This window comes from Staphylococcus sp. HMSC063A07 (genome assembly GCF_001836955.1).
GTDB classification, from domain to species: Bacteria; Bacillota; Bacilli; order Staphylococcales; family Staphylococcaceae; genus Staphylococcus; species Staphylococcus lugdunensis.
Genome location: NZ_KV830905.1, coordinates 55,955 through 106,242 on the forward strand (window position 1 = coordinate 55,955; position 50,288 = coordinate 106,242).

The following is a 50,288-nucleotide window of genomic DNA, read 5'->3' on the forward strand; positions in this document are numbered from 1 at the left end:
CAAAGTAACAGTAGAAATGTCTCCGTATGATTTGTCACGCGGTAGAATTACGTATCGTTATAAATAATCGTCACTCCATAATATAGGGAGGTATAAAAATGAAAGTAAGACCATCAGTAAAACCAATTTGCGAAAAATGTAAAGTCATTAAACGTAAAGGTAAAGTTATGGTAATTTGTGATAATCCTAAGCACAAACAAAGACAAGGTTAATTAAAAGAGAGGTGTAAATTTATATGGCACGTATTGCAGGAGTAGATATTCCACGTGAAAAACGCGTTGTAATTTCTTTAACTTATATATACGGTATCGGTACATCAACAGCTCAAAAAATTGTTGAACAAGCAAATGTTTCAGCTGATACACGTGTAAAAGATTTAACAGATGATGAATTAGGTCGTATCCGTGAGGTTGTTGATAGCTTTAAAGTTGAAGGTGACCTACGTCGTGAACAAAATTTAAACATTAAACGTTTAATGGAAATTTCATCATACCGTGGTATCCGTCACCGTCGTGGATTACCAGTTCGCGGTCAAAAAACTAAAAATAACGCTCGTACGCGTAAAGGCCCAGTGAAAACTGTAGCTAACAAGAAAAAATAATAGGTAAAGGAGGCAAAAATAAATGGCACGTAAACAAGTATCTCGTAAACGTAGAGTTAAAAAGAATATTGAAAACGGTGTTGCGCATATCCGTTCAACATTCAACAATACTATTGTAACTATCACAGATGAATTTGGTAATGCATTATCATGGTCATCAGCTGGTGCATTAGGTTTTAAAGGTTCTAAAAAATCTACACCTTTTGCAGCACAAATGGCTTCAGAAACTGCATCAAAATCTGCAATGGAACACGGTTTGAAAACTGTAGAAGTAACAGTTAAAGGTCCTGGTCCAGGTCGTGAATCAGCTATCCGTGCATTACAATCTGCTGGTTTAGAAGTAACAGCAATCAGAGACGTTACTCCAGTACCACATAATGGTTGTCGTCCACCAAAACGTCGTCGCGTCTAATTCTTGATTGTTATTGTTACAGGTCACTGATCACTTAGCAAAACAGTTTGAAATTAAAGTCGACGTATTTAAGGAGGATATTTGTAAATGATAGAAATCGAAAAACCTAGAATTGAGACAATTGAAATTAGTGATGATGCTAAATTCGGTAAGTTCGTTGTTGAACCACTAGAACGTGGCTACGGTACTACACTAGGAAACTCCTTACGTCGTATCCTACTATCTTCATTACCAGGTGCAGCCGTTAAATACATCGAGATTGAAGGCGTATTACACGAGTTTTCAGCAATAGATAATGTAGTGGAAGATGTATCTACAATTATCATGAACATCAAAAAACTAGCATTAAAAATCTATTCTGAAGAGGATAAAACGTTAGAAATTGATGTACGAGATGAAGGCGAAGTAACTGCAAGTGATATCACACATGATAGTGATGTTGAGATTTTAAACCCAGAGCTTAAAATCGCAACCGTGTCTAAAGGTGGACATCTTAAAATTCGTCTTGTTGCTAATAAGGGTAGAGGTTACGCATTAGCAGAACAAAACAACACTAGTGATTTACCAATTGGAGTAATTCCTGTTGATTCACTTTATTCACCTGTAGAACGTGTAAACTATACAGTTGAAAATACACGTGTAGGTCAAAGTAGTGATTTTGATAAATTAACATTGGATGTTTGGACAAATGGTTCAATCACGCCACAAGAATCAGTATCATTAGCTGCTAAAATAATGACTGAGCACTTAAATATCTTTGTAGGTCTTACTGATGAAGCTCAAAATGCTGAAATTATGATCGAAAAAGAAGAAGACCAAAAAGAAAAAGTATTAGAAATGTCTATTGAAGAATTAGACTTATCTGTACGTTCATATAACTGTTTAAAACGCGCAGGAATCAATTCTGTACAAGAGTTAGCTGATAAATCAGAAGCTGATATGATGAAAGTGCGTAATTTAGGTCGTAAATCTCTTGAAGAAGTTAAATACAAATTAGAAGATTTAGGTTTAGGTTTAAGAAAAGAAGATTGATAAAGGAGGTTAACTCATGGGTTACAGAAAATTAGGTCGTACTTCTGACCAACGTAAAGCAATGTTACGTGATTTAGCAACGTCACTTATTGTAAGTGAACGTATCGAAACAACAGAAGCACGTGCAAAAGAAGTTCGTAGTATTGTTGAGAAATTAATCACTTTAGGAAAAAAAGGCGATTTAGCTTCTCGTCGTAATGCAGCTAAAACATTACGTAATGTTGACATCTTAAATAAAGATGAGACAACACAAACTGCACTTCAAAAACTATTTGGTGAAATCGCAGACCGTTATACAGAACGTCAAGGTGGTTACACTCGTATCCTTAAAGTAGGCCCTCGTCGTGGAGACGGTGCTGAATCAGTAATTATTGAATTAGTATAATTGTGAAATGTCACAATATATCACTGAATAAATACACTTAGAACTTATATATAAAGCAAATGAGTGCAACGATAATGTTTGCCACATACAAATATTGTCTAGCTCAGAGTACCCCATCAACTTAATAATCATTTAAAGCGTGAACTCAATAAACATGATGGGGTGCGCGCTTTTTTCATTTAGCTGTAGTTTAATTGACTATGGCTTTTTAATTTGTATCCTATTTGAAGTGGATGTTGTGTAGTAACGTACATAGAAAATAGACAGTATATTTGATAAAATGTGGACAATATACAGATGATATGATTTCATGTAAAATATGATAGAATACATAAATTTTGATAAGGATGACTGACAATGGCTATGGAAGAAAATATAATTAAATTTAAAGATGTGTCATTTCAATATCAAAGCGATACTGCATTTACTTTAGACCATGTTTCTTTTAATATACCAAAAGGTAAATGGACGACAATTGTCGGTCATAATGGTTCAGGGAAATCAACGCTTGCAAAATTGATGGTAGGTATCGAGCAAGCAAATGAAGGACAAATTTTTTATAATAATCACCTTATCAATGCACAAAATTTACAAGATATTCGTAAACATATTGGTATCGTATTGCAAAACCCAGAAAACCAATTTGTTGGGTCAATTGTCAAATACGATGTTGCTTTTGGCTTAGAAAATCATTCAGTACCTCATGATAATATGCATCGCATAGTTAAACAGGTGCTTTCTGACGTTAATATGTTAGATTATGCAGATAGTGAGCCACAATCATTATCTGGTGGTCAAAAACAACGCGTTGCTATCGCTGGTGTACTAGCATTAGGGCCTTCAGTGATTATTTTAGATGAAGCTGATTCTATGTTAGATCCTAAAGCACGAGAAGATTTATTTGAGTTAGTGAAACGTGTCCAACAAGAAAAAAATATTACAATTATTTCTATTACACATGATTTGACTGAAGCAATGGGTAGTGACTATGTGATTGTGATGAATAAAGGAACGGTTTACCAGGCTGGAATACCTGAGACCATTTTTTCGTCACAACAAGGTTTATTAGATATTGGTTTAGACTTACCATTTGTAATGAAAATTGCACAACAATTAGAAGTTAGTAATCGTTATATTACTTATGAAGGGTTAGTGGACAAACTATGAGTATTACCTTTAATGATGTCACATATATTTATCAAAAGGGGACACCTTATGAAAAAGAAGCAGTGAGTCACATTCATTTGGCTTTAGAACAAGGTGTCTATTATGCACTCATAGGACAAACGGGAAGCGGTAAGTCAACACTTATTCAACATATTAATGGCCTTATCAAACCTACAACAGGAAGCCTTTCTGTTGGTGACATTACGATTCATCATAAAACCAAAGATAAACATATAAGAACTATTCGTAAAACAGTCGGTATGGTTTTCCAAATTCCAGAAACACAATTATTTGAAGATACAGTGGAACGTGAAATTATCTTTGGTCCGAAAAATTTTGGTATGGATATAGAACAAGTTAAAAGTGATGCCTTTGATTTATTAATGCAATTAGGTTTTCCAAGAAACATTATGTCTTTATCCCCCTTCCAAATGTCAGGAGGACAAATGCGTAAGATTGCCATCGTATCTATTTTAGCAATGAATCCCGATGTAATTATTTTAGATGAACCTACTGCAGGATTGGATCCTCAAAGTAGATTTCAAATTATGACACTACTTAAAAAGTTTCAACTTGAAGATAATAAGACTATCATTTTGGTGACGCATGATATGAATGATGTTGCGTGCTATGCAGATCAAACTGTAATTATGAAAGAAGGACAAATCGTTGATGTGTGTACACCGCGTGATTTGTTTGCTAAAGATAAGTATATAACAAATTGGCATATTGCCTTACCCGATATTGTTAAACTACAAAAAGATATTGAGGATAAACATCAAATAAAGTTCCCTCATTTGGCACTTACAAATGAGGAATTCGTTCAAATGTATAAGGAGTGGCGGCAAAAATGAAAAATAAATTGATTATTGGTCGCTATCTACCTACACAATCATTGATACACGAATTAGATCCACGAGCTAAATTAATCTTTGTCTTTTTATTTATTATTACGATATTCTTTGCTCACTCGTTTACTACGTTTGCATGGTTGTTACTTATTATTTTAGCTATTATGATATGTGCAAAAATAAAACTTTGGTTTTTATTAAAAGGACTGACACCCATATTTATCTTTCTGATTTTTACTTTTGTGATGCATATACTGTTTACAAAAGGTGGCTTTGTACTGATTCAAATAGGTGCGTTTACTATTGAAAGTGCGGGTGTTTTGGAAGGGATTTTTATTTCTCTAAGATTAATTCTTATTGTAATGATAGCAACAATTATGACCTTATCTACAAGTCCGATTGATTTAACAGATGCCTTTGAAAAATTGATGTATCCGCTGAAATGGATTAAGGTACCCGTACATCAACTCAGTATGATAATGTCTATTGCTTTACGTTTTATTCCAACACTAATGGATGAATTAGATAAAATTATATTAGCACAAAAATCAAGAGGATCTGAAATAAGCTCGGGAGGGATATTTGCACGTATAAAAGCCTTTGTCCCTTTGATGATTCCATTAATTGTTTCTGCATTTCAACGTGCAGAAGACTTGGCTATAGCTATGGAAGTGCGAGGATATGATGCAAATGTTCAACGTACTAGCTATCGTACGTTACAATGGCAGATAAAAGATACAATTGTGATTTTAGCAATGATTCCAATCGCAGGTTTAATGTTTGTATTAAAATTGATAGGAGTGTAATGCGTTGCGTATTTTAGTCAATATATGCTATCAAGGAAGCAATTTTTTAGGATTTCAAATTCAAAATCAAGGTCGTACGGTTCAGCAACAATTTGAAAAGATACTAAAACGAATGCATCGACATGATGTTCGTATACATCCATCAAGTCGTACCGATCGAGGTGTCCATGCGCTTGAACAATTTTTCCATTTTGATACCGAATTAAAGATTGCTGATAGTCAATGGCAATATGCAATGAACAGTGCTTTGCCTGATGATATTTATGTCAAAGAAGTTAAACAGGTAGATTCGGATTTTCATTGTAGATATGATTGTGTTGGCAAACGCTACCGATATAAAGTGTATCAAGCTGAACATAAGAATCCATTTGAAAGTGGATTGAAGACTTATGTACCACAACAATTAAATATTGAACGTATGAATGAAGCTGCTCAAAAATTTATTGGGACACATGATTTTACAGGATTTTGTTCGCAAAAAACAGAAGTAGAAAGTAAAGTTAGAACGTTATATCAAAGTGAAATTGAAATGACGACATATGGTTTTGATTATATTGTTACAGGATCAGGGTTTCTATATAATATGGTCCGCGTATTAATGGCTTTTCTCATTGAAGTAGGAAAGGGGAACCGTTCCCCGGAAGAAGTCACAGCATTATTGGAACAAAAAAATCGAGATAATGTTCCATTTACCGCACCAGCAGAAGGCCTTTATCTTGAAAAAATCTACTTAGCACCTGAAGATCTAATTAATGACTTTGGACAAAACATCAAAATTTATCGTAAAAAATCTTTACAAAACGACTAAATTAGATTGACAAAACACCTATAAAATTATAAGATTATTAACGGTATTGTTTTATATCCACCCCATGATAAGCCCCGGAAACTTATTGTGTTACAAGATATATAAGCAAAGCAGAAGAACAGTTAACAAAATAAATGAAACTAACGCTTTTAAATCGTAACAGTATTTAAGTATCGAAAGCAGATTGTGATTTATCTCATAGGTTCGAATGTGAAGACAGGATTACAATCTAGACACAGCATTTATTTTTAGGAGGACAATTATTATGCGTCAAACATTTATGGCAAATGAATCAAACATTGAGCGCAAATGGTATGTAATTGATGCTGAAGGCCAAACATTAGGTCGTTTATCATCAGAAGTTGCATCTATCTTACGCGGTAAAAATAAACCAACTTACACACCACACGTTGATACTGGTGATTTCGTGATCATCATTAACGCTTCAAAAATCGAATTAACTGGTAACAAAGAACAAGATAAAATTTATTACCGTCACTCAAATCATCCAGGCGGACTAAAAGCTGTTACTGCTGGAGAATTGAAACGTAATAATCCAGAACGCTTACTTGAAAATTCTATCAAAGGTATGTTACCAAGTTCACGTTTAGGCGAAAAACAAGGTAAAAAATTATTTGTATATGGTGGCGCTGAACATCCACACGCTGCACAACAACCAGAAAACTACGAGTTACGTGGTTAATTAGAAGGAGGAAATTACATTGGCACAAGTTGAATATAGAGGTACAGGCCGTCGTAAAAACTCAGTAGCACGTGTACGTTTAGTACCAGGCGAAGGTAACATTAAAGTTAACGATCGTGATGTGCGTGACTACTTACCATTCGAATCATTGATTTTAGACTTAAACCAACCATTTGATGTAACAGAAACTAAAGGTAACTACGATGTTTTAGTTAATGTACATGGTGGTGGCTTCACTGGACAAGCTCAAGCAATTCGTCACGGTATTGCACGTGCGTTATTAGAAGCAGATCCTGAATACAGAGGTTCTTTAAAACGTGCTGGATTATTAACACGTGACCCACGTATGAAAGAACGTAAAAAACCAGGTCTTAAAAAAGCACGTCGTTCTCCACAATTCTCAAAACGTTAATTGTTGGAAGAAATATACAAAACACCTCGATATTATGTCGAGGTGTTTTTTGTGGAAAAATTCAGTATATTGTGTCTTGATATTTAACCAATCTTTCTAGGATTAACTTGAGAGGTATATATAAAACATATTACACTATACTATTACGAAAAAGATTTCTGGAGGAACTACTGTTTGACGTTTTAAAACTCCATCTAACAGTCTTTTAAAGAGAGATATATGATGTGTTCGTATACCTATTACAAAAGTAGGAAAATCAAATTATATTATTACAGTCAATGTGGCCGATGTTGATTTTGGCAATATAGTCATAAGAAATAATCATATGAACCACAGTATTAATAGTTTTAACTTTTGCTAGTAAAGTGAATCAAAATTGGTTATGGAATAATAACAAGTGAAATGGTTCGCTCTTTGTTATTCGTATTTTGTTTTTCATTGTAATATTTATTAATTAAACAGTTAAGATCGGACTGGAAATTTTCAAATTCACTGTTTTCTAAATTTAGTTTTGAAATAGAAAAGGTAGCTTTATCATCCTTATTAATTGTTTTATGATAATTTTGATAAGATTGTAATACATACATAAAATAATAAGTAACAAAGTCTATTTTTTTACTGTAATTCGCTTGAGTCCACTCTGTTTCATCAATTTTATAGCCTTTAGAGTTTATTGCATAATAGTTTTCTTCACTAGAACGTAATTTTTTGGTCTTTACAATTTTTAATAATTGTTCTTCAAACATAGCATTTACATGTCTATACAGTGTTGCTTGAGGCACATCTTCTAATAATTCATTGAGTTGCATAATAGAAAGTCCTTCTGGTTTATCGATTAATGTTAATGCGATTTTAAAACGTGTTTGATTTTTAAATAAACTGAATTCCATACATAACACCTCACTTTATACATAATAATTGATTTTTAAATAAATGTACAGTAACATTATCATTATCAATAATGATAATGGAGGGTGAAAATGAATACTGATATTAACGTCTTAAAAGAAATAGACTGGGGGACTATTATGCCAATATTAATACCAATATTGGTTTTACATGTAGTACTTTTAATAATTGCCCTAATCGATTTATATAGACGAAGAAAAATTGTTAATTATCCTATTGCTTGGGCAATCGCAATTTTGTTGTTTAATACTATTGGACCTATTCTTTATTTGATTATTGGAAGGAGGCTAATAAAAATTGATCGAGATTAAGCATGTGAATAAAATGTTTAGAGGAAGAAAAATACTGAAAAATATTTCTTTTAATATTTCAGAGGGAGAGTGTATTGGATTATTAGGTCCTAATGGTGCTGGGAAAACAACATTGATTAAATGTATTACTGGAATTATTAATTATGAAAAAGGGGAAATTAAATTTAATGGAAAAAATATTTTGAATTTTAAAAATGATATTGGTTATTTATCACAGCACACAGATTTTAAGCAGTGGATGACTTGTGAAGAGTCGTTAAGATTTTTTGGTGGTTTATCAGGTTTAAATAAAACGTATATTGCTCAGAATATTAATGAAATACTAAAAGATGTAGGTCTTCAGAATAAAAATAAATATAAGGTAGAAGAATTATCAGGAGGGATGAAACAGAGATTAGGCATAGCACAGGCTATTTTACATCGTCCAAAGTTTTTGGTCTTAGATGAACCAGTATCAGCTCTTGATCCAGTTGGCAGGAATGAAATCAAAAACCTAATAAAAAAATTGAAAAAATACACAACAGTTCTTATATCCACACATATTCTTGATGATGCAAGTGAATTTTGTGATCGATATATTATTATAAAAGATGGAGAAATCATCGGAAATATAACCAATGAAGATGAGACTGTGAATTACAAAAGTATATATTTAAAAATTTCTTTAAAAGATTCTTATGATCCGGATATTCAATTAACCGACTTATATGATTTACAAAAAGTAAAAGCAGGAGAATATATTGTAACCAGTCGAAAGCCAATTGAAATATCTGAGTTAATTGAAGAACTGGACAAAATTAATATTAAAGTGAATTCAATTGCATATGAAAAGAAAGATTTAGAGAAAATATTTTTAGAGTTGGTGTCTGATATATGAGAAATATATTAATTTTAGGAAAAGTGGAATTATTAGAAGCAGTAAGGAACATTAAATTTATATGGTTAGCAATATTCTTTTCTATTCTTGGATTGACGCAACCTTTAATTGATAATTACATGGAAGTGATTATTAAAAATTTTGGAGGGGTTGATGGGATTATTATGGACCCTAATGCACCTAAACCTCAGGCTAATGAAGTTTTGTTGGCAACGTTTACTGGCCAATTTAATCAGATGGGTTTGATTGTATTGGTCATCAGCTTTATGGGTATGATAGCTGATGAAAAGAAGAGTGGAGTTCTGGGGTTTATATTTACAAGGCCAGTATCTAGTATACAATATATTATTTCAAAGCTTTTTGGAAACTGGATTATTAGTATGATATGTATCTTGATTGGTGCTGGTGTTTCATATTGTTATACTATTTATCTTTTTGATTATTATCCATTTATTAATTTTTTATTTTTTCTCTTATTTTATAGTTTGTGGATTCTTTTTATTGTCAGCGTAACGATATTATTAAGTACTTTTATAAAAAGCTCTATTTTTATAGGTGTGATAACTATCGTAATATCAATGGTATTTATATTATTGGGCAATATTAATAAAACATTTGCTTTATTTTTACCAAGTGGTGCACTTACATTAGCTGAAAGCCAATTTCAAAATATAAATTCTAATTTCTTATTGATAATCGCACCTGTTATTTATATTGTTGCCTTAGTATATGCATCTAAAGTCATTATCAAGAAATTCTAAGGAGGTATAGAAATGTTATCCATTCAAAATTTAAGTAAAACGTATAAAGGTTCTGATAAAGGTGTTAAGAATTTATCATTAGAATTATATGAAGGTGATATATGTGCTTTTATTGGAGCAAATGGTGCTGGGAAAACGACAACGATTAAATCAATTGTTGGAATACATACATTTGATCATGGAGAAGTGAAATTGTTCAATATAAATCTAAAAGATAATCCAGAGTATTATAAATCTTTCATTGGTTATTCACCAGATACGCCTGATTTGTACAATAATATGACGGGGAAAGCATATATTGAACTAATAGCGGCGCTTTATAAAATGGAGAACATAGAACTTGAAGAGAAATTAAGTTACCTAATAAAAGAATTAAAATTTGAAAGTGCCATTTATGATTTGGTTTCTAGTTATTCTCATGGAATGAAGCAGAGGTTAGTGCTTATTTCATTATTAATGCATGATCCTAAATTAATTATTTTGGATGAACCATTTGTTGGCTTGGATCCAAATGCTATTGATTTTTTAGTGAATGAAATTAGAAGACGAGCCAGTGAAGGAGCAATTATTTTATACTCTACACACGTACTTGAAGTTGCTGAAAAATTATGTAATAAACTTGTTATTTTAGATCATGGTAAAGCTGTAGTAAATGATACAATGGAAAGTATTCTTAAAAAAGCACCATTAAATGAAATATTTAAGGATGTGACTTCTGATGAATAATCTTAAATTGTTATTTTTATTTCGATTAAAAAATCAAACGCAATTATCTAATTTGAAAAGCAATAATAAAGAAGTAAGAAAGCATTCTATTTACACTATCACAGGATATATTACTGCATTTATAATGTTTTTAGGATATATAGTTTTCATTGCAATAGATTTAAGTTTAAATAATAATATCCATGAATTTTTTGTATTATTAACATCCATTTTATTTTGGCTATTTGGTATATGGAATATACTTAGCGGATTCGATAATGTCATAGAAGGGAAGGATGGTGAATTTATTTATAGTCTGCCAATAAAAAACTGGCAAGCAAAACTGTTTTATTTATTAAGTAAATATTTGATTCATATTACTTTGACTTTTACCATTTTTATTCTAAGTGTTGTCTTCGTAATACCTTTGTTATCTCATTTATTGTCAGTAATTCTTATGATTATTTTATTAAGTTTTATTGTTCCTCTTCTAGCTACAAATATACCTTTTATAATTTCCATATTAGTAAGAAATATACTAATATTTATCAAGTTACGTAATAATATAACAGAGTCAATTTTTACATTATTCGCATTTATAGCTCCGTTAATTTATTTTATCTTTAACTCTGAAATGGTTGGTTATAAAGAATGGTTTATAAATACATCTATTTTACGGTACCCGCTTAACAAGATGACTAGCTCTCCTTTTTTATTTAATATGTTTTTGTTAATTGTTATTACCTTTATTACAACGTTCATAGTTATTTATATGCTGATTAATTTTCATGATTCCCTTAGAAATCAAACAAATAAGCGAAAGAAAAAAAGAAATGGGAATACGGTATTTAAAATAAATTCACCAGTATTCAGTTTAATAATAAAGGAATTTAAATTATATTTTTCCTCTTTAACTTATGTTAGTAATACAATCATAACTCCAGTAGTTATTGTTATACTAAATATAAGTATTCTAATTGGAATAATACCCAGTATTGATTCAATTTCTTATGATTTACTAGGATTTACTATTAGTTCTCAGCAAATATATGTACTTATTGTCTTTACTTTTGTAATTCTTACTACTACAACTTCTTGTAGCATTTCTTTTGAAGGAAAGAGTATTTGGATTATGTTAGTGGCTCCTATTAATATTAAGAAAATAGCGATTGGAAAAATATTAGTTAATATACTTTTATTTTTACCAGGTATTGTTTTAACTTCTATTGTGTTCTATACAGTATTTCATGCAGGTATATTTTATTTAATTATAATCAGTACGTTGTTAGTATCTACCCTCACTTTGATAAGTATTATTGGGTTTTTAGTAAATTTACGGTTCCCATCCTATAACTGGAGTTCTGAAATGGAAGTTGTTAAACAAAGTAAAGGAACTATTGTAACTGCAATAATAAGTATGATAATTATTCCGATAGTTATTGCATTTGTTCTAATAAATAACTCATTGCTGACTTTATTGGTAATTTTTATAGAAATGGCAGTGATTATAATTATGTTTAAAAAAATTACAGCAGATAGTTTAATTTTAAAATAATAAAGTATGTAATAAGAAATACAATGTAAATGTAGTATAAAATCCGCAATAGAATATTCTTATTATTAGAAGATTAGTTGACAAAATATTTTATTCTTTATCTTTAGAGATGTAATAGACACAATAAAGAAAAATCAATATTTAAAAAAATATTCGCTTAATATAGTTGACATATTAATTAAATAGATTAAGATAAAAGTGACTAGAAAAATTTATTTAGTCATAAATGAATAGGGGTATTAATATGGCATTCTCTAAGATTGAAAAAGAAAATATTAAGAAAAATTTATTAGAAAATTGTGAAAAGCATTGGTCAAAATACGGTTATAAAAAAACAAATATTAATGACTTGTGCCAAATTTCTGGAATATCAAAAGGTTCTTTTTATAATTTTTTTGATTCGAAGGAGGCATTATTTTATGAAGTCATCATAAGTGCACACAATAAGTTAGTGAAAATTACAGAGGACGGTTTAAAAAAATGTATGACTAAATATGATTTTGCTAATTTTTTGAAACTGTTATATCAGGAATATACAAAATTAGATTTTTTAAATGAGACATCACAACAGGATTTTATCAAATTTTTAAATAAACTAGATGTAAAAAAACAAAAAAAATTAATGGAAAATGTACACTATGATCTTCGTAATGAAATTAGGAAATCAAATTTGAAATATAAAGTTGATGAAAATTTAGGGATTTCTGCCTTAGGATATATCTTTACTCCTTTATCAAAAGAAGAGTTAGATATATATAATGAAAATGGAACAATCGAGTTTTTAATTGACATAACCGTTGATAGGATTTTTGAATAAGTTTTAGTTAAAGGAGGTCAATCAGATGGAATTAATTAAATCATCCTATATGACACAAGCTTCTATGGAAGAAGAACAACTTTATTTGATATGGAATAAATCATCTGTGACTAGATCGTTATATACGGAAACATGGTGTTTTAAATTACTAATTGAATGTGACAAAAATAAACTTGTGAAAGCACTTTGTCAAATTTTTGAAGAAAATGATATTCTAAAATCAAATTTCATATTTAAAAATAATCGTGTATATAAATACGTAAATCATACGAATCCTGTTGTGATAACTGAAAAAGTGAAAGAGACAAATTTATATCAGTTTATAAATAAATACAAAACGGAAGAGTTTGATTTAAATAATGACGTCCTATGTCAGTTTTATATTTTAATAGATAATGAAATGAATAGCACTTATCTTATTATAAACCACCACCACATTGTATCAGATGCTCAAACAAAAAATTTAATACTTCGAAGGTTAAAAGAGATACTAGATCCAAGTAGGGTTACTGAAAAAATTCATCATGAATTATCTACTAATTATCAAGAACACTTAAAGCCATTAAAAAAGCTCAAACAAGATAAATACATACAAAAAGCACTTGATATACCTCGTCGTATTAAGCCTCATAGAATTTCACAAACTAAATTTACTGGCTATACTAAGAATTTAAAACTAAATAATGAAAAGTTCCAAGAATTAGTAACATATTGTAACATAAATAAAATTTCAAAATACACTTTTTTTCTAACTACTTTTTATTACACTTTACTTCATATTACCGGTGAGGATTATTTCAGATTAGGTATACCTTTCTCTACTCGAAATAATAGTGAGGATTTTAAAAAAATGGGATATTTTGTGAATATATTGCCTTTATATATTCAGGATAGTATTTATGATAAAGGTTATACCTGGTTAGATAGGTTTAAACTTGTTCAAAAAGAAATATTTAAAACATTTGAATATAAGAATGCACGTTATCGGGATTTAACTACATTCTTTGATTCGCCATTAAACAGAATGCAAGATGTAGTTTTTAGCTACCAAGAAACAGATAAGAATGTTTCGGACATTTTTTATGAGATTAATACAAATCAAACAGGAGCAAAGTTTGAATTGACTGGCAACGTTAAAGTTTTAGGAAATGAAGCGTTTTTGGAAATCGAGTTCTCTGATGAAATATTTAATGAAGAAGAATCGAAATTTTTGATTGATACTTATAAAAGTATAATTGATAAAGCTTTAAAAGGTAATGATTTTGAAAATAGAGGAAGTAATGATAGCTTAATTCAAGGTAAAAAAGTTAGTCTAGAAAAAAATAATAATCTTTATAAAGAATTTAGAAATATAGCATTTAACGAAAAATATAAGCACAAAATAGCAATTATGTCAAAACAATATCAAATTACTTATTTCGAATTAAATACATTGGTCGATAAACTAGTAAATGCAATGTTAAATTATAAAATTTCTCAGGATGACAGGATAGCTATTTTTTTAGATAGAGGAATTAAGAATATTGCATTAATGATAGCTTTAGCTAAAATGAATATTCCTTTTTTACATTTAAATAATAACTATCCTGAAGAAAGAATTAAATATATCTTAGATGATTTTAATGCAAAATATGTTATTACAGATAATGCAAATCATTTAAAAATAAGTGAGAAACAAAAAGTTTTAGATAGAAATTTATTCATTTATGATAATTTGAATTACAATAAAAACTCTTGTTTTAGGGAAGATGAAAACTGTCTGGAGGTATTTTATACATCTGGTACAACTGGTTTTCCTAAAGGTGTTAAAATAACTCATAAAAATGTTTTCAATTTTACCCGGAATTTTGAAGCATATGGTTTAAATGATAAGGATGTCTTTACTCACTGCAGTTCTTTATCATTTGATGCTTCTACATTTGAAATATGGATGTCTTTACTTAATGGATGTAGTTTATTAGTGGTTCCCGATCCAATAATTGATATTGAAAATTGGAATTTTGAGGAATTACAATTAAAACCTACTATTTCTTTTTTAACAACATCGTTGTTTTATTCTATGATTGATAATGAGTCAATACAATTGTTCAAAGATCATAGGAAAATTTTTATTGGTGGAGAAAAAGCTTTAGCAAAACATATTAAAAAAGCAATTAAAAACTTAGAGAATGTTAGTATTGTTAATGGTTATGGTCCAACTGAAAATACTACTTTTACGACTACAATGGAATTTAATAATTCATTCTTTTCTAACGTTCCTATTGGAAAACCTGGAGTCAATGTGAAAATCGGCGTTGTAAATAAAAGAAATATGCTTCTACCACATAATTGCGAAGGCGAAATAGTAATTGGTGGTGAAAATCTTAGTTCAGGATACTTAAATGAAAATATTACAAAAGAAAAATTTGTGACGATTGATGAAGTGACTGACAAGTTATATAAAAGTGGTGATATTGGTTATATTTCAAGTGATTCAACGCTTAATTATATTAGCAGAATAGATAGCCAAATTAAACTGAGAGGATACAGAATAGAGTTATCTGAGATTGAAGAAAATCTACTTAAGCATGATTTAGTGTCAAATTGTGTTACTGAAGTTATCAATAATTTATTAGTATTAGTTTATGAAGGTCAACTAAAGACTAATAAGGCTAAAGAGTTTTTAACTAATGTATTGCCAAATTATATGGTGCCAAATCAAATTATTCATACCGATAAGATTCCATTAACGTTAAATGGCAAATTAGATAAATCAATTATAGAAAAGTTTTATATAGAAAACAGTGATAATATTCCGGCCACTAAAGAAGAAAAAATGATTATGGAAGTAATAAAAGATGCCACGCATAGTCAAAGTGTTAGTACGGAAACTAATTTATATGAAATTGGTATAGACTCCATTAAATCGATGCAAATTTGTTCTAAATTAAGAAATAAAGGTTATAACATTACTATGAGCGAATTTATGGACTGCCAAAATATTAAAAGTTTAGGAGAATTTTTTAAAAAAGAAAATAATAAAGAGGTACGCCAAAATAATCAGATTTGGAATTCAAATGAACTTAGTCCAATTCAGAAATGGTTTTTTGAAACACAGAAAGAAGACATATCTCATTGGAATCAAAGTGCTTTAATTGAATTAAAAAACATAAAAGAAGAAAAGGATATTATTAATTGCTTAAAACAACTTATCGAATTACACCCTATATTGAAATCACGATTTATTTTAGATAACGGTGTCTATAGGCAAGTCATAGATAAAAGAAAATATGAGATAAATTCAGAGAAAGTACAGAGTTTAAGTGAATTTAATAACTTATTAAATATTGGGCAATCATCACTAAATATTCACAAAGGTATATACAATTTTAAAATAATATATTATCAAAATCAAGTATATATTCACTTTATTATACATCATTTAGTGATTGACGGGGTATCATGGAGAATTATTTTAAATGATTTCTCTGAATTATTAGAAGGTAATAATAAGTATAATTATGAATCGAGTAACTTTGATAGTTGGGTAAAATATATAAAAAATTATGAAGATGGGCTATCAGAAAATTATTTTTCGGAATGGAAGAATCAGATTAATAATAACAAAAAGTGTAAATATAAAGATTTAAAAGATTATGACATAGCATTGAGTAAAGAGGAAACTGAAGTTATAATTCGATTCGCGAATCAGAAGAACCATGGAAACATGGAGGCTGTTCTTATTGCAGTTATTGCACATACTCTAAGTAAAAATAATATCATACCCCAAAAATCTATTTTACTATTAGAAGGCCATGGTAGACCAAAAGAAAAGAATGAGTTTATTAATACAATGGGCTGGTTCACAAATATATATCCAATGAAGATAGAACTAAATGATGATATTAAAATATCAGCTCAAAAGATCTTTTTTAATCAAATAAAAATCCCTAATAAAGGAATCGGCTATCAAAGATATTTTGATTTGAATTTTTGTCATGATTGGAGTTTTAACTTTTTGGGTGATATGACATTTAATGACTATCCTGAGTTTAAGATAGTAGATATTTTTTCAGAAAATGACTTTTCTCCAAACAGTCAGGCTTTATCAAATCTGCATGTAGATGTTATTTTAAATAATCAAGAATTAAGTATTAAATTTAAATATAATAAAAAACTATATAATAGTTCGGATTTTAAAAAAGTGGAAATGGAATTTCAAGATTCACTATATTTGTTGAAAGATGCTCAAAATGGTCAAATATATCCAATTAATCGAACTCAAGAAGCAATGATAATGGATTATTATCAAAATCCCAAAAGTGGAAATTACATTATTCAATGGGAATCTGAAACCAAAAACTTGGAAGTAGAAAAAATCTTAAGTGCAATTAGAGAATTGCTTCGAAAAGTAGAACCTTTAAGGGTGTCTTTTTCTGAGATAGATGGAGAATGGTATCAGAAGGTTAATGAACTTGATGATTTTGGATTAAATCAGCTTATAAAAATTTTTGACTTTAGTAACAATAGCAACTCAAATAATCTTATAAATAATCTGCTTATAAGTCAAAGACACATACCGTTTGATATTCAGAGAGGACCATTAATAAGGTTTCTTATTGTTAAACTTGAAAATGGTTATAAAATAATTATGGAAAATCATCATTTAATTATTGATGGTTGGAGTATGTCAACAATCTTTAATTATTTCAATAAATTATATGATAATGATAAAAAACTCAGAGATATTAACATTCTTCAGGATAGATTAATTAGTAATACTAAGCCAAAAAATCTAGATGAGTTTAAAGATATTTTTGAAAAATATGAACCTATTAACTTACCTAAGATTTCTAATGAAGGTTTAGAGGAAGAAACAATCTATATAGAAAAAAGTGATAAACATTATAGTTTTTTAGAAAGTAACAGTTTAACACCAAATAATTATTTTCTATTACTCTGGTCTCTGACATTGAAATATTTATTTGGTAAGAACGATATCTTGTTTGGAGTGACAACATCTGGTAGAAGTAAATTTCATAGTAATGAGATAGATGGAGTTGGTATGTTTGTAACCACTCTACCATTCAGAATTGATTTTAGAGATTGCCAAACAATAAAAGAAGATTTAATTCCAATAATTAAAGATAAAATGAATTCTATTTTAGAAAATGATTTTATTACATGGAAAGATATAATAATGGAATCAAATATAGATAATGAAATTCAGATTGGTTATGTATTTGAAAACTATCCCAAAGTACAAACAAATGGAATTTTTTCATTTGATACTTCAAAAGGACATGAACAGGTTAATTTTTTGTTGGCATTATCTGTGATTGATATGAAACATAATTATAAAATAGATATAAAATTAGATGAGAAGTTTGTTAATAAAGACATGTTGCATAGCTGTAAAATATTGCTTAAACAAATTAATCTGTTTTTAGAAAATCAGATTAATGAAGTGAGTGAAATTTCAAATAAATTACTTAGCAATACTTCACTTTATCCGCAAGTAAGGGTTATTACGGAAATTAATGAGACTGTTTCGAGTGTATTAATACAACAGTTTTTAAAATATAATAATAAATTGTTGATAAAAAGCAAAGAAAAAGAATACACCTATAATGATGTATACAATATTGTTCGAAATATTATTAATCGTACTGAACTATCAGATAGTGATGTAGTTGCGGTGATGACAAAAGATAGAACAAAAATGACTTTATATGCAATTGCATGTTTCATATCCGGAGCAACTTATATACCTATAACAGAGGAAATTAATAAAAATAGAATTGAAATGATGATTAATAATGCCGGAGTAAATTGTTTGTTTAATGGCGATGGTTCCTTTAGTCGATTGGAAGGTACTTCAACAACTTCACTTGATGATATAGCTTATATCATTTATACATCAGGATCGTCTGGGGTACCAAAAGGAGTAAAAGTTTCAAAGTATAATCTTACTAACCTCTTAAAAGCATTGGCTAGGGAACATATAGCTAACGAGTCAGATATTTGGTATCAAAATATAGTGATGAATTTTGATCCATCCATATTCGATCTTCTAATGCCTATTATTAGTGGATGTTCAATGTATATTCCTGAGAAAAGATTATACGCTACTGAAATCGAATATTTGCTCGAAAAAGAGAAAATTACAATTTTTTCGATGACTCCTTCGCTTGCTAAAAATTTAGAACTGAAAAATAATAGCAGTTTGAGGGTAATGATTATAGGTGGAGAAAAATTAACTAAAAATGATATTGAAAATTTACCCAAAAAAATAGAAATAATTAATATGTATGGTCCAACGGAGTCAACTATTATTTCGAATATGTTTCGAATAAACAGCGAAAATATAAATGATTATCTCCATTATCCAATAGGCAAACCTATAAGTAGTTTGAATGGCTTTACAATATCACCCGATAAACAAATACTGCCGTTTGGAGTTGTAGGAGAATATGTGTTAAAAGGTTCTACAGTTACTCAAGGGTATACAGATAAACATTTAAATAGTAATTTTCTGATTGAAAATAACAGGAAAAATCATTTTAATACAAAAGACCTTGTTTATATTCAATCAAATTATCTAACCCATTATATTAATCGGTTAGATAATCAAATTAAACTTAGGGGTTATAGAATTGAGCTAGGAGATATAGAATCAGCGTTAAATAAGATAATGCCTAGTAACTCCTATAAATTGATTTTTAGTAATAATAAGGATTTAATTTTAGCTTATACTGCGAACTACAATGAGGAAGAAATACACGTATTTTTGAAGAGAAATTTACCTAGTTATGCCGTTCCTAATTTCATCAAATATATCGAAGATTTTCCGATAACAATTAATGGGAAAATAGATTTCAAAGAAATTGAAAGTATAGTAAAAAGAGAGTTGAATTTTAATATCGATATCAATCAATATAATGACGATATTTTAGAATTTTTAACACTATGCTCTGATACATTGGAAATAGGGAAAATCGATTTAAATGATAATTTCTTCAGTGTTGGAGGTGATTCAATTAAAGGTATGAAGCTGATTAGAGCATTAAATAGGGAATATGGAGTTGAAATGAAAATAAAGGAATTGTTTAAAGCCAGTAACTTTAGCGAAATTTATTTACTATTAAGGAGGGATAAAAGTGGTAAATAAACTTTATGAATTGAGTCCACAGCAGAAAGGTATTTGGTCAAGAATCCAACAATATAGAGAAAATAATGAATACCTAATTCCTTTAGTCATTCAACTTGATGAAGGTATAAAAAAAGAAGATGTTGAATCAGCACTTAATGAAATTATTAAAAGTAATTCTGCTTTAAGGGTAGAAATAATGATGGGGAAATTCCCGAAACAATTGATTCATGAAAAAGTAAATATTGAATTAAGAAATATAAATTTAATAGATAATGAAAATGATTTTGAATATCAAATAAAAAAATATATCGAAGAACCAATGTCTCTATACCAAAAATTATGCGATTTTAAATTATTTCAACATAAGAAAAAAACTTTCTAGTTTGTAAATTCCATCACATTATTTTCGATGGTCATTCAGGAAAAATATTTAAAGAAGAATTAGAAAGGCAACTGTCTTTTAAAAAAAATATATGTATAAAAAATAACACTTTTTATGAGAGCTATTTAAATAAAGCATGTGATCAAATTGTTTTGGAGGAAGATAAAAAATATTGGAACAAGATTTTTAATAGTGAGATTGATGATTATTTCATGATTAATAATAAAGAAGGAAACGAAAGGATTGAATATGAGAATGAACTAAGTGTAAGTTTAAATAATTTAAAAGAGCATTCACATCAACTAAAACAAAGTTTATTTTCAACACTCTTAGGTTTATTTCGTCTCTATGCATCTAAACATTTTAATAAAGAAACATTGTCTATCGCAATACCTGTCTCTTCTAGACGTTCGGAACAAGATTATAAAACTATAGGGTACATTACGCAGGTATTTCCCCATGTAATGAAGGTGGAGAAACAGAAAAATTATGAAGATTTACAAGAATATTCTAATCAATTGCTTTATGAACTTTTAGAGCATTCTGATCTTTCAATTATTGAATTATCTAATTTAAGCAAAAGTGCTTCCAAGAATATTGAGGACTATTATAAATGTATATTTGATATTGTCGAAGAAGAATCCTATTTAGATAATAAAGTAAGAATGTGGAATTTACAATCAGAGTACCCATGGATAGTTAAAGTTATCATTAGAGATCAGCAAGTGTTTTTGAATTCCAATTTTAAAAAAGAACTTTTCCCATTTTGGAAGATTAGGGATTTTCATGAAGGATTTAACTTCTTTATTAACAATATTATTAGTGAATCTGGAAGTTATTTTAAAAAAAATGTTGGTATGCCAATAAAAGAATTAAATAAAATTATAAATATAAGTAACTTTGCAGCTTCTAAAAAAGACATTAATTATAATAAATCGAAATTAGACGTAAAAACCTTAATGTATAATACGGCGATAATAAGTGGAAGCGAAAAAATTTCTTATAAACAATTAGAAGAAGATTCAATCAAATTTTCTGGATTTATTAGGAATAGGAATTTGAAAGTGGGGGCAAAATGCCTCGTTTATATGAATGATACTCTTGAAGCTGTTAGAATTTTCTATTGCTTACAGAAAAACAATTGTTGTTTTATACCGGTTTCTAATGACACACCTTTAAATAGAGTTAAGCTTATAATTGAAGAATCAAACCCGCTCCTTATTTTTTCAGACATTTTAGATGGAAGTGAAACAGATAAAATATTAGTGAGTAAATTAAATAAATGTCATTGTTTGAGCCCAAACACAATAATTAGAGGTACTGATGAGAACTATTCACCTGGCACATCATATATTATATTTACTTCTGGATCAACTGATAAGCCGAAAGGTGTAATGATTACTTATAAGAATTTGTCTGGATTAATTACTCAATACAAAAGTTTATTTGATATTCAAAAAGGAGATAGAGTTGCTCAAATAGCCAGTTTGAATTTTGATGCTAGTATATTTGAAATGACATTAGCCTTTTCAACATTTTCTGTATTGATTATCTTTAACAATAATGGAGGTTATGAGAACTTCAATCAGTTTATTATAGATAATAGTATTACCCATTTTTTAATGACACCTGATTATTATGCTCTACTAGACTTTAGTAAATGTAATTCATTAAAAAATATAATTGTTGGTGGAGATGAATTTAAGTTTAATGATACTGTACCTGAAAATGTTAAGATATTTAATGCCTATGGACCAACTGAATCAACAGTTATGTGTTTAATAAAGTTAATGACAAAAAAAGTAAAAACCTCAAACTTAGGTAAACCAATATTAAACTCAGGAGTTATTTTATTAAACAATAATGGAGAGATAATAAATCGTCATGTTGTCGGTGAAATTTGTATTACTGGACAATCAGTATTTCTTGGTTATTTAGACAAAAATAAAAATTATAAGCTAGAAAAAATAACATTGAATAATGAGGACTATACAATATACCGTACTGGAGATTTAGCTTATTATGATGAAAATTATGATATACACTTCTTTAGCAGGAGTTCCAATTTTGTGAAGATAAGAGGTTATAGAATAAATCCTAATGAAGTAACTTCTGCAATAATAAATCTTCGTGAAGTTAATAATGCAGTTACACTGGTATTAAATGGACAACTCATAGCTTATTATATTGGAGATGTAGATGCGATTGAAATAAGAAAAAAAATAAAAAACATTCTTCCAAATTATATGGTTCCAACAACTATTCATAAGCTAGATGCATTTCCTATGACAATTAATGGGAAAATAGATAGTAAAAAGTTGAAAGAAATAAACACTGAAAAATGTAGTCTAAATAGTTATGAAACAACCGATAGTAGGGATACAGGATTTATGAATATTGTTATGAAAGTGTTTCAAAATAAAAAACTAAGTAAAAATGATAACTTTTATGATGTTGGTGGGGATTCTATTTTGAGTATTAAACTTGCCAGTGAATTACAGGATAATGGATTTAATATTTCTTCAGTAGAAATAATGAAGTCAAATGATTTTAATGAATTATTTCAAAAAAATATACAACATAATTCAAAATTTAATCAAGATCCTGTTTTTGGAAAAATCAATTTATTCCCAATGCAGAAATGGTTTTTTTCTCAAGAATTTCATAATATTCATCATTGGAATCAATCAAATGAATTTGAAATATTTGGTCAATTCGATGAATTAGATTTTCAAACAATTTATTATTCAATTAGGGAGAAACACGATGCAATTAGGAGTTATTTTCAAAGAATTAATATGGAATATTGCTGGTTGGTTAAAGAAAATAATTTAGAGGATTCAAAAAAAGAAATTCAATATGTTGATAGCAGTCATTTTAATATTAATAACATAAATGAATTAAAAAGAAACCTTCACAAAACAATAAATATTTTTGATGGACCATTATCTGCAATAAAGATTATCAAAATAAATGAAACGCATTTTAAGGTGCTGTGGGTTATGCATCATTTAATATGTGATAACATTAGCTGGTTAATTTTAAAAAGGGATTTCATACGTGCAATTAATTGCTTGAACAATAATAAGAAAATAACTTTATATCCCAAATCTTCGAGTATAGAAGATTGGGGAAAATATATAATAAAACAGCCTCGGTTTTCAAATGATATAAATTCAAATAAAAATTCATCAAAACACAAATATGAAACTAAAAAAATAAATATTGTAGAAGATGATTATAAAAAAGTTAAAGAATATTATCAAAAACATAATTTGTCTGAAGAAAATTTCCTATTATTACTTTTTGCAAAGGTACTGAGTGAACAAATGGGAAGAGAAAAGATTTTGATTAATAAAGAATTAAGTGGCAGAAATTATTTGCCAGAAAAATATTCTCTTGATCAAACTGTCGGTTGGTTTACAAAAACTTGTCCTGTTGAAGTAGATTGTACTGTACCTTATAAAAGCTTTGTATCTACAAATATCTTTAACATTGAAAAGCAAACAAGTTTTTTTAATGAATATTTTTTTTCACAACCTGTTAGTGGACCGGAAATATCATTTAACTTTTTAGGCGAATTATCAAAAGAGTTAGATGTAAATGCCATGCAATCATTCAATGATATAGGTGAGTATGATTTTCCGGACAAAATAGCTTTTAATGTATTAAAGAGAGAAAATGAATATTCAGTGTTTATTATTTATCAAAGTGACATGTTTCAATATTTTGAAAAAATAAGTGAGAATTTATCAAGCTTGATAAATCTTTTAACTAAAATGGAGAGACAGAATGTATTCGGTATCTCTGAAGATTCTTTGAAAGTTTTAAGCGATTTATTTTAAAAGAATGGGGTGTTAATATGAAAGCTATAGCTGCATATCCTATGACTGAAGTGCAAAAAGGAATAGCGTATGAATGTTATTTAAATAAAGACAGAGAATTTTATATTAGTCAAATGACAATAGAGCTTTACTATGAAAATATAGAGATTTATAAAGCTGCTTGGGAAAAAATTATTGACAAATATGAAACCTTCAAAACGGCATTTTATTTTGGAGAAATGAAAGATGATGTTCAGGTAGTTAATAATCATATTGATTTCAAATGGGAAGTGTTAACTGATTACAATGGTAGTATAGAAAGTATTGAAGAAAAAGAAAGAAAAAGATTATCAGATATAAAGAAACCCACACTTATTCGTTTTAAACATATTAATAATAATCAGAAAAACTATTTGATTATTACTTTCCATCATATTATTTTAGATGGATGGAGTTTGTCTATAGTCTTGAATGATGTGAATAGACTTTATTATCAATTATTTAATGAAGAAAAATCATATATTTATAATAATACTGAATTCAGTGAATTTATTCAAAATAAATTAACTGCTAACAATGAAAAATCGAATCAATATTTTCAAAATTTACTTACTGATTTTCCTGGATTTAGTTTCCCTTCTCTTACACCAATAGAAAAAGAAGGTTTTGAAACAATAAATAAAATACTCACTCTAGATATGAAAGTCATTAAGAATTTTTGCAAGAAATATAAAATTTCGCTATCTTCACTTTTTAGCTCAGTTTGGTCTTTAGTTGTCTCAGCTTATACAGGTAAAAGTGATATTTTACTGAATAAAACGCATTCTGGACGGGATAGCAAAAAAAAAGAACAAATTGTTGGGTTACTTATTGAAAATTACCCGTCACGATATAAAATTTACGATGATGAGATTCTTACAGATTTCATTGAAAATAATCATATTACTGATATTGAAAAAGAGAAAAGCAAGAATTTTCAATGTACCAAACAAAAAAATATTTATCAGATATTGGGGTTAATGAATACACAAATTGTGCTTTTGTATATGAAAACTATCCCGTAAATGAAAGTAAATCTTATAAAATATTAAACACATTTGAAAAGCAGTCAAGCGAATTAACTTTATCTGCTGGAGTAATGAATGATCAAGTTTTAGTAAAAATGATGTTTTCATTAGAATTAATAAACAAAGATATAGCATCGGCCTTAATAGAATCCTATACAGTTTTGTTAAGCGAAGTTTTAAAAGATGAGAAACAAACTATCAGTGAAGTGATTAATAAAATTAGATTAAGTAAGGCTTTCGGAGAGGTACTTCCTGTCCCTAAAGATATTCCATTAATAACTCATATTGAGGAGAGAGTGCAAGGGAAAAATGATAACATTGCATTTTACTATAACGATAATGAAATAAACTATAATACTTTAATTAATGAGACAAAAAGATATTCATCCTTATTAAACGATTTAGAGCTTTCCTATGGAGAAACAGTTGCTATTGATTGTGATAGAGCTCCGTATGCAATATGTTTAATGCTTGCATTAGAACAGCATGGCATTCCATTTGTATATTTAGATTCCAAAAATACTAGTGAGAGAAATCGATTTATACTTAATGATTCAAATGCATCTTATCTTTTCTATGATAAAAAAAGCCGGAATATATAAGTGATATTAAAATTCGGGGAATAAGTATTAGCAGTAAAAATTCATTCAACTTTAAAGGGTCTAACGAGTATTTGACAAAAAACAAAAGAGAAGATTATTTTCAAATAATATATACATCTGGTACTACGGGCAACCCAAAAGGAATAAAAATAACTACGAACAATATCTTTGCCTTGTCAATCAATAATGGATTTTACGATGTTAAAGAAGGAGATATTTTTACTCAAGCTTCTTCATTAGCATTTGATGCATGCTTTTTTGAAATTTGGTTACCCCTTTTAAATAATGGGTCAATTGCTTTTATTCCGGATCCAGTTTTTGATGTACTAAGCTGGAAAGAAGTGCTGAATAAATATAATATTACGGCCTCTTGGTTTACTTCGAGCTTATTTAATGTATTTATTGATCTAGATCCGTATTTATTTTCAAAAATAAGTAATGTATTTGTTGGTGGTGAAGCACTCTCAAGAGGGCATGTTTTGAAAGCCCTTTCAGTTAACCCTAATACTAATTTTTTTAATGGCTATGGACCGACAGAAAATACAACATTTACTACGACATATAAGATACCAACAGATTATAGTGAAAGATCAGCAATTTCAATTGGAAGCTTATTAGCTAATTCAGAAGCGGTTGTTGTTGATGATTCTAATCGAATTGTACCGATATATTCTCAAGGAGAGCTATTGGTTCGTGGGAAAGGGTTATCAAAAGGTTATGTGGAAAACAAAGTTAATGATAATAAAAACTTCTTAGTAGAAATTAATGAGCAAACTTATTACAGAACAGGTGACATTGTAAGCTTTGATGGCCAGCGATTCCATTATATTGATAGAAAAGATAGCCAAGTAAAAATTAATGGGTATAGGGTAGAAGTATTAGAGATTGAAAATAGAATCAAAGAGATAATTGGAGTCAAAAATGCAAAAGTTATGATTGGAGAAGATAAACTGATTACTCTTTTTTATACAGGTGGTATTTCAAAAAGAGAATTAAAGAGTACTTTAGCTAACAAGTTCCCTAGTTATATGAATCCTAAACTTGTATATCAGATAAAGACCATGCCTCTAACTCTTAACGGAAAAATTGATAAAGATAAACTTTTAACTATAAAGAATGATAATGGCCAAGAAAATTTATCTGAAATAAAAGTTGTGGCTCCAAAATTGAGTGATATTATTTTAAAATATACAGATTCTAAAAATATAGAAAGTGATGCTAGCTTTCATGATTTGGGTATTGATTCCATGAAAACAATCAGATTGAATAAAGAATTAAACAAAATTTTTAATTTGGAAGTATCATTAAAAGAGTTTGTTCAGTTTAAAACAATTAATGATGTTCAAGAGTATTATATGTACGATATTGAAAATGAATTCAAGCAATCAAACGGCAAATATTTAGGTTTTGCAACAAACATGCAAAAGTCCATGTACTATTACCAATTAGAGCATCCGGAAAATACAATGTTTAATATTCCTTATGTTAGAAAAATCCTTAAAACAGATATGAAAGTTTCAGATTTAAATAATAAAGTAAAACAAGTAATAGGTGATCACAATATATTTAACTCAGCACTTATTGAAGATAAAAATAGCGATTTAATATGGGTAACTCAAAAGAAAAATTTTGAGATAGAACATATTTTTGTGCCGGGACAATTCGATAAGAATAAAATTATAACTTATTTAAATCATTCATTCAATTTAAGTGATGGCTTAGAACCTTTAATAAAAGTAACTTTAATTGAAGAAAAAAGCTATATTTATTTAATTTTTGTAGTTCACCATATTATATTTGATGGTATCTCTCTGGAGAAATTTATCTCTATGATATTCGACGATGAACATTTAGACAATACTAATAACTACTTTCAATATTTGAGTACAAAACAAGATGAAAAAAAGTATAAAAAGGATAAAGAATTTTGGATGGAAAAAGTAGTTAATATAGAGAATTATTTGCGCTTTTATAAAAAGGAATTTAATCATCAAGGAGAAATGCAATATTTTGATATTCCAGAAGAATTAGGCGTACTTATAGAATTGTTCTCACAAAAAAATAATATATCAAAATTTAATCTTTGCTTGAAGTTATATAGTCAATTCTTATTAAACTATTTTAATGAAGATGCTGTATATGTTGGAACTCCATTAAATAAGAGGACGGAAGAATATAAAAATACGATTGGTTTATTTATAGAATTTTTGCCTGTCTTGGATAAAAAAAGTAACATCAATACATTTAAAGAAGATGTACAAAACTTTAAATTAGAACTATTCGATTTATATGATCATAGTGATATAGAATTTCAGGATATAAATAACATACAAGCAACAAGAAATAATTACGAACCTATAACACAAACAACTTTTGCTATGCAAACTTTTTCTGAAAAACATAGCAATGAATTCTATGATGATCTAATTATAAAAAATCACAAATACTCACAGTTTCCATTATCATTAACTATTTATGAATTTACAAATTGTTTGAAGTTACAAGTTGATTATGCTACTGAATTGTTTACTAGCCAAGAAATTAAATCTCTTATAGATTTATTCTTAATATGGTCAAAAGAGGTATTACTTAAATCAGACATTTGTGTATCAGATATAATTATTAGAGAAACTAAAAAAGAAATAATACCATTACCTACTGAAAATCAAGAAGAATTTAGGTTTGAACAAATAATATATTTAGTAAATGAAAATAATTACGATATACAGATATTAGATGAAAATTCAAATGAAATACCTGAAAATGAAATAGCTAATGTATTTTTAATAAAATTAAAAGTAGAAAGTTCTAATCAAAAAATGACTGAAAATATTAATAAAGTTCATAAATGTCGTTTTTCAGACTCAAGAGATTTAAATAAATCAATGTTAAATACAAGGCTAAAGGGATTTAAAAGTGGAGAATCAATATTTATAAAAGATAATGACGATCAAACATTTAAAGATATAATTCCGTTTTTAAATTGTAATATGAAGAAAAATAATGTAAATGAAAGTAGTTTTAAATTAAATGAGCTAATTCTGAGTGATGTTAAAGAAGCATTTAAAAAGGTATTTAAGATTAAAAATATAAATAATGATGATTCATTTCTTAAATTAGGTGGGGATTCAATCAAGAATATCCAGATTATCTCAGCCTTAAGGAAGAAAAATTACGTTTTATCTACAAATGATTTATTAAATAATCCAAGTGTTTCCCTCTTAAAGAAGCATTTACAGAAAAACATAAAAAATAATAATATGGCGGTTAATTATAAATATCTACAAAAATTCAAATTGAATATAATGCAGCAATGGTTCATGAAAAAAGATAAAAAGAATTTTCATCATTTTAACCAATCATTTTTTGAAAACATCAATATTGATGTAACTAAAGATGAATTATTAAAAGCTTTTAAATCTCTGTATTCATCACATGCAATGTTGCGTGCTGTAATTCTAGAAGAGAGAGGAGAATTATTTAATTATATTCAGGAAATTGAAAATTTAAAATATGAGCAAATATTTATTGAATGTAAGAACGAAAAGGAATTCTATAATAAAGCTAAACAAGCTGACTTTTCACTGGATATATACAATGGACCAACATCAAAAATATTATATTTTTTTAATAATCAAAAGAATTGTGTAGGTGTTTATTTTGTTTGTCATCATATGTTTGTTGATACATTTTCAATAAATATAATTAGAAATGAAATTAATGATTTTTTATTGTATACAAAGAGAGCAACAGGAGATATTTCTAATACTGAACTTTTGAATAAAAAAATACAAAACCTACCTAGTATTAATACCATAACAAATCAGAAGAATTTAATTTATTCTTCAAAATCAGGAGTAATTTCAAGGAATATTTCGATAGAAAATAGCAAATATTCACAAGTGAATTTTCCTAAAATACTTGCAAGCAGTATTATTAAAGAAATTTTGACTGATGAGTCTTTGAAACTTGACATTGCTGTTGAAAAGGATTCAAGACTTTCAGAATCTTTAAAAGATTTTAATCTATCCGATACTGTTGGGTGGTACACTGAAATATATAATTTAGATATACAACCAGCTATTTCAGTGGAAGAAGTATACTTAATATTGCAAAAAGAAAGTGATTATAAATTTCATCATAAGATTAATAGCCAAGTATTTTTAAATGTTGTAAATCTTGAAGAAGCCCATGAATATAATGAATTTTTTATATTTGAAGAAATTCAATCAATTGCTGAAGAAAATATACAATCAATGCCGCCAACAATAAATATTATTAAGCAGGGCTCGAACTTGATGGTAAGCGTAATGAATATCAAAAACTGTGAAGAACACCTTTTAAATGCGATTCATGAATTTAATTGTTATATTCAAAATGTAAATTATTTAAGGTATTTTGCTGATTTAAAAGTAATTGGTAACCCAATTATCCCTTTTAAAGAGTATGCTGAACTAATTAATCAAAAAGAAATTGAAGAAATATATCCTTTGTTTCCATTACAAGAAGAAATGCTGTATTCATCTGTTGGAGATTATTCACAAAGTTATATTAATGAAATTTCTTGGACCACTAAAACTAATATGTCTGATATTATAGAGTCTTTTTCCAAAGTTCACCGAAAATATCAAGCTTTGAGAACTAAGTTTTGGATTTCAGATAATGGCTCAGTGTATCAGGTAATTAAAAGTTCTTTTGATGAGTTACCGATTAAAATTATAGATTTAAAATATGTAGATTCGAATGAGATAATTGAGAAGATGAATGAAATTAAAGAAAGAATCATTGGAAAATTAAGAGACTTTAAAAATGGTGTAACTCATTATCTTTTAATCATAACTACTCCAAATAATAATAAAAGAATTGTTTGGTTATTCAATCATATTTTATTCGATGGTTGGAGTTTATCGATTCTTATTAATGAAATGTGGAATAAAAAGACTATACTTGGAATCAATGAAGTTTCAAACAGGGACTATGTACTTTGGCTAAATCAAAATAAAGAAACCATTTCTGAGTCAACTGATTTTCAATCACTATTAAGTGAATTCAATGGAGTTTGTAGCAATCTGTTTAATAACAGGGATTTATTACAAAGTTCTAGAGAAGTAAATAGGGAAGTTAGAATTACTTTAGAAAAAGAGCTAACTAATGAAATTTACAAATATGCCAAACATAATGATATAAAAGTTGCTCAAATATTTAACTATCTATGGGGATATATTATTAGCCATCTATCTAAAAAATCTAAAGTAACTTTTGGTCTAGTCGACTCTGGCCGTGAAATAAATGTACCAGATATAGAAAATAAAGTTGGACTATTTATTAAGACATTGCCAATACTTTTTAGCAGAGATGAAGATAAAACAATAATCAATGAGATTAAAAAACTAGAAGAGGTTAAATCTAATATTTTTGCAAATGTAATAAGCATAAGTAAATTAAAACAAAAACTTAACATTCCAAGTTGGCAATTACTTTATGATACGCTTCTTGTAATTGAAAATTTTCCAGAAGTTGAAGAACAACCAGACAGTATTCAAGACTTTTATGCTAGTGAACAATCGAATATGCCATTAAGTATGAGTGTAGGGTTATCAAGTGATATTGTTTTTAAATTAGTATATTCCAGTTCACTTATTTCAGAAGAAGCTATAGAAAAAATAAGTAGTATATTTAAAGATTTGCTAAAACAAGTATGCTCTCTAAAATATGTACTTAGAGTCAATGATTTGTTAGTACCTGATATTGAGATTAAACTTTCAAATGAAAATGTTGACGAAATCAATTCAGTAAAAAAAGATACAAATAAAAATAACAAGATTTGTGAAGAAGAAATTATCAATCTGTGGGAAGAAATTTTAGGTACACACAGCGTTTCAACTAATGATGATTTCTTTGAAAGTGGTGGCGATTCGTTAAAGCTTTCTAAATTAGTATTTTTATTAAATGAGAAAATGGGATTAAAAATGGATGTTATTAGCTTCTTTCAAGACCCAACAATTCAAAACATTTTAAACAATGCAAACAGTTTAGGCAAGCAGTCAAAAAAAGTAATGAAGGGTGATGATATAGAGTTACCTAAATTGCCCTCTACTGAAATCTTAAAAGTAGAAAATAGTAATAATCATGTTTTTATTACAGGAACAACGGGATTGCTAGGGAGCGAATTGTTATATCAACACCTTATAAAAGGATTTAGTGTTTATACAGTTATTAGAGCAGAATGTTCAAAATCAGCAAGAAATAGAGTGTTAAAACAGCTCAAAAAAATATCAGGAAAAATAGAGAAGCTACCCTTAGAAAATTTACATGTGGTTGTTGGGGATATTTCAAAAGAATTTTTCGGAATGTCACAAGAAGAATATGATAAATTATCAAAAACTTGTTCAGTTATTTATAATTGTGCTAGCAACGTGAATTTTATGGCTCCCTATAAGGAAGCATATAAGTCCAATGTTATTGGCGTTGAAAATATAATGAAATTTGCCAATAATAAATTAGTTAAGAAGGTCAACCATATATCGACATTGTCTGTAGTTGGACATGATTATTATTTAATTGAAAATTTGGATGAGGCGCCAATAAGTTATATTAAAACGAAAATACAAGCAGAAAAATTATTGAGAAAATACCGTACAATAAGGAATGGTGTACAAATTTCAAGAGTAGGTCGTTTAAATGGTAACTCTCGTAATAAAATGAGCCCAAGTAAAGATTTGTTTTGGAGATTGATTTTATCCATTGCTCAGATTGGATGTTGTCCTCAAGAATTTTTAGAACAGCAAACAGATTTAACACCTGTGGATGAGGTAGCTAAATGCTTAATGAATTCGAATGCTTCTCATAATGAAAATCAAATTATAAATTATTTTACGAAATCAATGATTTCATTTGGTGAATGTATTCGTATTATTGAAGAGATTATCGATAAAAAAATTAGAAAAGTTTCATTAGAAGATTGGATATTTGAAGCAGAAAATTCGAAGGATAATCATATAAAAATATTAATCCCACTATTTAAAGAAAATATCTTTTATGATTCTGGAGTAAAGGCAATTAAAAATTCAAGTTCTGAAGATATAGGTTATCAAATTAACTACAATATAAATTGCAGTATAAGTTATGATTCACTTTATAAATATATCTATAATGCCTTAGAAAGTGAGAGGTTATTATGACAAATATTCAAGTTCTAGCATTTCCTTATGCGTGTGGCTCACTAGATAGTTATTCAAAATTATGCCATATTGATGGAATAGATTTAATAAAGTATGAATTACCAGGTAGACGTTCTAGAATATCTGAGAAATTGGATTCATTAAATTCAGTCATGATAGAGGTTTGTAATGTGATTAATTTTAATTCTCCATATGTCATTTTTGGTCATAGTATGGGGGGATATTTAGCAAATGAATTATGTAGGTTTATTGAGATTAATAAGCTCCATAAACCTCGGAAAGTCATTATTAGTGGGCAATGCCCTGTTGACAACAATAATGATAGCCTAGAAGAATATAATGAACTATCTTTGGATAATACGAAAACTTATATATCATTGTTTAATGGAACTCCTCAAGAAATAATTAATAATAAAGAACTAATGGAATTCTATGGTGAAATATTTTATCAGGATATGCAGTTTATCAATCAATATAAAATGAATAATAGTTCTAAAAAGGTAAAGTCTAATGTTGAAGTTTGGTATAGTGATCAAGATATTCATGTAAAAGAAGAAAATATTATGAAATGGAAGGATTACGCTGTAAATTCATGCAATTTTAAAAAGTTTAAAGGAGATCACTTTTTTATCAATAATATATTTCAAGATCCGAAGTTAACTTTCGAACTCTTGTGTTGCTAATTTATATCTTAAGCTTAGCTAGAAGGAGAGAATTTATATGTCTAAATTGCATTTAAATGAATTATATAAAAAATATAACAATACTCAAAAGCTGATAGAATCAAGTAAAAAGCTTCATGAGTTCTTATTGGACAATGTGAAGAAACATCCAGATAAGATTGCAGTTAGAAACAAAAAAGAAAGTATTACTTATGAACAGCTATACAATAAAATGATTGAGGTAACTAACTTATTTGATTTTAATAATCAGCCAATTGCAATAATGGGATATAAAAATATAGATGTAGTTGGACAAATTTTAGGAGTCTTGAATTCAGGCAATTTCTTTATACCAATTAATCCAGCTTCGCCAGATGAAAGGATAAATTATATTTTAGATAAAACACAAGCGAAAGCGTTCATTGACTGCAAGAACACCTATTTTTTACATGATAAAGTAAATGTCGTCAATACTATTAAACCATTAGTTGGGGATGATTCCCTTGCTTATGTGATTTTTACTTCGGGAACTACTGGAATGCCAAAAGGAGTCATAGAATCTCATTATCAAGTTGTGAACACCATCTTCGATTTAATTGAAAGATTTGATTTAGATGATACTGATTATTTTTTAAATCTATCATCCCTATCATTTGATTTAAGCATTTTTGATATATTTGCCTCAATAATTGTTGGAGGGACATTGCATTTAGTTGAAGATCCTAGAGATTTTAATGAAATTAATATGATTCTTTCAAAATATCCAGTAACGATTTGGAATTCCGTACCTAACTTAATGTATCTTTATTTAAACTCCAATAAAGTTATAGAGAATAAATTAAAACATTGTTTACTAAGTGGAGATTTTATTTCAGTAGGATTAGCTAAACTTTTTTATAAAGAATTACCCAATGTGAATTTGCATAGTTTAGGAGGAGCAACTGAGGGTACTATTTGGTCAATTACTTATAATGTTATGAAAAATGAGGTAAATCAATTGAAATATATTCCCTACGGGTATCCTTTAACCAACCAAACGATATATATATTAAATAATGAACATGATTTTTGTGATGTAGGGGAAGTTGGAGAAATTGCTATTGGTGGAATGGGAGTAGCCCATGGGTATATAAATGACCAGTTTAAAACTAGTAAATCGTTTATACATCATCCTAGATTGGGATATATTTATCTAACTGGTGACTTAGGTATCTATACGGAACATAATTATATTAAAATACTTGGTAGGAAGAATGATGATTTTAAAGTTAATGGTTATCGATTGAGTTTAAGCGAAATTTCCAATAAGTTTAATAAGTGTTTCAATACTGAAAGCCGTATTCTTTTAACAAAAGATACTCCTAAAAAGATGATTATTGCATATGAAGGCGAAATTTCGTCAGATAAAAATGAAATATTAAAAAAATTATCTAACTATTTATTACCTTACGAAATGCCCAATTATGTATTTAAGGTAGAAAGATTTCCTATCACAATTAATGGAAAAACTGATTATAATAAGTTATTTGATATCTACATGGAGCAGCGTCACTTTATACGTAAGAATAAAGATAGTACCGATGATGTGAGTACTGAGCTAAGAAAGATGTTATCTTTGGAACTTGATGTGACAAATATTCAATCTACAGATACTTTGTTAGATTTTGGAGTTGATTCCATTCAAATGATGAGGATTAAGATTTGGATTGAAAATAAAATTGGGCGAGAATTAGAAATGATTGAACTGTATGAAAATAACTCAGTGAAAGAGTTAGAAACTCTATTAACTGAAAGGTGAAACTATAATGCTGATGATTTATATTTATGAAAATAAGAAAAGTGTATTTTCTACAATAGAGACCAAGTTACTTAATTTTATACAGGAAGAAGATTTTATACAGGAAGAAGATTTGAACAAAATCGCCGCTTTATATTACGATAGAGATAAACTAAATTTGCTATATAGTAGATTAGTGGTTTTGTATGGAATGTATAAGCTTAGAGGTATTTCTCCTAATGATGTAAATATATTAAAAGAAAAATACGGTAAACCGTATATTGAGAATAATAACATTTACTTTAATATATCACATTCTGGTAAAGTTGTTTATGTTGCATTTTATGAACATGGTGAAGTAGGAATTGACGTTGAAGAATTAAATGACGTTCCTAATGAAATTATTGAATATTGCTTTCATGAAGAAGAAAAAAAATTAATGAAAAGAGCTAAAAAACGTGAATATAAGAGGCGATTTTATGATATTTGGACAAAAAAAGAAGCATATTTAAAGAAAAAAGGTACTGGTATTTCAGATAATTTAAAAAAAGTAAATGTAACTAAAAAATATGATTTTATTACTTTTGAATGGAATAATTACTATTGTTCGGTTACTGCTGACGGTTTAAAAACATATAGTATTAAAATCATTCAGTTTGAGGAACTAATTCATTTTTTAAAGTCATTTTCTAGTTTTTAAATAGAATTTGAACTAAGAGGCTGTTTTTTAAATAGGACAATTCATTTAAGTTATGGAAGTTAAGTGACGGATGCTTAACTTCTTTTTAAATTAAGATGTGAATAGTCTTGAACCTATGAGCATTCTAAAACACAAATTATCATATATTCCATAGTCAAAAGATAATCTTTTTATTATCTGAATTTTATGTTTAATTATCTCTATAGACCGTTGTAAAGTCTTGAATAATTGATTATATTTCAATTAAGGTTATTATCTGTTTTAATGTTCTAATTATTGGAAGGATCTTTGTACAAAATAGCTGATAAATTAATAGAAAATAAAATTTTAAGTAACTAATTTGTTTGATTTTCTTTTAATAACTTTCTTAATCCATAAACTTTTTATAATTCAATGTATAAGAAAAAGATTGCAATAATTTTTGTATTGATTATAAAGGATTTTATCTGTCTTTCTGAATCGATTTATAATACAAATCACCGACATATTGAGATCTCTATGTAATAAATTGGATTGTATGAAAACAAACTAGATTTATCTTAGTATGTCTGAATAATTGCTAATTTAGATATATAAAGTTCATACACATCAATTGTTATAGCTCTAACTTTTAGTCTAATCATTAATGGATATCGATAGAAATGTTCTTTTAATGATTTAAGTTTATAATTAGCAGCCACATCTACGTTGCGGTATGTCTGTTACATGAATAAAGGCTTATTACCTCTTTTATTTATATTAATCACTTAGTAATTATAGAGATAATTGCGTTATTTTTATATTCAAAATTTAAAAATCGGACTAGTGATTTATTATAGAATTGAAAAAATGAAAATTTTGAATAGTGGTTTTTGTTGTGAAAAATAAAAGTTTATTTCATATTCGTATAACTTTCTAGTCTTTTAAAGACAATGTCACAAACAATCATTTCCACTTTGTCTAAACTAATTATCTATTATGGTATTTTGAAAGTAGCTCATAGAACTCTCATTTGTCTTTTGGTATCGTTACATAATTTTCACACAATTAAGAACGCTTTCACGGACAACGCGTGTTAATCATGCTGTCACCATTTACAAAAATTTGGTAAAACATTTTCGCTTATTGCTAGGATCTGCTCAAATCCTAAACATCTTTGTCGGATTATGCTCTATACAATTGATACTTTTTAACTAGTAGTCTAAACTATTAGTAATTTAAATCATTTGAATACTATATTTATGATTAATGGAATCGAGAAGGGGTTTTAACCATGGAAAAACCAGTAGCACATCTATTTAAATTAGAAGTCAGTAATCACGATATAGAGGTATTTCATCAAGCAGGTGTGAATAACTTATCAACTTCTTATCAAAATGAGGATGGTACACTGGCAATGTACGCTAGTAAAATAACAGAAAATCCTAATCAATTTATTGTTTTTGAGGTATATAAAGATGAATATGCTTATCAACAACATTTAAATTCTTCCCAATATCAAGAGTTTACTAATCAAGTTGGAACGAAGTTGACGCAACAAAAAGCATTTGAGGTAGAGCCAATCTTTTTAAAAGAGAAATTAGCATCATCGAAATGGATTGGTGCAGAACATTTCTGCTTAAAATTTGCACAAATTTTAGTAAAAGAAAATGAAGAATTAAATTTTAAAGAAAGTGTATTAAAAAATATGAAGGCTTCAATCATTGCAGAAGATGATGTACTTGCCATGTATGCACTTCAGGATCGTAATAATTCTCAACGATTCTATTTTTATGAAGTTTACAACGATGAAAAAGCATATAATATCCACTGTAATACGTCTCATTTTAAAACGTATATCAATGAAACAGAAGGAGCGTTAGTTAATAAAGTTTTGGTAGACTTACAAAATGATGTTATGGTCACAAAGGGAAGTTTAACATATCTTCAATAGATTGAAAGGTAAATCGTCAATACCCTGAAAAAACGCGAATTAGTCAAAATATAGCGTTAAATATAACATAAATGGTGCCCCAATAAAGATATACTACGAACAAGGAAAGTTGCAAATCGGGGCACCAACAAATAGAATTTAAACTGAGACTGGGACATCATTATGTTTTAAGTTATGAACTCTATATTGGCAGTAGTTGACTGTGGAAAAAATACGCTTATACCAAGCTTTTTCAATCCTAGTCAACCTTGCCGGAGCGGGACTACGAATTCATTATGAATTCTGTCCCGCTCCCTTTTAGCTGATCTTTAGTACGTCTTTTACTACCTTTGTCATATCATCATGGATGACTAAATCAGCACGATGATCATACGGTGTAGCATCTCTATTAATAATGACTAAGTTATCTCCTGTAAAATTTGATATAAATCCAGCAGCAGGTTGGACTACTAAAGAAGAACCTAATACGATTACTGTATCTGCTTCTTGGATTTTGTTTAATGCACTAAATACAGCAGATTGATCTAACATTTCACCGTATAGCACGATGTCAGGCCGAATGGCTTTACCACAATCTTCACAGTATATTAAATCGTGTTCTATGACATATGATTTAGTATATTTTTTTCCACAATTCAAACAATAAAAACGATTGAGTGTGCCATGTATTTCGTCTATATTTTTACTGCCTGCATCTTCGTGTAAGCCATCTATATTTTGAGTAATCACACCGAGGGATTTACCTTTATTTTCTAACTCTGCAATCCAATAATGAACTGGGTTGGGTGTTTTATCTGCAAAAAGTAATCGCTGATGAACGAAATTCATAAAACCTTTAGGATCGTCTTCAAAATAATTAATACTTAGCAAATACTCTGGAGCGTATCCATCTTTTGAAACATCGTCATATAATCCCCCTGAAGATCGAAAATCAGGTATGCCACTTGCTACTGATACGCCGGCTCCTGTAAAAAAGACAATACGTTGCGATGTATTAATAATTTCCTTCAATTGTTCTATTTGTTGTTTCAATATAAACACCTCTATAAATCATATTGATCATTTATCTTCAATATTTAATTATACTATAGATATACTAAAGTTTAAAAAGTGTTGTTATTATTAATTCCATACATCTGATATACTTAGATTGCTGGAGAGTTCGTTATTATCTTAAAATATGTATTCAAAATTTATAAAATTCACTAATATCAGGATGTGAAAGGATATCTATGAATAAATATGATCGCTTAGATGAAATTACTAAGATAGTTAATAAAAAAGGAACAGTTAGAACAAATGAAATCGTCGAAGATTTAAATGTATCTGATATGACCGTTCGACGAGATCTTGCTGAACTGGAAGAAAAAGGGGTATTGACTAAGATACATGGTGGTGCTCGCAGCAACTCAGTATTCCAGTTTAAAGAAAAATCACATCAAGAAAAGCATGCACAAAATATAGAACAAAAAAAAGAAGTTGCCCAAAAGGCTGTGTCACTAATTGAAGAAAGTGATACGATATTTTTAGGACCAGGAACAACAATAGAGTTATTGGCCAATATTATGGAAAAAGAATATCTAACTGTAATTACAAACTGTTTGCCAGTATTTAAAATTTTATTTGAAAAACGATCGCTTCACTTTAATGTATATTTATTAGGAGGCGAAATGAGAGAGCTCACAGAATCTTTTGTTGGTGAAATGGCAAATACGCTACTTAAGACAAAACGTTTTAGTAAAATGTTTTTTAGTTGTAATGCGATAAAAGGTTCAAACGTTTTAACATCAACTATTGATGAGGCTTATACACAGCAAATTGCACTAAATCATTCTGTAGAAAAGTACTTGCTTATAGATGATTCCAAGATAGATAAAGAGGATTTCACCCAAATGTGTGATTTAACTGAGCTAACAGCAGTAATTATCAATCAAAGTGATGATGAAAAAATAGAAAAACTAAAAAAATACACAGAAGTAATTCATTAACCAACTAATTAACTGAGACAAGGTTGTTCAATTTGACAATCTTGTCTTTATTTTTTGGATACGAAAAGGATGTTTGAAATACAGTCAAAATCGAAATTGTCAAACATAATTCAAACAATAAATGTTGATTTTATGTTTATTTATGTTTATAATTTAAACATAGAGAGTTTGAAAGCGCTTTTGTAAAAATAGATAATACTCGCGAAATTTATTAAAAAAGGAGAATCATTATGACTGTAATTATTGGTTCAGATGTAGACGGTAAACGTTTGAAAGATGTAGTCAAAGCATTTTTAATTGAACAAAATCACGATGTGGTAGATGTAACAGAAGGTAAAGATTTAGATTTTGTTGATGCAACATTGGCTGTTATAAACGAAGTTCAAAAAAACGACGACAATCTAGGTATCGCTATAGACAAATTCGGAGCAGGTAGTTTTATGGTAGCTACTAAAGTTAAAGGTATGATTGCTGCGGAAGTATCTGATGAACGTTCTGCGTATATGACTAGAGGCCATAACAATGCGCGTATGATTACTATGGGAGCAGAAATCGTTGGTGATACGTTAGCTAAAAATGTTGCTAAAGAATTTGTTAATGGCCATTATGATGGTGGTCGTCATCAAATCCGTGTAGATATGTTAAATAAAATGTGCTAATAGGAGGAATTAATAATGAAAATTGCAATCGGATGTGACCATATCGTTACTGATGTAAAAATGGAACTTTCTAAACATTTAAAAGAAGAAGGTTATGAAGTATTAGATGTAGGAACTTATGATTTTACACGTACACATTATCCTATCTTTGGTAAAAAAGTAGGCGAAGCAGTTACGAGTGGTGAAGCAGACTTAGGCGTTTGTATTTGTGGTACGGGTGTTGGTATTAGCAATGCTGCGAATAAAGTTCCAGGCGTTAGAACTGCTTTAGTAAGAGATATGACATCTGCATTATATTCAAAAGAAGAATTAAATGCCAATGTAGTTAGCTTTGGTGGCGCAATTATTGGTAAATTATTATTGTTTGATATTGTAGATGCTTTTATCAAAGCGGAATATAAACCAACAGAAGAAAATAAAAAACTTATTGCAAAAATTGAACATTTAGAAGCTCATAATGATAACCAATCGGATCCTCATTTCTTCGATGAATTTTTAGAAAAATGGAAACAAGGTGTATATCACGATTAAGGGTGGTTAACAATGATACTAACATTAACTTTAAACCCTTCAGTAGATATTTCATATCACTTAGACCAGTTTAAATTAGACACAGTAAATCGTGTGAGTCAAATTGGTAAAACTGCTGGAGGAAAAGGACTTAACGTTACACGTGTTTTAAGTGAGCTTGGTGATGAGGTCTTAGCTAGTGGTTTGCTTGGTGGTGAATTAGGTACATTTATCGAAAGTCAACTTGATTCCAATCAAATTCAACGTAACTTTTATCACATTCAAGGTCAAACAAGAAATTGTATCGCCATATTACATGAGGGACAACAGACTGAAATTTTAGAACAAGGACCTACAGTAAGCACAGATGAAGCAGCAGAGTTTAAAACATATTTAGAAACACAGTTGTTAAATCGAGCACAAGTCGTTGCGATGTCAGGTAGTTTACCAAAAGGACTTGAAACGAGTTATTATGCTGACATAGTAGCATTGGCAGCGGCACGAGATATTCCTACAATTGTAGATAGTTCCGGTGCATCATTGGAAAGCGTGTTAAATGCTCAAGTTAAACCAACAGTAATTAAACCTAACATTGATGAACTCAATCAATTAATTAACTTAAATATTTCAGAAGATGTTCATGAATTAAAAGTTGCACTAGAACAACCTATTTTTGAAGGAATAGAGTGGATTATCGTGTCATTAGGTAGTAAAGGTGCTTTTGCAAAACATCATCATAAATATTATAGAGTGAATATTCCAACAATAGAGGTAGTAAATCCAGTAGGTTCTGGAGACTCTACAGTAGCAGGTATTGCTTCAGCTTTACTGCACCATGAATCTGATGAAGATTTGCTAAAAAAAGCGAACACGCTTGGCATGCTCAATGCACAAGAAAAGCAAACAGGACATATCAATATCGCGCATTACGATCAATTATATCAACAAATTAAAGTTGTAGAGGTGTAAAAAATGACTAAATCAACACAAAAAGTAGCTTCAATTGAAAAACTTAGCAATGAACAAGGTATTATTTCAGCGCTTGCTTTTGACCAACGTGGTGCATTAAAACGTATGATGGCAGAACATCAAACTGAAACGCCATCAGTAGAACAAATTGAACGTTTAAAATCACTTGTATCAGAAGAATTAACGCAATATGCATCATCAATACTTTTAGACCCAGAATACGGTCTTCCAGCTTCTGAAGTGCGCAACAAATCTTGTGGTTTATTGTTAGCTTATGAAAAAACAGGATATGACGTCAATGCAAAAGGACGTTTACCAGATTGCTTGGTTGAATGGTCAGCAAAACGCTTAAAAGAACAAGGTGCAGATGCTGTGAAATTCTTGCTTTATTATGATGTGGATGATGATGAAGCAATTAATGTTCAAAAACAAGCATATATCGAACGTATTGGTTCAGAGTGTGTTGCAGAAGATATTCCATTCTTCTTAGAAGTTTTATCTTATGATGATAAGATTGCTGATAATAAAAGTGCTGAATTCGCTAAAGTAAAACCACATAAAGTTAATGAAGCGATGAAATTATTCTCACAAGAACGTTTTAATGTAGATGTGTTGAAAGTTGAAGTTCCAGTCAACATGAACTATGTTGAGGGATTTGCTCAAGGAGAAGTTGTTTATAGCAAAGAAGAAGCAGCACAATACTTTAAAGAACAAGATGCAGCAACAAACTTACCATATATCTATTTAAGTGCAGGTGTTTCTGCAGAATTATTCCAAGAAACATTAAAATTCGCACATGATGCAGGCGCAAACTTTAATGGCGTTCTATGTGGTCGTGCAACATGGGCTGGTTCAGTTAAAGTTTATATTGAACAAGGTGAAGAAGCGGCTCGTGAATGGTTACGTACAACAGGATTTAAAAATATAGATGATTTAAATAAAGTGTTAGCAACTACTGCAACATCTTGGAAACAGTAATTTGTGAGGTGGAAGATTAATGAATAGAGAAGAAGTTCAATTACTTGGCTTTGAAATCGTAGCTTATGCAGGAGATGCTAGATCAAAATTGTTAGAAGCACTTACTGCAGCACAAAATGGGAAATTTGACCAAGCTGAAAGCTTAGTTGAGGAAGCAAACACGTGTATTGCTAATGCACATAAAGCACAAACAAGCTTACTTGCAAAAGAAGCGCAAGGAGATGATATTGCCTATAGTGTCACAATGATGCATGGTCAAGACCATTTAATGACGACATTATTATTAAAAGATTTAATGAAACATCTAATTGAATTGTACAGAAGAGGGTGAAGACCTTGATGAATAAACTAATTGAGCAAATCGAGAAGGGCAAGCCTTTTTTTGAAAAGATATCACGTAATATTTATTTAAGAGCCATTCGTGATGGATTCATTGCGGCGATACCTGTAATTTTGTTTTCTAGTATTTTTATTTTAATTGCATACGTTCCTAACGTTTTTGGTTTCTTTTGGAGTAAGACTGTTGAAGGTATGCTTATGAAACCTTATAACTACACGATGGGGATTGTAGGTTTCTTAGTAGCCGGCACGACTGCGAAATCGTTGACGGATTCATTTAACCGTAAATTGGAGAAAACGAATCAAATTAACTTTATTTCAACAATGATGGCAGCGATGTGTGGATTCTTATTTTTAGCGGCTGATCCTGCAAAAGATGGTGGATTTTTAAGTGGTTTTATGGGAACAAAAGGGTTATTAACAGCCTTTATTTCTGCCTTTGTGACAGTTATTGTTTATAATTTCTTTATTAAACGTAACATCACAATTAAAATGCCGAAAGAAGTGCCACCAAATATTTCGCAAGTATTTAAAGACATTTTCCCTTTATCTGCAGTTATCTTAATTTTATATGGCTTAGATTTACTCTCAAGAGCAACAATTCATGCCAATGTTGCCAATTCTGTGTTAAAAGTGTTTGAGCCATTGTTCACTGCTGCAGACGGTTGGGTAGGTGTAACAATTATCTTTGGTGCATTTGCATTCTTCTGGTTTGTAGGTATTCACGGTCCTTCTATAGTTGAACCGGCAATTGCAGCGATTACGTATGCAAACCTTGAAGCCAACTTGCATTTATTACAAGCTGGTGAGCATGCAGACAAAGTGATTACACCAGGGACACAAATGTTCGTGGTAACTATGGGTGGTACAGGTGCCACATTAGTTGTACCATTTATGTTTATGTGGTTAACAAAATCAAAACGAAATAAAGCAATTGGTCGAGCATCAGTAGTGCCTACTTTCTTTGGTGTAAATGAACCTATTTTATTTGGTGCGCCATTAGTCTTGAATCCAGTATTCTTTATACCGTTTATATTTGCGCCAATTGTTAACGTATGGATTTTCAAATTTTTTGTTGATGTCATTGGCATGAATAGTTTTAGTATATTTTTACCTTGGACAACACCTGGTCCTTTAGGTATCGTGATGGGTACCGGTTTTGCTTTTTGGTCGTTCGTTTTAGCGATTGTATTAATCGTAGTCGATGTCATTATTTATTATCCGTTTGTGAAAGTATATGATGAGCAAATTTTAGAAGAAGAACTAGGCAATAAAGAAGCAAATACAGAATTACAAGAAAAAGTATCAGCTAACTTTGATACTAAAAAAGCAGACGCAATTTTAGCAACTGCTGGAGCAAGTGAAGTAACAGCAAGTGAGGAAACACATCAAGCTGATGTCGCACAAACGAATAACATTAATGAAGAAACCAATGTGTTAGTGTTATGTGCTGGTGGAGGTACAAGTGGTTTATTAGCTAATGCTTTAAATAAAGCAGCTGAAGAATACAATGTGCCAGTAAAAGCAGCAGCAGGTGGTTACGGTGCACATATGGATATTATGAAAGATTATCAGTTAATTATTTTAGCACCTCAAGTAGCTTCAAACTATGAAGATATTAAACAAGACACTGATAGATTAGGTATTAAACTTGCGAAAACGCAAGGGGTAGAATATATCAATTTAACACGAGATGGGCAAGCAGCTTTAGAATTCGTTCAGAAACAATTTGAAAAATAATTAGGAGATGAATGTATAATGAAGAAATTACCAGAAGATTTTATTTTCGGTGGCGCAACTGCTGCATATCAAGCTGAAGGTGCAACGCAAGCAGACGGTAAAGGTCGTGTTGCCTGGGATACGTATTTAGAAGAAAATTATTGGTATACGGCAGAACCTGCTAGTGACTTTTATCATCGCTATCCTGTAGATTTAGAATTAAGTGAAAAATTCGGAGTGAATGGGATAAGAATTTCAATAGCATGGTCACGTATCTTTCCAGATGGCTATGGCGAAGTAAACCAAAAGGGTGTAGCATTCTATCATAATTTATTTAAAGAATGTCATAAACGTCATGTTGAACCATTTGTGACATTACACCATTTTGATACTCCAGAAACATTGCATAAAGATGGTGATTTCTTAAATCGTAACACGATTGATTATTTTGTTGACTATGCCAAATTCTGTTTTGAAGAATTTTCAGAAGTTAACTTTTGGACAACGTTCAATGAAATTGGACCTATCGGCGATGGTCAATATTTAGTTGGTAAGTTCCCTCCAGGTATTAAATATGATTTTGCAAAGGTCTTCCAATCACATCACAATATGATGGTAGCTCATGCAAAAGCAGTTAAATTATTCAAAGATAATGGCTATTCTGGAGAGATTGGTGTTGTACATGCATTACCAACAAAATACCCATATGATCCTACTAATCCTGAAGATGTAAAGGCTGCTGAATTAGAAGACATTATTCATAACAAGTTTATTTTAGATGCAACTTATTTAGGTCATTACTCACGTGAAACTAGAGAAGGTGTGCAACACATCCTCTCTGTAAACGGAGGAAAGCTTGATATATCTGATGAAGATTTACGTACATTAGATGCTGCCAAAGATTTAAATGACTTCTTAGGTATCAATTACTATATGAGTGATTGGATGAGAGGTTATGATGGAGAATCTGAAATTACACACAATGCTACAGGTGATAAAGGTGGCTCTAAATATCAACTTAAAGGCGTAGGACAACGTGAGTTTGATGTTGATGTACCAAGAACGGACTGGGATTGGATGATTTATCCTAAAGGTTTATATGATCAAATTATGCGTGTAGTTAAAGAATATCCGAATTACCATAAAATCTATATCACAGAAAATGGCTTAGGTTATAAAGATGAATTTATAGAATCTGAAAAAACTGTGCATGATGATGCGCGTATCGATTATGTTAAACAACACTTAGAAGTAATAGCCGACGCTATCCGTGATGGTGCTAATGTTAAAGGTTATTTCATTTGGTCATTGATGGATGTATTCTCTTGGTCAAATGGTTATGAAAAACGCTATGGTTTATTCTATGTCGATTTCGAAACGCAAGAACGTTATCCTAAAAAAAGTGCTTATTGGTATAAAGAATTAGCTGAATCAAAAGAAATAAAATAACTAATATGATTAAGAACACTCATCCAATTAATTTGTGATGGGTGTTTTTTATTCTGTAAAACATAAAATGCTATTATAGAAAAGGCAATATATTGAAGTAGTAGATATTTTAAAGTCAAAGGTAATTCATCTAGTCATAGACATCAGTATATGAGTTTTTTTCATGGCAATTTTTACTAACTTAGGTATACTGAATACAAAATAATTGGATGTGGTATAATCAATGAAATTTCAAAAAACAGGTTTACTCATAGCAATATTAACGTTGATGTTATTTTTAACTTATGGATGTCAATCATCCTCACAATCAAAACAAAATAGTTCAAGTTATAATCATTCGCATACAGCAACATTATTTTTGCATGGTTATGGTGGCAGTGCAAATTCAGAGAAATATATGGTGCAACAAGCTGTAAATCATGGTGTGACCAATCAAGTCATAACAGCAATTGTAGACAAGAATGGAGATATTACGTTTAAAGGAAAGTTAGCTAAAAATGCAATTAATCCAATTGTGAAAATAGAATTAAAAGATAATAAAAATGGTAATGTTAAGCAAAATGCAAGTCATATCAAAAATGTGTTAACTAAATTAAAAAACGACTTTCATATTAAGCAGTACAATTTTGTCGCGCATTCTATGGGAAACTTATCTTTTGCTTATTTTATGAAATTATATGGTCAAGATACGCAATTACCTCAACTTAATAAAGAAGTAAACATTGCGGGAACATTTAATGGTGTTTTAAATCTTAATGAAAAGGTAAACGAAATTAGTGTTGATAAAAATGGGAAGCCGAGTAAAATGACAGAGAATTATCAACAATTACTTGGTCTCAAAAATAACTATAAAGACAAACAGATTGATGTATTAAATATTTACGGTGATATCCAAGATGGTACGCACTCTGATGGTCGCGTATCTAACAGTTCTTCAAAGTCATTAAAATATTTATTGGCTGACAGTCCCAAATCTTATAAAGAGTCACAATACACTGGTGCTACGGCGCAACATAGTCAACTTCACGAAAATAACAAAGTTGCCAATGAAATAATCCAATTTTTATGGAAGAAATCATAGAATTACTGGATATACCTAACTTTAAAAGCAATGAAATTGAGCTATTGGCGTTTGACTACTATACTTGAAAGAAAGAGAGAAAGGGTGCTTTGTCATGAAAAATGAACAAATTGTATTAAATCAATATCCTGAAGGAATACCTAATGATCAAACATTCAAATATGAAAATATTGATGTTCAAACGCCTAAAAATGGTGAGCTTCAAATTGAATCATTATATATTTCTGTTGACCCGTATATGCGAGGCAGAATGACACCTTCAGATTCCTATGTACAACCTTTTAAATTAAATCAACCAATTATTGGTCATGTTTTGGCAAGAGTTGTCGTGTCCGAGAGTGATGACTTTACAAAAGGTGATATTGTTATTGGGATGTTACCTTGGAAAAGATTTCATACGCTACCAAGTAATCAAGTGAATAAAGTACCATCAACAGATGTGCCATTAGAATTATATTTAAGTACACTGGGTATGACTGGTCAAACAGCTTATCATGGATTACTGGATATTGGTCAACCTAAAGCTGGAGAAACCGTTGTAGTATCTGCTGCATCTGGTGCTGTCGGAGCAGTTGTTGGTCAAATTTCTAAGATTAAAGGTGCTCGAGTGGTTGGTATAGCAGGAGGTACTAAAAAGGTTAATTATTTAACAGAAACACTTGGTTTTGATGCAGGTATTGATTATAAAAAAGACGATTTTGCTGAGGCATTAGCATCAGCGCTTCCAGATGGTGTTGACGTTTATTTTGAAAATGTAGGTGGTGCGATTAGTGATGAAGTATTTAAACATTTAAACCGTTTTGCTCGTATTCCGGTTTGTGGGGCTATATCATCTTATAATCATCCAGAAAGGGATATTGGTCCACGTATTCAAGGAACATTAATAAAAAAACAAGCTATGATGAGAGGCTTTTTAGTTGCAGAATTTTCGGATACATTTAAAGAAGCAAGTGAACAATTAGCACAATGGGTTAAAGAAGGTAAAATTAAAACTGAAGTTTCCATTGCGCATGGTTTCCATGAAATACCTACAGCATTTAAAAACTTATTTACCGGAGATAACTTTGGTAAACAAATCGTAAAAGTTTCTGAGTAACTTAGAAAAACTTTGAGGTGAATGAAATGAAGGCAATTATAGCAAATAGACCCTTTGAATTAAGTGAAGGTAATTTTTTCTATGAAACAGACATTAATATGCCGGTATTAAATGCACACGATGTCTTAGTAAAAGTAGAAGCAATAAGTGTTAATCCAGTAGATGGGAAAACACGTATCAGACCTATTAATGGTCAACAGCGTATTTTAGGATATGATGCCGTAGGTAAAGTTGAAGCTGTAGGACAGTCGGTTTCAATGTTTGATATTGGAGATGTCGTATTCTATGCAGGCACATCATCAAGACCCGGTGCAAATGCTGAATATCATGCTGTAGATGAGCGTCTAATAGCTAAAGCACCAAAAAATATTTCTGCCCAAGCGAGTGCAAGCTTGCCATTAACGGCAATTACAGCATCAGAAGTACTTTTTGATGTATTTAACATTGCTACTGATCCTGAGCTTAATCAACATAAGACAATATTAATTATTAACGGTGCAGGTGGTGTCGGTAGTATTGCAACACAAATTGCTAAAGCATATGGTTTAAAAGTTATAACTACGGCATCTCGACCAGAATCTATTCAATGGTCATTAAAGATGGGTGCGGATATCGTATTAAATCATCATGATGATTTAGTGCAACAATTGCACAGTGAACATGGTGAATTTGTAGATTTTATTTTTTGTACATACGATACTGATATGTATTACAATACGATGATTGAACTTGTAAAACCGCTTGGAAAGATAGCAACCATTGTGGCATTTAAAGAAAAGCAAGATTTAAATGCATTAAAGCCCAAAAGTCTTACGTTAACACATGAATTTATGTTTGCGAGACCAGTATTTAATACAGATGATATGATTAAGCATCAAGAGTATCTGACAGATGTTGCAAAGAAAATAGAAGCGGGTATCTATCAACCTACAACAACAAAAGTTATTGAGGGCTTATCAGCTGAGCATTTATATGATGCGCATCAAATTATTGAAAGCAATCAAATGATAGGAAAACTTGTGATTAAGCTATAAGAGGCTTTGAATATATTAATCCATTGAAATGACAAAAGAGGGACGAGGACAGCATGCATTATGAATTTGTAGTCCCGCCTCGGCTAGATTGACTAGGATTGAAAAAAGCTTGGTA

36 protein-coding genes and 2 pseudogenes (1 of these 38 cut by a window edge) are annotated in these 50,288 nt (G+C 29.6%); 36 read left to right on the top strand and 2 right to left on the bottom strand.

Annotated features, from left to right (window positions below; genetic code table 11):
* From infA to rpsI, 12 genes are all read left to right on the top strand, one after another.
* Window positions 1-67 carry the 3' portion of a translation initiation factor IF-1 gene (infA, locus tag HMPREF2597_RS01570; RefSeq protein WP_001829792.1) on the top strand. It extends 152 nt beyond the left edge of the window, so the window shows 67 of its 219 coding nt (coding positions 153-219); its start codon lies beyond the left edge, outside the window; it ends in the stop codon at window positions 65-67.
* A 31-nt stretch (window positions 68-98) separates the two neighbouring features.
* Window positions 99-212: a 50S ribosomal protein L36 gene (rpmJ, locus tag HMPREF2597_RS01575; RefSeq protein WP_001829709.1), complete on the top strand. Its 114-nt coding sequence runs from the start codon at window positions 99-101 to the stop codon at window positions 210-212.
* Between the two features lie 23 nt (window positions 213-235).
* A complete protein-coding gene (gene rpsM / locus HMPREF2597_RS01580) occupies window positions 236-601 on the top strand; it encodes a 30S ribosomal protein S13 (protein WP_002460049.1) in 366 nt (121 codons plus the stop codon).
* A 22-nt stretch (window positions 602-623) separates the two neighbouring features.
* Entirely contained in the window at window positions 624-1,013 is a 390-nt protein-coding gene (gene rpsK / locus HMPREF2597_RS01585; protein ID WP_000101625.1) for a 30S ribosomal protein S11, read from the top strand.
* 87 nt (window positions 1,014-1,100) lie between these two features.
* Window positions 1,101-2,045 (top strand): DNA-directed RNA polymerase subunit alpha, encoded by a 945-nt coding sequence (locus HMPREF2597_RS01590; RefSeq protein WP_002460048.1) that lies wholly within the window; start codon window positions 1,101-1,103, stop codon window positions 2,043-2,045.
* A gap of 16 nt (window positions 2,046-2,061) precedes the next feature.
* Window positions 2,062-2,430 (top strand): 50S ribosomal protein L17, encoded by a 369-nt coding sequence (gene rplQ / locus HMPREF2597_RS01595; protein ID WP_070817118.1) that lies wholly within the window; start codon window positions 2,062-2,064, stop codon window positions 2,428-2,430.
* Window positions 2,431-2,787: 357 nt separating this feature from the next.
* A complete protein-coding gene (locus HMPREF2597_RS01600; RefSeq protein WP_002460045.1) occupies window positions 2,788-3,597 on the top strand; it encodes an energy-coupling factor transporter ATPase in 810 nt (269 codons plus the stop codon).
* Window positions 3,594-4,451, top strand: coding sequence for an energy-coupling factor transporter ATPase (locus tag HMPREF2597_RS01605; protein ID WP_002478834.1), 858 nt, complete (start codon window positions 3,594-3,596; stop codon window positions 4,449-4,451). The genes HMPREF2597_RS01600 and HMPREF2597_RS01605 overlap by 4 nt, the downstream gene beginning before the upstream one ends.
* On the top strand, window positions 4,448-5,254 hold the full coding sequence (locus tag HMPREF2597_RS01610; RefSeq protein WP_012990771.1) for an energy-coupling factor transporter transmembrane component T family protein: 807 nt from the start codon (window positions 4,448-4,450) through the stop codon (window positions 5,252-5,254). The genes HMPREF2597_RS01605 and HMPREF2597_RS01610 overlap by 4 nt, the downstream gene beginning before the upstream one ends.
* A 4-nt stretch (window positions 5,255-5,258) precedes the next feature.
* A complete protein-coding gene (gene truA, locus HMPREF2597_RS01615) occupies window positions 5,259-6,062 on the top strand; it encodes a tRNA pseudouridine(38-40) synthase TruA (protein WP_002478836.1) in 804 nt (267 codons plus the stop codon).
* Between the two features lie 265 nt (window positions 6,063-6,327).
* Window positions 6,328-6,765, top strand: a complete 438-nt coding sequence (rplM, locus tag HMPREF2597_RS01620) for a 50S ribosomal protein L13 (protein WP_002460041.1) — start codon at window positions 6,328-6,330, stop codon at window positions 6,763-6,765.
* A 19-nt stretch (window positions 6,766-6,784) separates the two neighbouring features.
* Entirely contained in the window at window positions 6,785-7,177 is a 393-nt protein-coding gene (gene rpsI / locus HMPREF2597_RS01625; protein ID WP_002460040.1) for a 30S ribosomal protein S9, read from the top strand.
* A 380-nt stretch (window positions 7,178-7,557) separates the two neighbouring features.
* On the opposite strand, the gene HMPREF2597_RS01630 is transcribed toward rpsI, so the two are convergent.
* The gene (locus HMPREF2597_RS01630) at window positions 7,558-8,067 is read right to left on the bottom strand and encodes a helix-turn-helix domain-containing protein (RefSeq protein ID WP_002478837.1); all 510 of its coding nucleotides are present in this window, start codon (window positions 8,065-8,067) and stop codon (window positions 7,558-7,560) included.
* A 90-nt stretch (window positions 8,068-8,157) separates the two neighbouring features.
* On the opposite strand from HMPREF2597_RS01630, the gene HMPREF2597_RS01635 reads away from it, so the two are divergent.
* The 13 genes and pseudogenes from HMPREF2597_RS01635 (at window position 8,158) to HMPREF2597_RS01700 (ending at window position 38,351) form a co-directional block, all read left to right on the top strand.
* Window positions 8,158-8,397 (top strand): PLD nuclease N-terminal domain-containing protein, encoded by a 240-nt coding sequence (locus tag HMPREF2597_RS01635; protein ID WP_002460038.1) that lies wholly within the window; start codon window positions 8,158-8,160, stop codon window positions 8,395-8,397.
* Window positions 8,384-9,274 (top strand): ABC transporter ATP-binding protein, encoded by an 891-nt coding sequence (locus HMPREF2597_RS01640; protein WP_012990772.1) that lies wholly within the window; start codon window positions 8,384-8,386, stop codon window positions 9,272-9,274. Before HMPREF2597_RS01635 ends, HMPREF2597_RS01640 begins: the two co-directional genes overlap by 14 nt.
* The gene (locus tag HMPREF2597_RS01645; RefSeq protein ID WP_002478839.1) at window positions 9,271-10,035 is read left to right on the top strand and encodes an ABC transporter permease; all 765 of its coding nucleotides are present in this window, start codon (window positions 9,271-9,273) and stop codon (window positions 10,033-10,035) included. The genes HMPREF2597_RS01640 and HMPREF2597_RS01645 overlap by 4 nt, the downstream gene beginning before the upstream one ends.
* Before the next feature lie 12 nt (window positions 10,036-10,047).
* Window positions 10,048-10,761 (top strand): ABC transporter ATP-binding protein, encoded by a 714-nt coding sequence (locus HMPREF2597_RS01650; protein ID WP_002460034.1) that lies wholly within the window; start codon window positions 10,048-10,050, stop codon window positions 10,759-10,761.
* Complete coding sequence (locus HMPREF2597_RS01655) at window positions 10,754-12,295, top strand: hypothetical protein (RefSeq protein WP_002478840.1); 1,542 nt, start codon at window positions 10,754-10,756, stop codon at window positions 12,293-12,295. Before HMPREF2597_RS01650 ends, HMPREF2597_RS01655 begins: the two co-directional genes overlap by 8 nt.
* 226 nt (window positions 12,296-12,521) lie before the next feature.
* Entirely contained in the window at window positions 12,522-13,112 is a 591-nt protein-coding gene (gene lugR, locus HMPREF2597_RS01660; protein ID WP_002460032.1) for a lugdunin biosynthesis transcriptional regulator LugR, read from the top strand.
* 25 nt (window positions 13,113-13,137) lie between these two features.
* Window positions 13,138-20,262, top strand: a complete 7,125-nt coding sequence (gene lugA / locus HMPREF2597_RS01665) for a lugdunin non-ribosomal peptide synthetase LugA (protein ID WP_002478842.1) — start codon at window positions 13,138-13,140, stop codon at window positions 20,260-20,262.
* Window positions 20,252-24,471, top strand: a pseudogene (locus HMPREF2597_RS01675) (condensation domain-containing protein). The gene lugA and the pseudogene HMPREF2597_RS01675 overlap by 11 nt, the downstream one beginning before the upstream one ends.
* 17 nt (window positions 24,472-24,488) lie before the next feature.
* A pseudogene (gene lugC, locus HMPREF2597_RS01680) lies at window positions 24,489-33,300 on the top strand (lugdunin non-ribosomal peptide synthetase LugC).
* The gene (locus tag HMPREF2597_RS01685; protein WP_002460022.1) at window positions 33,297-33,983 is read left to right on the top strand and encodes a thioesterase II family protein; all 687 of its coding nucleotides are present in this window, start codon (window positions 33,297-33,299) and stop codon (window positions 33,981-33,983) included. Before lugC ends, HMPREF2597_RS01685 begins: the two are co-directional and overlap by 4 nt.
* 37 nt (window positions 33,984-34,020) lie before the next feature.
* Window positions 34,021-35,760, top strand: a complete 1,740-nt coding sequence (lugD, locus tag HMPREF2597_RS01690; RefSeq protein WP_002478846.1) for a lugdunin non-ribosomal peptide synthetase LugD — start codon at window positions 34,021-34,023, stop codon at window positions 35,758-35,760.
* 7 nt (window positions 35,761-35,767) lie between these two features.
* Window positions 35,768-36,439, top strand: a complete 672-nt coding sequence (locus HMPREF2597_RS01695; protein ID WP_070817119.1) for a 4'-phosphopantetheinyl transferase family protein — start codon at window positions 35,768-35,770, stop codon at window positions 36,437-36,439.
* A gap of 1,252 nt (window positions 36,440-37,691) precedes the next feature.
* Window positions 37,692-38,351, top strand: a complete 660-nt coding sequence (locus HMPREF2597_RS01700) for a putative quinol monooxygenase (protein WP_002478848.1) — start codon at window positions 37,692-37,694, stop codon at window positions 38,349-38,351.
* Between the two features lie 297 nt (window positions 38,352-38,648).
* On the opposite strand, the gene HMPREF2597_RS01705 is transcribed toward HMPREF2597_RS01700, so the two are convergent.
* The gene (locus HMPREF2597_RS01705) at window positions 38,649-39,383 is read right to left on the bottom strand and encodes an NAD-dependent protein deacylase (protein WP_002478849.1); all 735 of its coding nucleotides are present in this window, start codon (window positions 39,381-39,383) and stop codon (window positions 38,649-38,651) included.
* A gap of 200 nt (window positions 39,384-39,583) precedes the next feature.
* Between HMPREF2597_RS01705 and HMPREF2597_RS01710 the strand changes: the two genes are divergently transcribed.
* From HMPREF2597_RS01710 to HMPREF2597_RS01760, 11 genes are all read left to right on the top strand, one after another.
* On the top strand, window positions 39,584-40,339 hold the full coding sequence (locus tag HMPREF2597_RS01710) for a DeoR/GlpR family DNA-binding transcription regulator (RefSeq protein WP_002460013.1): 756 nt from the start codon (window positions 39,584-39,586) through the stop codon (window positions 40,337-40,339).
* Between the two features lie 230 nt (window positions 40,340-40,569).
* Entirely contained in the window at window positions 40,570-40,998 is a 429-nt protein-coding gene (lacA, locus tag HMPREF2597_RS01715) for a galactose-6-phosphate isomerase subunit LacA (protein WP_002478850.1), read from the top strand.
* 15 nt (window positions 40,999-41,013) lie between these two features.
* A complete protein-coding gene (gene lacB / locus HMPREF2597_RS01720; protein WP_002460010.1) occupies window positions 41,014-41,529 on the top strand; it encodes a galactose-6-phosphate isomerase subunit LacB in 516 nt (171 codons plus the stop codon).
* A gap of 12 nt (window positions 41,530-41,541) precedes the next feature.
* Window positions 41,542-42,477, top strand: coding sequence for a tagatose-6-phosphate kinase (locus HMPREF2597_RS01725; protein ID WP_002478851.1), 936 nt, complete (start codon window positions 41,542-41,544; stop codon window positions 42,475-42,477).
* Between the two features lie 3 nt (window positions 42,478-42,480).
* The gene (lacD, locus tag HMPREF2597_RS01730; protein ID WP_002460008.1) at window positions 42,481-43,455 is read left to right on the top strand and encodes a tagatose-bisphosphate aldolase; all 975 of its coding nucleotides are present in this window, start codon (window positions 42,481-42,483) and stop codon (window positions 43,453-43,455) included.
* 19 nt (window positions 43,456-43,474) lie between these two features.
* Window positions 43,475-43,786, top strand: coding sequence for a PTS lactose transporter subunit IIA (gene lacF / locus HMPREF2597_RS01735; protein WP_002460006.1), 312 nt, complete (start codon window positions 43,475-43,477; stop codon window positions 43,784-43,786).
* Between the two features lie 5 nt (window positions 43,787-43,791).
* Window positions 43,792-45,534 carry a lactose-specific PTS transporter subunit EIIC gene (locus HMPREF2597_RS01740; protein ID WP_172952947.1) on the top strand — a complete coding sequence of 581 codons (1,743 nt, stop codon included), beginning with the start codon at window positions 43,792-43,794 and terminating at the stop codon, window positions 45,532-45,534.
* 15 nt (window positions 45,535-45,549) lie between these two features.
* A complete protein-coding gene (lacG, locus tag HMPREF2597_RS01745; protein WP_104013903.1) occupies window positions 45,550-46,962 on the top strand; it encodes a 6-phospho-beta-galactosidase in 1,413 nt (470 codons plus the stop codon).
* Between the two features lie 223 nt (window positions 46,963-47,185).
* Window positions 47,186-48,043, top strand: coding sequence for an alpha/beta hydrolase (locus HMPREF2597_RS01750; protein WP_002460003.1), 858 nt, complete (start codon window positions 47,186-47,188; stop codon window positions 48,041-48,043).
* A 94-nt stretch (window positions 48,044-48,137) separates the two neighbouring features.
* Window positions 48,138-49,139 (top strand): NADP-dependent oxidoreductase, encoded by a 1,002-nt coding sequence (locus tag HMPREF2597_RS01755; protein ID WP_002478915.1) that lies wholly within the window; start codon window positions 48,138-48,140, stop codon window positions 49,137-49,139.
* Window positions 49,140-49,165: 26 nt separating this feature from the next.
* Window positions 49,166-50,173: a zinc-binding alcohol dehydrogenase family protein gene (locus HMPREF2597_RS01760; protein WP_002478916.1), complete on the top strand. Its 1,008-nt coding sequence runs from the start codon at window positions 49,166-49,168 to the stop codon at window positions 50,171-50,173.
* Window positions 50,174-50,288: the final 115 nt, after the last annotated feature.

What these genes read in the sequence shown, in the direction of transcription:
- rpmJ (WP_001829709.1), top strand. Translation starts at nt 99, where the DNA reads ATGAAAGTAAGACCATCAGTAAAACCAATTTGCGAAAAATGTAAAGTC.
- rpsM (WP_002460049.1), top strand. Translation starts at nt 236, where the DNA reads ATGGCACGTATTGCAGGAGTAGATATTCCACGTGAAAAACGCGTTGTA.
- rpsK (WP_000101625.1), top strand. Translation starts at nt 624, where the DNA reads ATGGCACGTAAACAAGTATCTCGTAAACGTAGAGTTAAAAAGAATATT.
- HMPREF2597_RS01590 (WP_002460048.1), top strand. Translation starts at nt 1,101, where the DNA reads ATGATAGAAATCGAAAAACCTAGAATTGAGACAATTGAAATTAGTGAT.
- rplQ (WP_070817118.1), top strand. Translation starts at nt 2,062, where the DNA reads ATGGGTTACAGAAAATTAGGTCGTACTTCTGACCAACGTAAAGCAATG.
- HMPREF2597_RS01600 (WP_002460045.1), top strand. Translation starts at nt 2,788, where the DNA reads ATGGCTATGGAAGAAAATATAATTAAATTTAAAGATGTGTCATTTCAA.
- HMPREF2597_RS01605 (WP_002478834.1), top strand. Translation starts at nt 3,594, where the DNA reads ATGAGTATTACCTTTAATGATGTCACATATATTTATCAAAAGGGGACA.
- HMPREF2597_RS01610 (WP_012990771.1), top strand. Translation starts at nt 4,448, where the DNA reads ATGAAAAATAAATTGATTATTGGTCGCTATCTACCTACACAATCATTG.
- rplM (WP_002460041.1), top strand. Translation starts at nt 6,328, where the DNA reads ATGCGTCAAACATTTATGGCAAATGAATCAAACATTGAGCGCAAATGG.
- HMPREF2597_RS01630 (WP_002478837.1), bottom strand. Translation starts at nt 8,067, where the DNA reads ATGGAATTCAGTTTATTTAAAAATCAAACACGTTTTAAAATCGCATTA.
- HMPREF2597_RS01635 (WP_002460038.1), top strand. Translation starts at nt 8,158, where the DNA reads ATGAATACTGATATTAACGTCTTAAAAGAAATAGACTGGGGGACTATT.
- HMPREF2597_RS01645 (WP_002478839.1), top strand. Translation starts at nt 9,271, where the DNA reads ATGAGAAATATATTAATTTTAGGAAAAGTGGAATTATTAGAAGCAGTA.
- HMPREF2597_RS01650 (WP_002460034.1), top strand. Translation starts at nt 10,048, where the DNA reads ATGTTATCCATTCAAAATTTAAGTAAAACGTATAAAGGTTCTGATAAA.
- HMPREF2597_RS01655 (WP_002478840.1), top strand. Translation starts at nt 10,754, where the DNA reads ATGAATAATCTTAAATTGTTATTTTTATTTCGATTAAAAAATCAAACG.
- lugR (WP_002460032.1), top strand. Translation starts at nt 12,522, where the DNA reads ATGAATAGGGGTATTAATATGGCATTCTCTAAGATTGAAAAAGAAAAT.
- lugA (WP_002478842.1), top strand. Translation starts at nt 13,138, where the DNA reads ATGGAATTAATTAAATCATCCTATATGACACAAGCTTCTATGGAAGAA.
- HMPREF2597_RS01685 (WP_002460022.1), top strand. Translation starts at nt 33,297, where the DNA reads ATGACAAATATTCAAGTTCTAGCATTTCCTTATGCGTGTGGCTCACTA.
- lugD (WP_002478846.1), top strand. Translation starts at nt 34,021, where the DNA reads ATGTCTAAATTGCATTTAAATGAATTATATAAAAAATATAACAATACT.
- HMPREF2597_RS01695 (WP_070817119.1), top strand. Translation starts at nt 35,768, where the DNA reads ATGCTGATGATTTATATTTATGAAAATAAGAAAAGTGTATTTTCTACA.
- HMPREF2597_RS01700 (WP_002478848.1), top strand. Translation starts at nt 37,692, where the DNA reads ATGGAAAAACCAGTAGCACATCTATTTAAATTAGAAGTCAGTAATCAC.
- HMPREF2597_RS01710 (WP_002460013.1), top strand. Translation starts at nt 39,584, where the DNA reads ATGAATAAATATGATCGCTTAGATGAAATTACTAAGATAGTTAATAAA.
- lacA (WP_002478850.1), top strand. Translation starts at nt 40,570, where the DNA reads ATGACTGTAATTATTGGTTCAGATGTAGACGGTAAACGTTTGAAAGAT.
- lacB (WP_002460010.1), top strand. Translation starts at nt 41,014, where the DNA reads ATGAAAATTGCAATCGGATGTGACCATATCGTTACTGATGTAAAAATG.
- HMPREF2597_RS01725 (WP_002478851.1), top strand. Translation starts at nt 41,542, where the DNA reads ATGATACTAACATTAACTTTAAACCCTTCAGTAGATATTTCATATCAC.
- lacD (WP_002460008.1), top strand. Translation starts at nt 42,481, where the DNA reads ATGACTAAATCAACACAAAAAGTAGCTTCAATTGAAAAACTTAGCAAT.
- lacF (WP_002460006.1), top strand. Translation starts at nt 43,475, where the DNA reads ATGAATAGAGAAGAAGTTCAATTACTTGGCTTTGAAATCGTAGCTTAT.
- HMPREF2597_RS01750 (WP_002460003.1), top strand. Translation starts at nt 47,186, where the DNA reads ATGAAATTTCAAAAAACAGGTTTACTCATAGCAATATTAACGTTGATG.
- HMPREF2597_RS01755 (WP_002478915.1), top strand. Translation starts at nt 48,138, where the DNA reads ATGAAAAATGAACAAATTGTATTAAATCAATATCCTGAAGGAATACCT.
- HMPREF2597_RS01760 (WP_002478916.1), top strand. Translation starts at nt 49,166, where the DNA reads ATGAAGGCAATTATAGCAAATAGACCCTTTGAATTAAGTGAAGGTAAT.